At 61.0% G+C, this 47,171-nt stretch carries 35 protein-coding genes and 1 pseudogene (1 of these 36 cut by a window edge); 26 read left to right on the top strand and 10 right to left on the bottom strand.

What is annotated here, in order from left to right:
- The 5 genes from VL130_RS02040 to VL130_RS02020 all read left to right on the top strand — a co-directional run.
- A partial coding sequence (locus VL130_RS02040) for a response regulator (RefSeq protein WP_325360594.1) occupies window positions 1-2,276 on the top strand: 2,276 nt, incomplete at its 5' end.
- Window positions 2,261-3,121 carry a CheR family methyltransferase gene (locus VL130_RS02035; protein WP_325360592.1) on the top strand — a complete coding sequence of 287 codons (861 nt, stop codon included), beginning with the start codon at window positions 2,261-2,263 and terminating at the stop codon, window positions 3,119-3,121. The genes VL130_RS02040 and VL130_RS02035, both read left to right, overlap by 16 nt.
- Window positions 3,118-3,741: a chemotaxis protein CheB gene (locus tag VL130_RS02030; RefSeq protein WP_325360589.1), complete on the top strand. Its 624-nt coding sequence runs from the start codon at window positions 3,118-3,120 to the stop codon at window positions 3,739-3,741. Before VL130_RS02035 ends, VL130_RS02030 begins: the two co-directional genes overlap by 4 nt.
- Window positions 3,738-5,372 (top strand): response regulator, encoded by a 1,635-nt coding sequence (locus tag VL130_RS02025; RefSeq protein ID WP_325360587.1) that lies wholly within the window; start codon window positions 3,738-3,740, stop codon window positions 5,370-5,372. Before VL130_RS02030 ends, VL130_RS02025 begins: the two co-directional genes overlap by 4 nt.
- A gap of 34 nt (window positions 5,373-5,406) precedes the next feature.
- Window positions 5,407-5,772 (top strand): response regulator, encoded by a 366-nt coding sequence (locus tag VL130_RS02020; protein ID WP_325360585.1) that lies wholly within the window; start codon window positions 5,407-5,409, stop codon window positions 5,770-5,772.
- Window positions 5,773-5,849: 77 nt separating this feature from the next.
- On the opposite strand, the gene VL130_RS02015 is transcribed toward VL130_RS02020, so the two are convergent.
- Both VL130_RS02015 and VL130_RS02010 read right to left on the bottom strand, forming a co-directional pair.
- On the bottom strand, window positions 5,850-7,088 hold the full coding sequence (locus VL130_RS02015; RefSeq protein WP_325360583.1) for a sensor histidine kinase: 1,239 nt from the start codon (window positions 7,086-7,088) through the stop codon (window positions 5,850-5,852).
- Window positions 7,078-7,626 (bottom strand): response regulator, encoded by a 549-nt coding sequence (locus VL130_RS02010; protein WP_325360581.1) that lies wholly within the window; start codon window positions 7,624-7,626, stop codon window positions 7,078-7,080. The genes VL130_RS02015 and VL130_RS02010 overlap by 11 nt, the downstream gene beginning before the upstream one ends.
- A gap of 117 nt (window positions 7,627-7,743) precedes the next feature.
- Here VL130_RS02010 and VL130_RS02005 point away from each other — a divergent pair, with 117 nt between their 5' ends.
- From VL130_RS02005 to VL130_RS01995, 3 genes are read left to right on the top strand one after another with little or no spacing between them, the layout of a single operon-like run.
- Complete coding sequence (locus VL130_RS02005; RefSeq protein WP_325360578.1) at window positions 7,744-9,033, top strand: efflux RND transporter periplasmic adaptor subunit; 1,290 nt, start codon at window positions 7,744-7,746, stop codon at window positions 9,031-9,033.
- Entirely contained in the window at window positions 9,030-9,719 is a 690-nt protein-coding gene (locus VL130_RS02000; RefSeq protein WP_325360576.1) for an ABC transporter ATP-binding protein, read from the top strand. Before VL130_RS02005 ends, VL130_RS02000 begins: the two co-directional genes overlap by 4 nt.
- Complete coding sequence (locus tag VL130_RS01995; RefSeq protein ID WP_325360574.1) at window positions 9,719-12,163, top strand: ABC transporter permease; 2,445 nt, start codon at window positions 9,719-9,721, stop codon at window positions 12,161-12,163. Before VL130_RS02000 ends, VL130_RS01995 begins: the two co-directional genes overlap by 1 nt.
- Before the next feature lie 36 nt (window positions 12,164-12,199).
- Here VL130_RS01995 and VL130_RS01990 read toward each other — a convergent pair whose 3' ends face one another.
- A complete protein-coding gene (locus VL130_RS01990; RefSeq protein WP_325360573.1) occupies window positions 12,200-12,847 on the bottom strand; it encodes a response regulator in 648 nt (215 codons plus the stop codon).
- Entirely contained in the window at window positions 12,844-14,091 is a 1,248-nt protein-coding gene (locus VL130_RS01985; protein WP_325360570.1) for a pilus assembly protein TadG-related protein, read from the bottom strand. Before VL130_RS01985 ends, VL130_RS01990 begins: the two co-directional genes overlap by 4 nt.
- A 202-nt stretch (window positions 14,092-14,293) precedes the next feature.
- Between VL130_RS01985 and VL130_RS01980 the strand changes: the two genes are divergently transcribed.
- Both VL130_RS01980 and VL130_RS01975 read left to right on the top strand, forming a co-directional pair.
- Window positions 14,294-17,806: an EAL domain-containing protein gene (locus VL130_RS01980; RefSeq protein ID WP_325360568.1), complete on the top strand. Its 3,513-nt coding sequence runs from the start codon at window positions 14,294-14,296 to the stop codon at window positions 17,804-17,806.
- Between the two features lie 68 nt (window positions 17,807-17,874).
- Window positions 17,875-19,920, top strand: coding sequence for a TonB-dependent receptor (locus VL130_RS01975; protein WP_325360566.1), 2,046 nt, complete (start codon window positions 17,875-17,877; stop codon window positions 19,918-19,920).
- Here VL130_RS01975 and VL130_RS01970 read toward each other — a convergent pair.
- On the bottom strand, window positions 19,917-20,849 hold the full coding sequence (locus VL130_RS01970) for a sugar phosphate isomerase/epimerase (protein ID WP_325360564.1): 933 nt from the start codon (window positions 20,847-20,849) through the stop codon (window positions 19,917-19,919). The genes VL130_RS01975 and VL130_RS01970 overlap by 4 nt on opposite strands.
- A gap of 134 nt (window positions 20,850-20,983) precedes the next feature.
- Between VL130_RS01970 and VL130_RS01965 the strand changes: the two genes are divergently transcribed.
- On the top strand, window positions 20,984-23,155 hold the full coding sequence (locus VL130_RS01965) for an exonuclease domain-containing protein (protein ID WP_325360562.1): 2,172 nt from the start codon (window positions 20,984-20,986) through the stop codon (window positions 23,153-23,155).
- 72 nt (window positions 23,156-23,227) lie between these two features.
- Window positions 23,228-23,758, top strand: coding sequence for an isochorismatase family cysteine hydrolase (locus tag VL130_RS01960; RefSeq protein ID WP_325360559.1), 531 nt, complete (start codon window positions 23,228-23,230; stop codon window positions 23,756-23,758).
- A 219-nt stretch (window positions 23,759-23,977) separates the two neighbouring features.
- On the opposite strand, the gene VL130_RS01955 is transcribed toward VL130_RS01960, so the two are convergent.
- Window positions 23,978-24,352 (bottom strand): hypothetical protein, encoded by a 375-nt coding sequence (locus tag VL130_RS01955; RefSeq protein WP_325360557.1) that lies wholly within the window; start codon window positions 24,350-24,352, stop codon window positions 23,978-23,980.
- A 156-nt stretch (window positions 24,353-24,508) separates the two neighbouring features.
- Between VL130_RS01955 and VL130_RS01950 the strand changes: the two genes are divergently transcribed.
- Both VL130_RS01950 and VL130_RS01945 read left to right on the top strand, forming a co-directional pair.
- Window positions 24,509-24,808, top strand: coding sequence for an antibiotic biosynthesis monooxygenase family protein (locus tag VL130_RS01950; protein WP_325360554.1), 300 nt, complete (start codon window positions 24,509-24,511; stop codon window positions 24,806-24,808).
- A gap of 42 nt (window positions 24,809-24,850) precedes the next feature.
- Complete coding sequence (locus VL130_RS01945; RefSeq protein WP_325360552.1) at window positions 24,851-25,147, top strand: hypothetical protein; 297 nt, start codon at window positions 24,851-24,853, stop codon at window positions 25,145-25,147.
- Window positions 25,148-25,189: 42 nt separating this feature from the next.
- Here VL130_RS01945 and VL130_RS01940 read toward each other — a convergent pair whose 3' ends face one another.
- On the bottom strand, window positions 25,190-25,537 hold the full coding sequence (locus VL130_RS01940) for a RidA family protein (RefSeq protein WP_325360550.1): 348 nt from the start codon (window positions 25,535-25,537) through the stop codon (window positions 25,190-25,192).
- A 122-nt stretch (window positions 25,538-25,659) separates the two neighbouring features.
- Window positions 25,660-28,467, bottom strand: a complete 2,808-nt coding sequence (locus tag VL130_RS01935; protein WP_325360548.1) for a TonB-dependent receptor — start codon at window positions 28,465-28,467, stop codon at window positions 25,660-25,662.
- 261 nt (window positions 28,468-28,728) lie between these two features.
- On the opposite strand from VL130_RS01935, the gene agaR reads away from it, so the two are divergent.
- Window positions 28,729-29,523 (top strand): transcriptional repressor AgaR, encoded by a 795-nt coding sequence (gene agaR / locus VL130_RS01930; protein ID WP_325360545.1) that lies wholly within the window; start codon window positions 28,729-28,731, stop codon window positions 29,521-29,523.
- A gap of 123 nt (window positions 29,524-29,646) precedes the next feature.
- On the opposite strand, the gene VL130_RS01925 is transcribed toward agaR, so the two are convergent.
- Both VL130_RS01925 and VL130_RS01920 read right to left on the bottom strand, forming a co-directional pair.
- A complete protein-coding gene (locus tag VL130_RS01925; RefSeq protein WP_325360543.1) occupies window positions 29,647-31,530 on the bottom strand; it encodes an NPCBM/NEW2 domain-containing protein in 1,884 nt (627 codons plus the stop codon).
- A gap of 11 nt (window positions 31,531-31,541) precedes the next feature.
- The gene (locus tag VL130_RS01920; RefSeq protein WP_325360541.1) at window positions 31,542-32,621 is read right to left on the bottom strand and encodes an amidohydrolase family protein; all 1,080 of its coding nucleotides are present in this window, start codon (window positions 32,619-32,621) and stop codon (window positions 31,542-31,544) included.
- 132 nt (window positions 32,622-32,753) lie between these two features.
- On the opposite strand from VL130_RS01920, the gene VL130_RS01915 reads away from it, so the two are divergent.
- From VL130_RS01915 to VL130_RS01860, 11 genes and pseudogenes are all read left to right on the top strand, one after another.
- Entirely contained in the window at window positions 32,754-34,820 is a 2,067-nt protein-coding gene (locus tag VL130_RS01915; RefSeq protein WP_325360538.1) for a glycoside hydrolase family 36 protein, read from the top strand.
- Window positions 34,821-34,970: 150 nt separating this feature from the next.
- On the top strand, window positions 34,971-35,864 hold the full coding sequence (locus tag VL130_RS01910) for an EamA family transporter (RefSeq protein ID WP_325360536.1): 894 nt from the start codon (window positions 34,971-34,973) through the stop codon (window positions 35,862-35,864).
- Between the two features lie 182 nt (window positions 35,865-36,046).
- The gene (locus tag VL130_RS01905) at window positions 36,047-37,360 is read left to right on the top strand and encodes a D-tagatose-bisphosphate aldolase, class II, non-catalytic subunit (protein ID WP_325360534.1); all 1,314 of its coding nucleotides are present in this window, start codon (window positions 36,047-36,049) and stop codon (window positions 37,358-37,360) included.
- Entirely contained in the window at window positions 37,353-38,516 is a 1,164-nt protein-coding gene (locus VL130_RS01900; protein WP_325360532.1) for an SIS domain-containing protein, read from the top strand. The genes VL130_RS01905 and VL130_RS01900 overlap by 8 nt, the downstream gene beginning before the upstream one ends.
- A 7-nt stretch (window positions 38,517-38,523) precedes the next feature.
- On the top strand, window positions 38,524-39,492 hold the full coding sequence (locus VL130_RS01895; RefSeq protein WP_325360530.1) for an N-acetylglucosamine kinase: 969 nt from the start codon (window positions 38,524-38,526) through the stop codon (window positions 39,490-39,492).
- Window positions 39,493-39,552: 60 nt separating this feature from the next.
- Window positions 39,553-40,587 carry a cupin-like domain-containing protein gene (locus VL130_RS01890; RefSeq protein WP_325360528.1) on the top strand — a complete coding sequence of 345 codons (1,035 nt, stop codon included), beginning with the start codon at window positions 39,553-39,555 and terminating at the stop codon, window positions 40,585-40,587.
- 65 nt (window positions 40,588-40,652) lie between these two features.
- Window positions 40,653-41,281: pseudogene (locus VL130_RS01880) on the top strand (DUF6445 family protein).
- Between the two features lie 430 nt (window positions 41,282-41,711).
- Window positions 41,712-45,128, top strand: a complete 3,417-nt coding sequence (locus VL130_RS01875; protein ID WP_325360522.1) for a TonB-dependent receptor — start codon at window positions 41,712-41,714, stop codon at window positions 45,126-45,128.
- A 255-nt stretch (window positions 45,129-45,383) separates the two neighbouring features.
- Window positions 45,384-45,911 carry a heme-binding protein gene (locus tag VL130_RS01870; protein ID WP_325360520.1) on the top strand — a complete coding sequence of 176 codons (528 nt, stop codon included), beginning with the start codon at window positions 45,384-45,386 and terminating at the stop codon, window positions 45,909-45,911.
- An 8-nt stretch (window positions 45,912-45,919) separates the two neighbouring features.
- Window positions 45,920-46,768 carry a 5-dehydro-4-deoxy-D-glucuronate isomerase gene (gene kduI, locus VL130_RS01865; protein WP_325360518.1) on the top strand — a complete coding sequence of 283 codons (849 nt, stop codon included), beginning with the start codon at window positions 45,920-45,922 and terminating at the stop codon, window positions 46,766-46,768.
- 71 nt (window positions 46,769-46,839) lie between these two features.
- A protein-coding gene (locus VL130_RS01860) for a glycoside hydrolase family 88/105 protein (RefSeq protein ID WP_325360516.1) crosses the window boundary here: on the top strand, window positions 46,840-47,171 show its beginning. The gene runs 853 nt beyond the window's last position; the window shows 332 of its 1,185 coding nt (coding positions 1-332); the start codon lies at window positions 46,840-46,842; its stop codon lies off the right edge, out of view.

Below are 47,171 nucleotides of genomic sequence, written 5' to 3'. Positions count from 1 at the left end.
TGCAAAGCCAGGGCGAAGAGCTGCGCGTCAATAATGAAGAGCTTGAGGAGCAGGGCCGGGCGCTCAAGGAATCGCACGCCCGTCTCGAACAGCAGCAGGCCGAACTGGAGCAGACCAATTCGCAGCTTGAGGAACAGGCCGCCGCCCTCGAACGCCAGAAGGACGACCTCGGCCGCACGGCGCGCGATGTCGAACTCAAGGCGCGCGAACTCGAACAGGCCAGCCGTTACAAGTCCGACTTCCTCGCCAATATGTCGCACGAACTGCGCACCCCGCTCAATTCGTCGCTGATCCTGGCCAAGCTGCTGGGCGATAATCCCGAAGGCAACCTCACCGAGGAGCAGGTCAAGTTCGCCCAGACCATCCAGTCCTCCGGCAACGACCTGCTGGCCCTGATCAACGATATTCTCGACCTGTCGAAGATCGAGGCCGGGCAGATGGATATCCGCGCTGAAAGCCTGTCGCTCAGCCGGCTGGTCAAGGACATGCAGCGCACCTTCGATCCGATCGCCGCGCAGAAGGGACTGAGCTTCAAGACGAAGATCGCCAAAGGCCTGCCGGAAGCGATCGAGACGGATCGTCAGCGTCTGGAGCAGATATTGAAAAATCTGCTGTCGAACGCCTTTAAATTCACCGAAACCGGTTCGGTCGAACTGGGCCTGTCGGTGGATGCCGATGGTCAGGTCGTGATGGCTGTCACCGATACCGGCATCGGCATTTCCGAGGATCACCAGGCGGCGATTTTCGAGGCCTTCCGCCAGGCCGACGGCACCATCAGCCGCAAATACGGCGGCACCGGCCTCGGCCTGTCGATCTCGCGCGAACTGACGCGTCTGCTCGGCGGCGCCATCGCACTGAAAAGCACGCCGGGCAAGGGGTCGACCTTCGCGCTCAGCCTGCCGCTCGCCTACGATCCGGGCCATGTCACGACCGGCCTGATCACGCCGCTGCTGACCAGTGCGCCGGAGAGCGACATTTACGCCTTGCCGGAAGCCGTGGCCCCGGCGGCCACCCACAAGGCCGTGAAAAAGCCCCTGCCCCCCGGCCGGGTGCAGGATGACCGCGACCGGCTCGATCCGAAGCGGCGCACCATTCTTGTGGTTGAGGATGATGTGTCGTTCGCCGGGATTCTTTACGAACTGGCGCATGGCCAGGAGTTCCAGTGCCTGGTCGCCACCTCGGCGGGGGAAGCTTTGGAAATGGTCCAGCAATACACGCCTTCGGCTGTGGTGCTCGATATCGGCCTGCCCGATCATTCCGGCCTGTCGGTGCTCGACCGCCTGAAACGCGACAATCGCACGCGCCATATTCCGGTTCATGTCGTTTCCGGCAGCGATTACCAGCATACGGCGCTGTCGCTCGGCGCCGTCGGTTACATGCTCAAGCCGGTCAAGCGCGATGAACTGGTTGACGCTTTCAAGTCGCTGGAAGAGCGTCTCAGCCAGCAGATGCGCCGGGTGCTGATCGTCGAAGACGATGAGGTTCAGCGTGACAGCGTGTCGCGCCTGCTGAAATCCAACGACACCGAAACCATCGCGGTCGGCACGGCGGCGGAATGCCTCGAACTGCTGAAAGTCCAGACCTTCGACTGCATGGTGCTCGATCTGACCCTGCCGGACGCCACCGGCTATTCGCTGCTCGAAACCCTGAGCCACGAAGACGCCTACGCCTTCCCGCCGGTCATCGTCTATACCGGCCGCGATCTTAGCTATGACGACGAGCAGAAGCTGCGCCGCTATTCGTCGTCGATCATCATCAAGGGCGCCAAGTCGCCGGAACGCCTGCTCGATGAGGTGACCTTGTTCCTGCATCAGGTGGTGTCGGAACTGTCGCCCGAACAGCAGACCCTGCTGAAAAAGGCCCGAAACCGCGACGCCATGCTGGAAGGCCGCCGCATCCTGATCGTCGAGGACGATGTGCGCAATGTCTATGCCGTCACCAATATTTTCGAGCCGCTGGGCGCCATCGTGTCGATCGCCCGCAACGGCCGCGAGGCGCTCGACCTGCTGGAAAAGACCAATGACAAGAAGGATAGCGACAGCGCCATCGACCTAGTGCTTATGGATGTGATGATGCCGGAAATGGACGGTCTGACGGCGACGCGTGAAATCCGCAAGCGTCAGGATTGGGCCAAACTGCCGGTCATCATGCTGACCGCCAAGGCGATGAAGGATGACCAGGAGCGCTGCCTCGACGCCGGCGCCAATGATTACATGGCCAAGCCGCTCGACGTCGAAAAGCTTATTTCACTGGTGCGGGTATGGATGCCGAGGTAACAGACGTGACCCCCGTCGGGACTGTGAAAACGGAAGATATCGAAATCCGGCTGCTGCTGGAGGCGATTTTCCGCAAGTACCACTATGACTTTCGCGGCTACGCGATGGCCTCGGTCAAGCGCCGCCTGATTCAGGCGCGTGACCATTTCAAATGCGCCACCTTCTCCGCCTTGCAGGACATGATCCTGCACGATCCAGGCATGATGACGGCCATGCTGCCCTATCTGACGGTCCAGGTTTCCGAGCTGTTCCGCGATCCGCTCTATTTCAAGGCGATCCGTGAAAAGGTGGTGCCGCACCTGAAAACCTATCCGTCGCTCAAGGTATGGATCGCCGGATGCAGCACGGGCGAGGAACTCTATTCCTTCGCCATCCTCTTCCGCGAGGAAGGCCTGTTCGACCGCACCCTGTTCTACGCCACGGATATCAATCACGATGCGCTGAAAAAGGCCGAGGCCGGCGTTTACAGCCTCGACCGCCTCAAGCTGTTCACCGAAAATCACCGGCTGTCAGGCGGCAAGAGTTCGCTGTCGGACTACTATACCGCCGCCTATGGCGCGGCGTCGTTCGACAAGTCCCTGCGCAAGAATGTCGTCTTTTCCGATCACAGCCTGGCGACCGATGCGGTTTTCGCCGAAACGCAACTGGTGTCCTGCCGCAATGTGCTGATCTATTTCGACCGTGACCTGCAGGATCGCGCCATCAGCCTGTTCCACGATTCGCTGGCGCGCAAAGGCTTTCTCGGACTTGGCTCAAAGGAGACCTTGCGTTTTTCCTCCAGCGCCGACGATTTCAGCGATTTTGAGCACACTGAGCGCATTTATCAGAAGCGGGATATGACATGAGCCAAAACCTTCTGAAAAAGAGTACCGCCAGAAACCAGCCTTTAACAAAAGAAACGGCGCCCCAGGCCGTGGTCATAGGCGTGTCGGCCGGCGGTCTCAAAGCGTTGTCGGCCATCCTGCCCGCCCTGCCGGCCGATTATCCCCTGCCGGTCATGATCGTCATCCACCTGCCGCCGGACCGCGACAGCATAGTGGCGGACCTGTTCAACGACAGGTGCGCGCTTACCGTGCGCGAGGCTGAGGACAAGGAAGACATCCTGCCGGGCCATGTCTATTTCGCGCCGCCCGATTACCATCTGCTGATCGAGCCGGATCGCCGGTTGTCGCTGTCGTCCGAGGAGCCGGTGCTGTTTTCTCGTCCGTCGGTCGATGTATTGTTCGAGACGGCGGCCGATGTCTATGGCGCAGGCCTGATCGGTATCATCCTGACCGGCGCCAATCCCGATGGCGCGGCGGGCCTCAAGGCGGTGATGGCAGCCGGCGGCATGGCGCTGGTCCAGCGGCCTGATCTCGCCTACGCCAGCGCCATGCCGGAAGCCGCGCTTGAGCTTTGCCCGCAAGCGGAGAGCCTGAGCCTGGAACAGATCGCCGAAAAACTGCGGGAAGTGGTGCTGCCATGACTCCCGGCTCTATCAAACCCGTGCCCATACTGATCGTCGACGACCTGCCGGAAAACCTGCTGTCGCTTGAGGCGGTCCTGCGCCGTGACGGGCTGGAATTCATCAAGGCGCGGTCCGGCACCGAGGCGCTGGAAATCCTGCTGCGGCAGGAAGTGGCCCTGGCCCTGCTCGATGTGCAGATGCCGGAAATGGACGGCTTCGAACTGGCCGAGACCATGCGCGGTTCCGAGCGCACGCGGCATATCCCGATCATCTTTCTGACGGCAGGCTCGAATGACCGGACGCGGCGATTCCGCGGCTATGAGGCCGGCGCGGTCGATTTTCTCGAAAAGCCGATTGAGGCCGATATCCTGCGTTCCAAGGTCGCCGTCTTTTCCGAACTTTACATGCAGCGCCGGCAACTGGCCGTGCAGCGCGACAACCTGAAAGCCTTCGCCGAGGAAAACCTACGCCTGCTCAAGGACAGCCGGGACAATGCCCTGGCGCTGAAAGAGGCCGACAGCCGCAAGGATGAGTTCCTCGCCACCCTGGCCCACGAACTGCGCAATCCGCTGGCGCCGATTCGCAACGGCCTGCAAATCCTGCGCATGGCGCCGGAAGGGCCGCGCGCCGAAGAGGTGCGTGGCATGATGGATCGCCAACTCACCCATATGGTGCGGCTGATTGATGACCTGCTCGATGTGTCGCGGGTGTCGCGTGGCCGCATCGATCTGCGCAAGGTGCGGATGAGCTTGCAGGAGGCCGTCAGTTCGGCGCTGGAAACTTCGCGCCCGCTGATCGAGGCCAATGAACACAAGCTGACCCTCGATATACCCGAAGACCCCTTGTGGGTGGAAGGCGACCTGACGCGTCTGGCGCAGGTGGTGTCGAACCTGCTCAATAATGCCGCCAAATATACCGCTCCCGGCGGTCATATCCGCCTGACGGTGCGCCGGCAGAACGGCCATGCCGATATTGAAGTGGCCGATAATGGCCTCGGCATCGACGCCGACATGCTGCCGCGGGTCTTTGACCTGTTTACCCAGGCCGACCGCCACCTCGACCGCTCCCAGGGCGGCCTCGGCATCGGGCTGGCGCTCGTTAGCAAGCTGGTCGAAATGCACGGCGGCACAAGCCGGGCCGCCAGTGAGGGCCACGGCAAGGGCAGCACTTTCACGGTCAGTCTGCCGCTGATCGATGAACAGGGCGCGGCAATAGGCAAGGCGCTGCAAAAGATGCAAAAGAAGACGATGGCGCCGATGAAGGTGCTGATCGTCGATGACAATGTTGATTCCGCCCAGACCAGTCTGTGGATGCTCGATCTCATGGGTCATAAGGGGACGGTGGCTCACGAGGGCGTCCGGGCGCTGGAAATCGCCCACGATTTGCAGCCGGATGTCGTGCTGCTCGATATCGGTATGCCGGGCATGGATGGCTACGAGGTGTGCCGTCAGCTTCGGCGGATGCCCGAAATGAAAAACAAAACCGTGATCGCCCAGACCGGCTGGGGCCAGGAAAGTGATCGCCAGAAGGCGTTTGCTGCCGGTTTCGACCATCATATCACCAAGCCGGTGAGTCTTGACCTGCTGACACAATTGTTGGCTGATATACGTCTCACCGCAGCGAAAGCCGGAGAACCGCAACATGGCTGACGGACCAGGCAGGCCAAATGACCGAAATGAACCCATGCGTATCATGATCGTCGAGGACAATGAAGCTTTGGCGCAGACCACCGGCTGGCTGGTCGAGATGATTGGCTATGACTACAAGCTGGCGGCCAACGGCAAGGCAGCCCTCGCCAGTTATGCGGACTACAAACCGGATGTTTTCATGATCGATATCGGTTTGCCGGGCATGAACGGTTATGATCTGTGCAAAGAGTTGAAATCACGCCCGGATACCGGCGGAGTGGTCTTTATCGCCCAAACCGGCTGGGGCGAGGCCGAGCACCGCCGCATGACGGCGGAAGCCGGTTTCGATCACCATCTGGTCAAGCCGCTTTACCTCGAAACGCTGGAAAGTATCTTGGGCGAAATCGCCAAAACCAGGTAAATTCCCATCCTTTCTTCTCCTCCCCATTTCTCAAATGGGGAGGTGTCGCGGCGAAGTCCGCGACGGAGGGGATTTCTTCATCCTACCCTGATCTGAAACCGGAAACAGGCGCCGCCGAGCGGATCAGGGCGATGTTCCTGCGGCGGCACAAGCAGAAGCGCGCTGCCATGACCGGCGACGATCTGCTTGGCCAGACTAAGCCCCACGCCGGTGCCGGTCGCCTTGGTGGAATAGAACGGCATGAAGACCTGATCGGCGCTCTCCACCGGGACGCCCTTACCGGAATCTTCAATCTCGAACACCACGGCCTCGCCGTCATGTTTCAGCCGCAGGCGGACACGCGGGTCGGCCTTCTCCAGTGCGGCTTGCGCGCCATTATTGAGCAGGTTGGAGACGCCGAGCCACATTTGATCCTCGTCCATCATCAGCGATAAATCGGCATCGGCAATATCCGCCTCAAAGCGCACACCCTTGTCGCCCCACTGCGCCGCGAAACTTTCCGCCAGCACCTCCAGCCACAGTTTCAGCCCGCACGGCCGGATGACCGGCGAAGGCAGGCGCGTCAGGGCGCGGTAGGCATTGATGAAATCCGTCAAGCCTTCGGTGCGCGCCACCACGCGCTCCAAAGCCTTGGCGGCCTGTGCCCGCGACTCCGGCGTATCATCGCCCAGCAAATCGAGCGCGCTCTTGCTCATCGAAGCGACCGGCGTCAGGGCGTTCATCAGTTCGTGGTTCAGCACTTTCAGCAGATCGCGCAGGGCGCTGGCCTCGGCGGCGCGGACATCGGCCGAAATATCTGTCAGCACGGCGAGGTGCGACAGGTGATTGACCTCCTCCATCTCGGCCAGATGCACGGCGAAGGTCTGACCCTTCCATTTAATCTGGCTGCCTATCGTCGATAGCCCAGCGGGCGTTGGCGCCTCTCCCAGAAGCGCCTTTCGCGCCGAAACCGGCAGGGCGTAGGACACATCGAACAGGTTGCGGGCGGCGCGATTGACGGCAATCAACTGGCCGTTATCCGGTTGCAGCAATAGCGGCGAAGGCGTCTGATCGAGCAGCACCTGCAAGCGCCGGCGGCTCAGTTCGGAGGTGAAGGTGGCGCCCGGCTGGGTGCGTTTCAGCAGGTCGCGGCCGAGGACGAAGGCGCTGCGGCTCAGGCCGAGCCAGGCCAGGGTGATCGCGCCAAGTCCGCAGACCAGGGCGCTGGCGTAAAGGCCGCGCGTCAGGGCCAGCCAGCCGAACGCCCCCAGCACGAAGACGCCGAGCTGCGCCGTCAGCGGCCAGACAACAGGCGGTATGAGGGGTTTAAAGACCATGCTTTTCCATTCGCCGGTAAAGCGCCGCCCGCGTCACGCCAAGATCTTTCGCCGCCTGTGAAATATTGAACTGACGCCGGTTCAGCGCTGCCTTGATCAGTTCCTTTTCCGAGCGTTCCAGGTTCAGGTCCTGCGGTGGCGCGACGATACGCGGAGCCTCCAGCGCCGCCTTTATCGAAGCGATGAAGCGATCATTATGCCACGGCTTGACGACGAAATCCTGCGCCCCCATCCGCATGGCCTGGATGGCGATGCTCATGCCGCTGTGCCCGGTGACGACCACGACCGGCAGGGCCGGCGTCAGCGTCATCTGTTCGGCCAGGAATTTGAGGCCGGCCTCGCCGGAGGTGTCGCCACGCCGGTAATTGAGATCAAGCAGCAGGATATCGACCGGGGTGGCCGCCAGCTTTTCACGCGCCGCTTCGGGGGTCTGCGCCTTGATCAGGGTGAAACCGTGTCGCAGCAAAACCAGTTCTGCCGCGTCGAGAATATCGGCGTCGTCATCTAGGAAGAGGGCGGTCAGGGACAGCTTTGACATGTTCGGAAACGGACACTTTTTGGCGGGCGATAGCGCGACTATGGACGTGAAAATGCTGGAAAGTCAAATAAAAAGAGTGGTTTATGTCTATTGTAAAACCTGTGTTAGCTTCTTACCATGCCCGATACACCCCTGAAGACCGCCCGCACCGACCGTATTCTCAGCCTGCCCTGGTGGCGTCGCCGTCCGTTCCAGATCGGCGCGGCCGCGGCTGTCGTGGGGATATTGACGCTGAGCGCCTTCATCGTGTTGCCGCCGCCCAATACGGTGACGGTGGCCGCGGATTCGCTCGACACAGGCGAGGTCACTCGCGCGGCGTTTCAGGATTATGTCGCCCTGCGCGCCGCCGTCGAACCGCTCGACATCACCTATATCACCGCCGAAACCAATGGCCGGGTCATCAGTGTCGCGGCGTCGGACGGCATCATGGTCACGTCCGGCCAGCCGCTGGCCATGCTGGGCAACCCCGACCTGACCCTCCAGGTGTCGTCACGCGAGGCCGATATTTCCGCCCGCCTCAGCGATACCAATAACCAGTTGATGAACCTGCAGACGCAGCAACAGACGAGCGAACAGGCCGTGGCCGATGTCGCCTATGCCCTGCACCGGGCCGAGGAAGAGCTATCCAAGCGCCAGATGCTGCGCGAGCATGGTGTGTACAACGATGCCGCTGTCCAGACCTATATCGATGAAGTCGCCTACCAGACCCAGCGCCTCGCCGCCCTGAAAAGCCAGCAAGCGCAACAGGCGCAGTTCTACACCCGCCAGCGCCAGCAGATTCTCGCCAGCGCCAACGACCTGCGTCAGAGCCGCGAAGAGGTCCGCAAGGGGCTGAACGCGCTCAATCTCACCGCGCCGATGCAGGGCCGCCTGACCGATTTCAATCTCAAGCCGGGCCAGGCCGTCAAGATGGGCGATCCGCTCGGCGAGGTCGATTCCGAAGGCACCTATAAGCTGAAGGCCGAGGTCGATGAATTCTATCTCAGCCGCCTGTCGGTCGGGCTGAAGGCCACCGCCAATGTCCACGGCAAGGATACCGCCGTCCATATCAGCAAGGTCTTTCCGCAGGTCAATAATGGCCGGATTACCGTCGAACTGGAATTCGACCAGATGCCGGCCGATCTCAAGCGCGGCGAAACCGTCGATGTCCGCCTGTCGCTCGGCGCCACTGAAATGGCGCTTCTGGCCCCTTCGGGCGCGTGGCTGAATGATACCGGCGGGGCGTCGATCTTCGTCCTCACTGGCAGCGGCGACAAGGCCAGCCGCCGCACCATCACTGTCGGCCGCCGCAATCCGGAATATGTCGAAATCCTTTCCGGCCTCAAACCCGGAGAGCATGTCGTCACCGGTGGCGCCTCCAATCTCCTCAAGGCCCAACACCTCCGTCTCACAAAGAGCGCAAAATGACCAACCTGATCGAACTCCACGATATCACCCGCCTCTATCGCTCGGATGAGGTCGAGACCACGGCGCTGCATAATATCTCGCTGCATATCAAACGCGGTGAGTTCGTCGCCATCATGGGGCCTTCGGGCTGCGGGAAATCGACCCTGCTGAACATCCTCGGCACCATCGACCGCCCGACCTCCGGCGCCTACCTGTTTGACGGTGCCGACCTGGCGAAGATGAGCGAAAAAAACCTGGCGAAGCACCGCGCCAAACATCTCGGCTTTATCTTCCAGAGCTTCAACCTGGTCGATGACCTGACCATCTACGAGAATATCGAACTGGGCCTGCTCTATCGCACCGGCCTTAAAGGCTCGCGCCGCCAGCTTATCGAAGGCGCGATGGACAAGGTGGGCATTGCTCACCGCGCCCGGCATTTCCCGCACCAGCTTTCCGGCGGCCAGCAGCAGCGCGCTGCCATCGCCCGCGCCATTGTCGGCTCGCCCGACCTGATCCTGGCCGATGAACCGACGGGCAATCTCGATACCGAAAACGGCGCGCAGGTGATGCAGATTCTGCAAAGCCTGAACGCCGCCGGCGCCACGATCATCATGGTCACGCACTCGCAGAGCCACGCCGATCAGGCCACCCGCCAGGTCGATATCCTCGACGGCCAGTTGGTGGCTTCTGTCGCGCAGGTGCTTTGATGCTGCGTTCCGCCTTCACCGCGTTTTATCGCGCCTTCATCCGTCATCCGCTCTATGCCCTGCTGAATCTGCTGGGGCTGAGCCTCGGCATCGCCGTGTTCATCGCGCTCAGCCTGTTCTATCGTTTCGAGACCAGTTACGAAAGCTGGAGTCCCGAACGGCCGAATATCTATGAAATGGGGACGCGCTACCATTTCCCCGGCATGACCGAAGATATCTATATGAGCGCGATGGGCGGCCTGACCGAGGAATTCAAGACCGCCTGGCCGCAGATCGAAAGCACGCGCAGATGGGACAACGGCGTGATCGTCCACAAAGGTGCAGAGGTCTCCAACGAGCAGATCGAACTGGTCGATGGCAATTTCCTGACCTTTTTCCGCGTGCCGATGCTTTACGGCGACAAGGCGACTGCACTGGGCGATCCGTCGAAAGTGGTGCTCAGCGCCAGTATGGCGCGCAAATATTTCGGCACGGCCAACGCCATCGGACGCATCATGACGCTGAACGATGAGGAAGGGCTGAAAACCTATACGGTCAGCGCCGTCATCGCCGACCTGCCTAAGAATTCGGATATGAAGCTGGACATGCTGCGCCTGATCACCCCGCAGCGCACGGCGATGGAAACCGATACCTGGCATCACTGGGGTTCCGGACAGCTTTCGGCCTATCTGAAATTCAAAACCCAGGCGGAAGCCAATGCCTTCGCGGCGCAGTTGCCGGCCTTTACCGACCGCCAGGCCGGGCAATCCTTCGGTTCCGATGTCACGCCGCACAAGATCCTCGAACTGGTGCTGGTGCCGCTGACCGATTCGCACCTGATCGACCCGAAGCTGAAGGCGGCCATCGTGTCTCTGGGCGTGGTCGGTATCGTCGCGCTGGCGCTGGCCCTGATCAACTATGTCAACCTGGCGACGGCGCGCGCCGGGCTGCGGGCGCGTGAAGTGGCGGTGCGCAAGACACTGGGCGCGCCGCCGGCGACCCTGCGCCTGCAATTCCTTGTCGAGGCTCTGTTGACCATGCTGCTGGCCTTCCTGATTGCCCTGTCATTGGTGGAACTGAGCCTGCCGCTGATCAACAGCGCCGGCGGCCTGTTCCTCAAGCTTGATTATCATGCAGACGCAATATGGCTGCTCAGTCTGCTGGGGGTCGTTCTGCTGGCCGGTCTCGCGGCGGCGCTTTATCCGGCGTTCGTGCTGTCGGGGTTCAAGCCGGCGCAGGTTCTGGCGTCGAGCCGTACACCGGCCGGCGGCCGCATGGCCGGCCTGTTGCGCACCGGCCTGGCCATGGTGCAGTTCGCCGCCGTGGCTGTGGCCTTTGTCCTGATCATGGGTTTCATGCTTCAGATCCGCCATATCCAGAATGCCGACATTGGCTTCCAGCGTGACAACCTGATGATCGTTCAATCGATACGCGACAATGCCGTGAGCCAGGCGCAGCGCGAAAGCTTAATCGCCGCTGCCCGCACCTTGCCCGGCGTCAGCCATGCCGCCATCGCCAATGCCATTCCCGGTGACGGGAGCACGAGCAACAGTGGGAATATCGTCCGCCCCGGTCAGGCCGACAACCCGACCCTGTCACCAACCGTCAACTGGTCAATCGTCGGCGAGGACTATTTCCAGTTGCTCGGCGCCAAGGTGCTGGCTGGTCGCGTCTTCGACGCGCAACGCGGCGAGGACCAGAAGTGGGGTAATAGCCCGGATGACAAGGGACGCGTCTATAATGTCGTCATCAGTCGGCGCGCCGCTAAGGATATGGGTTTTGCCTCGCCTCAGGCCGCCCTCAACCAGCCCGCCAAGTTCGGTGACCGTCAGGTGCGTATCATCGGCGTCGTCGAGGACATGCGCTTCTACAATCCGAACCAGCCCATACCGGCGAAGCTTTACCTGTTCGATATCCACGCTTCCTATGCCGTGGTCGGCATGGTGCGCTACCAGGGAATGTCCGAGCCGAAGATGCGCGAACAGCTCCGCAAGCTGTGGCGTCAGATCGCGCCGGACGTGCCGTTCGATGTGACCAGCGCAGCTGACAATCTCGACACCTATTACAAGCCCGAGCGTGACCGGACCCATCTGTTCACCATCGGCGCCGGGATCGCCGCGCTGATCGGCTGTATCGGCCTCTACGGCATGGCGGCCTTCAATACCGGACGGCGCGTGCGCGAGATCGGCGTGCGCAAGGTGCTGGGGGCTTCCGCCGGGCGGGTGGTCGGGCTGCTTCTGGTGCAGTTCCTGCGTCCGGTCGTCATTGCCAGCCTGATTGCCTGGCCACTCGGCTGGCTGGCCTTGCAGCGCTGGCTGGCGCAGTTCGATGACGCCATCGCCATGCCGTTGTGGATCTTCCCCACGGCGTCAGTGGCGGCCCTGCTTATCGCCCTTGTCACCGTGGCGGGCGTGGCCTTCGGCGCGGCCAGCACCGAGCCGGGCAAGGCGCTGAGGCATGAATAAGGGCGGTTGCACGCCTCTGAATGGATTCAACCCGCTCTAAACCTGCGGCGTCAGCTTTTCCGCCTCGCCCATATCGGCATGGATGCGCGTCAGGGTCACCGAGGCGTCGGCGATGCGGCGCAGGCTTTCGCTGACCTGCGGCAGGCTGCTGTGCGTCTCGATCACCTGTGCCGCTTCAAGAATATCGTTAAGCGGGCCGGTGATCTTCTGGCGCGACAGGCGCAGGATGCGGTCTTTCAGGTCATTGACCCTTTGCAAGGCTTCCAGTTGCCCGCGCACCAGGCCTTCGGCGCGGGCATTGCGCAACACATAGGCCAGTTGGTGCGACAACAGCCGCCAGTTCAGCGGCTTGACGACGAAGGCGGTGGCGCCCAGCGCAAAGGCGCGATCGACGGCCATCATATCCTCGCGGCCGGTGACGACCACGATCGGCAGGTGCTTAAGCTGTGCGTCCCAGCGGATGCGCTCGATCAGTTCGAAGCCGTCCATGCGCGGCATGTCGAGATCGACCAGGGCGATATCGATGCCGCCTTGATTGAGCCGCTCCAGCGCCGCCACGCCGTCCTCCGCCACTTCGACCTCGACCGCCGGGGTCGCCAGATGGACCGTGGCGAATTCACGCAGGATGGGATCGTCGTCGGCGACCAGAACACGGGCGGCCTCGAATTCGACAAAATGCGTCAATGCGATAACCTCGGCGCTGCCTTCATCGGCCCCACCCCTTCGGGGACGGGCACACCCGAACCGGTATAGTTGGTGTTGATGGTCAGCACCGGGTTCTGTTTCAGGGTCAGGGTCTTGGCGACGATGACGCTCCACGCCGAATTTTGCGCCACATTGCCCGGCGTATCGACGACCAGATTGGCGTTCGGGATATAGATGGTGCCGAGCAACTGGCTGACATTGCCCGATGCGATGCTGAAGGTGCCGAAATTATCGCGCGAGGTGGCGATCAGGAAGCCAGCCATTGGGCCGCTCTTGCGCGCGCTCAGTCGGACATTGGCGTTCCTGGCGAAGTTGAAGACATTGCCGACGCCGAAGACCAGCGACACATCATCGCCGCGCAGGGTCGAATTGTCGGTCATGATCAGCGGCCCAAAAAAATAGTGATCGCCTGGCTGCAAAAACAGCGTGCCGTTGCCGATAACGGTGATCGGCAGGCAATGCAGGCCGGGCGGCAGGCTCATCGTGCCGCTGCCAAGCTGAATCGGCAGAAGGTGGCCTTCGAGAAGGTTGCACAGTGTTTTGCTTTTCAGGTCCATCGCGGCGAAGGGGTCGTCGATCGGCAGCGCCCCGGAATGCCCGGCAGGCTCAATCGGGCCGGACACAGCGCCTACGGCCTGGGCCGCTTCGGCCTGGATCAGCGCGCCGCTGGCCACATTGATATCGGCATTAGCGTGGATGGCGCATCCCGTTGCCCGGATGCGCGCCGTATCTTGTACCTTGATGCCGCCGCTGTCGTCGGTTTGCAGGATGCACAGGGGCACACGCTGGACGTTTTCGGCGGTGGCGGTGGCGGTCAGGGCCTGGTTGCCGAAATCCATGAAACCGATCAGCGGCTTGTGTTCGGCCACGCCGGTCACAGTCACTGAACTGGCGTGGGTGTCGACCGTGGCGGTGAAGGCGGGCGGGGTGGTCCGGCTGCCTTGTCCGCTGGTCCCGATCGATTGCTCGGCCACGGTCACCGCCGTTTGAGACACCTGCGCGGCCCCGATCGTGGCGATGGCGAGTTGCCCCGCGCCAGCCAGCGCGCCGGCGTCGGCGGCTTCCTGCAAACGGCCGCGGGCATTGGACATGTCGGTAATTTCGATGACGCCGGTTACGGCCAGCACAAGGGGAATCGCCGAGAAGGCCGCAATCAGGCTGACATTGCCACCGGTGTCGCGGCGTGTCCGTCTCAGATGCTTACAAAATTTAGCCCAGTCCATTAGTCTCTTCCTGAGCCGGAAACCTATCAGCAAGATTTTAAGATTTACTTAGTAGGCTTGGTTTACGAGGGGCGAAACCAAAGATTTATCGCTTAGGTTGAGTGTCCGTGCCAAGATTTGTTTTGTGTATAAGTGTCGGGTTACGGGGCAGATGACGAATATAGGGCATAGAATACAGGCCAGACACTCGATATCCGGGCGATTGACCTGGCTCGTTATTGGGTCTGTGCTGTTTTCAACCCTGCCGGTCGCCGGTTTGTTCGTGGTGCGCGAAACCACCCGTCAGGCGGAGAGCCGCTGGTCGGTGATGAAGACCGCCGCCGATGTGCTGGCCTCCAGCGCCGAGGACGCCGTGGCCAGCAATGACCGCGCCCGCGCCTATACCGCCCTGCGCGCCGTCACCCGCACCCCCGGCGTCACCTATGCCCGTGTCGAGGCGCATGATGGCTCAGCCCTGGCCGAAATGGGCGCCGGGGCACGCCTGAAAAGCGACGTCACGCTCGATGCCGAAAGCCGCAACCCCGATGTCATGGCGCTGGTTTCCACCCGCACCATTCAGGTCCATGCGCCGGTCATGAACAATGGCCACCAGATCGGCCAGGTGGTGGTGGTGCACAAGTCCGGGGATTTCGCCCGCACGCTGTTGCAGGCGCTGGCGGGGATTTTCGGCCTGGCGGCGGTCGCCCTGGGGCTGGCCCTGTTTGTGGCGCGCGGCCTGCAAAGGGCGATGATCAGGCCCCTGACCGATCTGACGAGTTCCATCGAGGCGATCACACGGCAGGGCGATTTTACGCGCCGGGTTGAGACCAGAAGCCATGATGAAGTAGGCGCATTGGTGACCGGTTTCAACGCCATGATTGACGCCATTTCCCTGCGCGAACAGAAGCTGGAAGCGCACCTGATCGGGCTGGAGCAGGAGGTCGAGGATCGCACGGCCGATTATCTCAAGGCGCGCAATGAGGCCCAGTCCGCCAACGCCGCCAAGTCGGATTTCCTCGCCACCATGAGCCATGAAATCCGCACGCCGATGAATGGGGTGATGGTTATGGCCGAACTGCTGGCGGCCGAAAGCCTGCCGGCGCGCGCCAAACGCCACGCCCGCACCATCGCCAGATCCGGCCGTTCGCTGCTGGCGGTGATCAACGATATTCTCGACTTCTCCAAGATCGAAGCCGGCAAGCTGGACATCGAGATCTGCGAGGTCGATATCCTCGATTGCGTCGATGACACCCTGGCCCTGTTTCAGGCCAAGGCCCGCGAAAAGGGCATTGAGCTGGTCGCCAGCGCCCATCCGGACGCGCCGCGCCTGGTGCCGGCCGATCCGGTGCGGCTGGGGCAGGTGGTCTCCAACCTGGTTTCGAACGCGTTGAAATTCACCGAAAAAGGCCATGTGCTGGTCAGTATCGAACCGGACAAGAAGCCCGGTTTCTGGCGTCTGGTCGTCAGGGATACCGGCATCGGCATCGCGCGTAACAAGCTGGGCGCAATCTTCTCGGCCTTTACGCAGGAAGACCAGACGACGACACGGCGTTTCGGTGGCACGGGTCTGGGCCTGAGCATCTCCAAACGGCTGGTCGAGGCCATGAACGGCGCCATCGCCGTCACCAGCGAGCAAGGCAAAGGCACGCAGTTCCATATGCGGATGCCGGCGCTGGATTATTCACCCCAAAAAAACGTAAATATGTGCGCGCCGCCGGTGATCCATGATCTGGTGCGGCCGGTCGTCCATTATTTTATCCGTGGTGAGGTGGAAGGCGAAGTCCTTGCCGAACGCCTTAAAGAGGCCAATGTCCGCTTCGGACCGGACAAGCCGCGGCTTGTGCTGGCCGATGCGGTTAACCGCGATCATCTCGATGCGGGTGTGAAGCCAGAAATGCTGGTCCTGCTGGCCTACCCGGAAGACGCCGACGCCGAACAGTGGGTGCGCGATGGCCGCGCCGCCGCCGTGCTGGCGCGGCCGCTGCGCCACCGTGATATCGACATGCTGATCGAGCGCCTGCGTGATGGCGGTGATTTCGTGCTCTATGATACCGATGCTGATCCCGAAGGCGTTGACGCGGCCTGGCCGCAGGCGCGGGTGCTGGTGGTCGATGATGGCGAGGTCAATCGCGAAGTGGCCATTGAGGCCCTGGCGCGTTTCGGCATCGCCGCCGTCGTGGCGATTGATGGCGCCGATGCGCTGGAAAAGATGCAGGCGCAAGCCTTCGACCTGGTGCTGATGGATGGTTCCATGCCGGTCATGGATGGCTTCGAGGCGACACGTCAGTGGCGGATGCAGGAGGTGGCCAGTGAAGATAAAAACCATCTGCCGATCGTCGCCCTGACCGCCCATGTCGTCGGCCACGCCGCCCACGCCTGGAAAGACGCCGGCATGGACGATGTGCTGCACAAGCCCTTCACGCTGCGTGATTTAGCCACCATTCTGAGTGCGCATCTGCCGGAAAACCTGCGCACCGCCGCCCTGCCGCGGGTCGCTGAAATCGAGGACGCGCCGCCTGTGGTTCTGCCCGAAGCCGACGGCGATTTGTTCGATCAGGCGGTGATCGGTTCGCTGATCGAGGGCCTGAATAATGGCCGGGGCGATTTTGTCCGCCGGGTGGTTGGTCTCTATCGCAGCCATGCGCCGGAAGCCGTCACTACCCTGCAAGCCGCCCATGCCGAGGGCGACGAAGACCGCCTGGCGCGCGCCGCCCACGCGCTGAAATCGATGAGCCTGAATATCGGCGCGAAAACCGTGGCCGGAGTCGCCGGCGGCATCGAACGCGCTATCCGCGTCGAGCACCGCGCTGTCGCCGCCGACGAGATCGCCATGGCCGCGACCTGGGTGGAACGCACCCTCGCCGGTCTGGCGCAGATGATCGGCGATGAGCCAGCGCCTGCCGCGGTGAAACCCAAAAAGAAAAAAGCCGCGCCGGTCGTCGCCCCGAAAGACGATCCGGAATCCGTCCTGATCCGCGAGATCGAGGCCGATATCGAGGAGGGCGCCTTCGAAATGGAATACCAGCCGATCTATGACCGCACCGGCACGGAGGTGGTCAGCGCCGAGGCTCTGATGCGCTGGCGTCGCGGTGATCGCGCGCCCATTGGTCCGGCGGTGTTTATCCCCGTGGCAGAGCGCTCCGGCCTGATCACGCGACTGGGCACCTTCGCGCGCCGCCGGGCGCTGGAAACTGCCGCCAACTGGGAGATTCCGGTGGCGATCAATGTGTCGGCGATCGAACTCGACAAGCCGGGCTTCGTGGCCGGTGTGCGGGCGCTGCTCGATGAGACGGGTTTTGATCCGAAGCGCCTGATCCTGGAAGTGACCGAGACGGCCTTCCTCGGTGATCCCGATCGCGTGCGGCAACTCTTCAATGACCTGCGCGGCATGGGCATCAAGCTGGCGCTCGATGATTTTGGCGTCGGCTATTCGTCGCTGACCGCCCTGCACCGGTTCCCGTTCGACAAGATCAAGATCGACCGCGAATTTGTCATGGCGCTCGATGGCGAACCGCGCGCCGCCCTGGAGGCTCTGGCGATCATCCAGGCGGTCACCGGCATTGGCCGCGCCTTTGGGATGCAGGTGACGGCGGAGGGGATTGAGACCGCCAGCCAGCATAGCCATCTGAAAGCGGCGGGCGTCCATACCATGCAGGGCTATCTGTTCGGCAAGGCCATGCCGGCCAATGCCTTCAGTACCCTGATCGGCAAGGCGCCGGTGTTGCAGCGCATCTAACCAGATTTAGCTGGATTTCTTATTTTATTCCCGCAAAGGGTAACCCGTGCTTTTGCGGGAGAGGAATAGTGGCCATTCGGTTTTTAGGGGTAAGCCTGCTGGCGCTAATGGCGGTATCCGCTTATGCGGAAACGCCGGCCGAAGCTCCCATCGAAATCATCATCTATGGCCAGCGTTTTCCTGCCTATAGCGGAGACGCGGTATTCAGCCGCGTCGACCTGACCGGCGAAGACCTGAAACGCGGCGCGTCGCTCGACCAGACCCTGAAACAATCGGCGCAGGCGGCCTTGTTCCGCCGCTCGTCCAGCCTGACCGCCAATCCGACCGTGCAGGGCATGAGCCTGCGCGCCATCGCGCCTTCGGGGGCCGGTCGGGCGCTGGTGACGCTCGACGGCATCCCGCAGAATGATCCGTTTGGCGGCTGGGTGATCTGGGCCGGCATCCCGTCGCAAGGCCTGGCCAGTGCCCATGTGGTGCGCGGAGCGGGTGGTGGGGCCTACGGAGCCGGGGCATTGACTGGCGTGGTCGATCTGTCCCTGACGCCGCCGGCAGCCCTGCGGCCCTATGTCGCCGCCAGTGTTGACGATCATGGCGGCGGCGGGCTTCAGGCCGGTTTCGCCATGGGCAATCATATCGGTGTGCACCTGACCGACCAGACTCTGGAAGGCGATGTGCCGGTGCGCGGCAGCCAACGTGGCGCTGCCGATGTGGCCACCCATGGCCGCGACCGCAGTTTACTGATCAATGGTCAGTGGACAGTGGCCGCGGGCGAGCTTTCCCTGCTGGCCGGTGGCTATGACAGTATCCGCGAAACCGGCCTGAAAGGCGCGACGGCGCGATCTAAAGGGGATCAGATCAGCCTGGCCTGGACGCGCCAGCCGACCGATGAAGCGCTCGGTTATCGCCTGCAAATCTGGCACAAGGACTCAGACCTCGCCAATCGCTCGATGTCGGTCCTGCCGGGCCGCAGCGGCACCTCACTGGCCAATGATCAGGTGAAGACGCCGGCGACAGGCGACGGTTTTAATGCCGCCATCCGCCGCCAGACCTCCCGTTCCGAATGGGAAGTCGGCATTGATGCCCGTACCGGCGAAGGCGAGTCGCGCGAATATTACCGCTATATGTCCGGCGCGGCGACGCGTTATCGTGTTGCCGGTGGTGAAAACACATTGGCCGGAATCTATATGCAAGGCACACACGCCATCGACCGCTGGACCCTGACCGGAGCTATGCGCGTCGATGACTGGAAGACCTCGGGCGCGCATCGTTTCGAGCGCGACCTGACCACCGGTTTACCCGTGCTCGATCTCGACCTCCCATCGAAACAGCAGACCGTGGGGTCCGGCCGTCTGGGCCTGGCGTATCAGGTCTCGCCGCAAAATGCCCTGCGCGCGGCTATCTACAGCGGCTTCCGCCCGCCCAGCCTGAACGAACTCTACCGGCCGTTCCGCGTTGGCAATGATGTCACCGAGGCCAATGCCGACCTGAAACCGGAAACCCTGACCGGTGGGGAAATCGGCTGGCGGCGGACCGGCCAGCGCCTGCATCTCGACGCCGATATTTTCTCGAATATCGTCAGCGATCCGATCACCAATGTCACCCTTGGTATCGGGCCGGGCACATTTCCTGTGGCGGGCTTTATCCCGGCCGGCGGGGCCTATCGTCAGCGGCGGAATGTCGGGGAAATCCGCGCCTATGGACTGGAGGCGCAGGCACAGTATCAGGCCAGCGACAGGCTGGCGCTGAATGCCGCCCTCACGGCCACCCATGCCCACGTCGGCAAGGCGGACGCCATGGTCAATGGCAAGCGGCCGGCCCAGGCGCCGGAATACAGCGCCTCGGTCGGTGCCGAAGGCCAGATAGCGAAATTGGGCTGGCGCGCCGACTGGCTGTTCGAGGGGCGGAGCTTCGAGGATGACCTCAACGCCCTGCCGCTGAAAGCCTACAGCAAGCTCAATCTGGCGCTCGACTACCCGTTTACGCCGCAGGTGTCCTTGGGGCTGCGCGTCGATAACGCCTTCGATACGGCGATCCAGATTCAGCGCAGCAATGACGGCACGGTCAATTTCGACACGAGCCGCAAGATCACGCTGAACCTGACTTATCGGCGCTAGAGAGCCGCTATATAGGCGCGGCTTTCGGCCAGGGATTCCATCACCGGCTTGAGATAGGGCGGTTCCTGCTCGATGAAATAGTTCTTCACGCCCAGTTCCTGTGCCGCGGCAAAGACCGGCTTCCAGTCGATCATGCCCTTGCCGATTTCCGTCGAGCGGAAACCGCCGGGAATGGCGGCGTCCTTGATCATGTCCTTGACGTGGAGCAGGTCGAGGCGGTCGGCATATTTCTTCATGGCGGCCACGACATCGGCGCCACCGACTGCCACCCAACCGAGATCCAGCTCGGCGCGAAGCTGTTCGGCCGGCGCGGCGGCCATCAGTATATCGTAGCCCGTCTGTCCGCCACCCAGGTCTTTGAATTCCATCGCGTGATTGTGATAGGCGAATTTCAGACCGGCCTTTTTCACGGCCGGCGCAATGGCCGCCATATATTCGGCGTTCATTTTCCACGCGTCCGCTGTCATGGCCTGTGTCATGGCGGATATCCAGTCAAGCCCGGCGGGCAGGGGGCCGGGCGTCTGTGGCGAGGCGGCGACCAGCCATTCGGCGCCAAGCGCCAGGGCTTCGGCAATTTCCCTGTCGGCGTTTTCGATCAGCTTTGGCATATTGGTGTGGGCGCTGCGGATTTTCAGGCCCGCCGCTTCGATCATCGCCTTGTATTCCGCCGCGGTCTTGCCCTGGGTGCCGGCGGTTTCAACCACGTCATAACCTGCGGCCTTGATCGCTTTTAATGTGCCGGGGATGTCCTTCGCCAGTTCGGCATTGACCGTATAAAGCTGGACGCCGAGCGGCCAGGAGTCCAGCACAGTCTTGGCCTTGGTTTCGGGGGCCGTCGCCGGGGCGGGCTTGCAGCCGGCCAGGGCGGTCAGGGTCAGCGCACCGGCGCCAATGAACATATGGCGGCGCGAAGGAATAAAATGAGTCATGGGTACTCCAGCCTGTAAAAAGCACGGTCTGCGCCGCGATCATGGCAGATAAGCATGAATTGTAATCGAATACAATCGTCGCAGGACTGGCGCGGACTTGTATGTGTTCGCGCGAACATATATAGAACATTGTCATGCCCCGTCAATTTATCACCCTGCCGCCGCTCTATTATCGGGATCATTTCATTGAGATGATCGGCTTCATTAGGTCGGTTTACGGGGCGATGCTGGACGCGGAGGAGCGGGCCTTCATCACACGCTTCGAGGCGCTCGATGAATGGGCGCAATGCCTCTATATCCGCATGAGCAACCGCAAGAAGGCCGTCTTTTCACCGCGCGATCTCGCCTATCAGGAGATCGGCGACCTGTGGGGCGGGCTTGATCAGCTACGCGCGCAGGGCTTTATCCGCGAGATCGAAGTCCGTGATTATCGCGCCTGTCTCGATGATCGGCCAAAGCCGGATCTGATCGACCTGGCGAAGGGGCATCAGCTTGAAATCAAGACCGGCTGGGCTAAGCCCCGGCTCGTCGCCTTCCTGCACGAACACCTGCCTTATGATCGTTTTTCCGCCGGTTTCCTGCGGTCGGATCATTTCGTCCCTGAGCACAAGGAAACGCTCGGTTTCCTGCTCTATCTCTATTTCGGCAAGCTCAGCGACAACATGACCAGCTTCGCCCTGCGCGATCTCGGCGTGGTGTCGGTGAAGGCGCGCGACAGCTATCAGGCACGGTTCGAGTCGCTGGAAGAGGCGCGGGCGGGCTATTTCTATACGCGGCATCTGCGCGCCTTGAAGGGCGGGACGGATTTCCGCGCGCTGGCTGAAACGGTTGATGCGTGGCCGCTGCCGCAGGCCGAACCGGCGATCACCTTGCGTGATACCTTGCTGCACCAGATCGGCCAGATGTATGAACGGCATAAGGATAACGCAGCTGCCCTGGCCATCTACGCCCGATCCGGCGCCTTTGAAAGCCATGAACGCAGCGTGCGCCTGCTCTATAATCTGGGCGCGGCCGAAGAGGTCAGGGCGCGGCTGGAGGTCATGCTACTAAGCCCGGCGCACGATGAGGAATATATCTTCGCCAGCGATTTTTACGCCCGTAAATTCGGCCAGCAGCGCATCGGTGTTTTCACCAATCTGCTGCGTTCGGCGGAGACGATCGAGGTTGATGAACTCTATCGCGGCGACGCCGAATTTGCCGCCATGCAGGCCTATGCGCGACAGGGCTGGACTGCGTATCATACAGAAAATGGTCTGTGGCCCGTGCTGTTCGGACTGGTGTTCTGGGAAGAACTGTTCGGCCCCGCCGCCGGCTTCGCATCCGCGTTCGATCACCGCCCGCAAAGCCTGAAGGACAAGACTTTCCATAGCCGTTTTGCCGCAGAAATCGGTGACAAGCTCGCCGCTGTTCGTGCAGGCGCGGGGCTGGAAATGGTGCGCGAAACCATCCGGCAAAGACAGGACGAACCCAATGGTCTGTTTTACTGGTTTGACGGTCTGGAGGCGCTGGTCGCAGCGTTTCTGACCGCCGCACCGACGGATGCCGTGGCCGATCTGTTGCAAAAAATGGCGGAGGACTTCTATGCCCTGCGCGACGGTTTCCCCGATCTGGTGCTGATGCGCGCGGGTCAGGTGCGCTTTGTCGAGATCAAGGGTGAAGGCGATCAGGTTCGGCGTCATCAACTGGCGCGGCTGAACCTGCTGCGCAGCCTGGGCTTTGAGGCCGATATCTGCCGCGTGACCTATCGCACCGACCCTGATCAGATTTATGTCGTGGTCGACGTCGAAACCACCGGCGGACGGCCACCCAATGACCGGGTGACCGAAATCGGCGCGGTCAAGATCCAGCATGGCGAAATCATCGGCGAATGGTCGTCCCTGATCAATCCTGAAAAACGCATCCCGCACTTCATCACGCAACTGACCGGCATCAGCAATGATATGGTGCGCGATGCGCCGAAATTTGCCGAGATCGCCGATGCGTTCGCAGCTTTTATGGAAGGTGCCATTTTCGTGGCGCACAATGCCGGTTTCGATCATGGCTTTATCTCCAGCGAATTCCGCCGGCTTGAGCGGCGCTTCCGTCATCCCCGCCTATGCACGGTTGCGTCCATGCGCAAATATTATCCGGGCTATACTTCCTACGGGCTGGCGAACCTGTGCCGCGAATTCAATATTGAGCTGATAAATCACCACCGCGCTCTGGCTGACGCGCGCGCTGCAGCCGCCTTGCTCAACCTGGTCAACGCGAAACGGCTGAAAAATGCGCCCCAAATGGGCGAAAAATCCGCAAAAATATCACAGTAGACTAAAAATACTGATCCACTCTGGCATCGAATCCTTATAAGCGGGCAGTATAGGGTCGGCTCAGGAGGGAAAATGTCGGAAGAATCGCCGCAGGTGCTGATCATTGTCGACGCCCAGGAAGGCTTCGTCACGCCGCATTCGCAGCATGTGATAACGCCGCTGGAAAACCTGCAATACGAATTCGATCATGTCGTTTTCACCAAGTTTTATAATCCCGAACCCTCGCCCTTCCGCAAAATTCTCGGCTATGATCAGATGGCGCCGAAAAGCCCGGAAACCGAACTGGCGCTTCAGCCGCGTGAAGAGGCGGTAATTATCAGTCGTCCGCTCTATAGCTGCGTCACCGAGCCTCTGCTGGTGCGACTGAAAACCTGGGGTGTGCGCGAGGTCTTTATCGCCGGCATCGCCACCGAGGCCTGCGTGCTGAAAAGCGTGCTCGACCTGTTCGAGTTGAATATCCGGCCGTGGGTGCTGGAAGACCTGTGCGCCAGCGACAAGGGCGCGGAATTCCACGATCCGGCTATCAAGGTGATGGGGAAATTGATCGGGCCGCAGCACATCATCCAGAGCGCCGGGCCGGAAGTCACGATTGGCCGGCCTTGAGCGCTTTGATGGATTCTTGATGAAACCGGACGTGTTTCTGCTTTTTTCCTTATGGTGGATTTGCGATACTGAGGCTGTCAGAGAGGATGACTCAATGACAATAAAAAAGCCAGAGAGACGAAGCGTTTGACACATGTCAACCCATTCACCTCTCTGGTTTTTTATTGCGCCAATAATGAAAAACGGCCCCTGTTTCAGGGGCCGTTTCGCGTATGAAAATCAGTAGCTGCTTGGCGGATCGCTGGCCGGAAAGCTGTCATCGATCATGGAATCGATCTGGTCTTCATCGAGATTGTCGCGCAGTTTTTTATCATGGCGCAGTTGCGTCTGGTGCGGCGTGGTGCGGAAAAAACCGGTCAGGAAAGCGGAAACGAAGGTGGTGACGATTTCCATCGGGGCGACGCCTTTGCCGCCGCCGGATGCGCTGGCAAGCGCCGCTTTCGTCGCTCTCAGGCTGTCATCTTCGCTGATGGCGTCCTCGCCGGTTTTGACCGAGGAGATGATTTTTTCGTCGGTGCCTTCGGGCGGAAAAGGATCGCTTGGTCCGGCGGCGCGCGCCACATCGGCAGCGGTTTTGAAGTCAAAATCAGACATGCGTTTCTCCTCAATTAGCCTCCAGTGTAAGCGCTGGCGGATAAGAGGACGCTGGCGATCATCCGCCGGGTATGTAAGGCGGTGATAAGGTCGCTTGAGATATGGATCGCGCCATGACATAGAGGCCGGATCGCGCAAATATGCCAAGGAACCCACATGATCACCGAAATCGCCACCCTGACCATAGACCCTGCACAGGCCGCCGATTTCGAAGCCGCTGTGGCCGCCGCCGCGCCGCATTTCCAGAGCGCCGAGGGCTGCTATGGCATGTCGCTGGAAAAGATCATCGAGACACCGGGCGTCTATACCCTGCGTGTCCTGTGGGAGACGCTCGATCACCACATGGTCACCTTCCGCGCCAGTGAAAACTTTCAGAAATGGCGCGCCCTGGCCGGACCTTTCTTTGCCGAAGCGCCGAAAGTGGTGCATGGTGAAACCATCGGCCAATATTTCTGATATACTCAGAACATAGTAAGCCTGCCGCAAGAGATTTTTGACATGACCGACCCGACCCAACCCGCCCGCACCACACGCAAGTCTCTGTTGACGCCGCTCGAATTCGCCCGCATCGCCGACCTGGCGTGGCGCACTGATCCGCGCGGTTCGCTGGCCCGCCAGATTTCCGAAGCGACCGGTGTATCGGAAAGTTCGATCGAGCGCTGGCTGAAGGATGAGCGCCATCCCGCGCCGCCGGAACGCATCGCCGAGGCGTTGCGCCTGGCCGACAAGCGGATGCACGAGAATGGCGATTTTCTCTACAATGTCGCCATCACGCTATCGCAAAATCCAGCCTGAAAACGTAATATGATCGCGCGGCCGAAACCGCGCTTTGCACGATCAGGCCAAGGCCGCCGTCACGATGATTTCGATCCGGTATTCCGGGGCGGCCAGCTTGACCTCGCCGGTGGCGCGGGCCGGCGGATTGGCCGGATCGACCCAGACATCCCAGACCGCGTTCATGGCGGCGAAATCCGCCATGTCGGCCAGCCAGATGGTGGCGGTGAGGATGCGTGACTTATCGGTGCCGGCGGCGGCCAGCAGGGCGTCGATCTGCGCCAGAACGGTGGTGGTTTGCTCGGTCAGCGAGGTGCCGGGTTCGCCGACCTGGCCGGCCAGATAGGCGATGCCGTTATGGACGACGGCCTGGCTCATGCGCTTGCCGGGTTCGAGTCTGGTGATGGTCATGTGAAAGCTCCTTTTATTGATGCGGGAGCCATGCCGGGGAACGGGGTGTTTTGCAACACAAAAAGCCCGCCCGGTGGTGCCGGGCGGGCTGCTGTCTTTTACATCTAGGCGCGAATACCGGCCTAGAATCTGTAGCTCATGCCGAGCTTGTATGAGGCGCCATAGCGGTAATAGCCCTGCGGGAGCAAAGGATTGCCGTTGATGCTGTAGGTGTTGGCCTCGTCGAGTAGGTTCTGGCCTTCCAGGGTAATATCGAGGTGCTCGTTGATCTTGTACGAGGCGTGGGCCGTCACCCAGGTGATCGGATCGGATTGCTCGTTATAGCCGGCGCCCAGCACATTGGTCGCCGTCACGAAGCCGTCGGTATGGTCACCGCTCAGGCTGAGCGAGAGGGGGCCGTGATCATAGAACAGGCCCAGGGAATAGACCGACGGCGCAATGCCTTCGAGCGGACGCTCCTCGTCGCCGACAAAGCTCGTGGACCAGTTGCGGGTATATTGCGCGCGTACGCCAAAACCATTTTCGAGGAAATGCTGGAGGCCGACTTCAAGGCCACTGACCTTGGCGTAGTCACCATTGATCGGGCGGCTGACATTAAACAGATGGCCGGCCACGCCGATATCCTGGCCCGGTTCCCAGCTACTGGTGATCTGGTCTTCGATATGCTTGTGGAATACCGCGAAATTGAAGATCGAGTTCTTGCTGAAATACCATTCCAGCGAGGCGTCGAACTGATCGGCCGAATAGGGCCGCAGGTCGGCATTGCCGCCGTAGATCTGCGTGAACTCACCCCACGAGACGCTTTCGGTGGTATTGGTCGGCGCCAGCATTTCGACCGACGGCCGCGCCATCGTGCGCGCCGCGCCGAGGCGCAGGCGCAGGGTTTCGGTGATGCGGTAGTTGAGATTGGCCGAGGGCAGCAGATAGGTGTATTCGCTGTCCTGCGTTATCGAGGTCGGATCGGCATAGACAGCCGTATAGTTGAAGGCGCCGTTCTCGATGATATCAAGGATTTTAGCATCCCACGCCTGGGCGGTGGTTTGCGTCTGTACGACCCGCAGGCCCACATTGCCGCTCCAGCGCTCGCCGGAAAGATTGGCCTGCACGAAGCCGGCCCAGGTCTTTTCACCGACGCGGTAGCTTTGCAGCGGGTTCCACACCGGCGCGGCATCGGCGTAGGTGTAAGGCTCGCCACCGGGCCGCAGGTGGCCGTCATAGGCGGCCAGCGCCTGCTCATAGGCGGGCACGTCGAAGGACAGGAAGGTGCGCGGGAAATTGCCGGCGACTTCGCTCATGAAATTGGGCAGCGCAAAGCTATGCGAAATCACATTGCCGCCGAGATCGCTGACATTGATCGCGTAGTCGCCGGAGTAATAGTCGGCGCCGCCGGTGAGGGAGTTGTTGATCAGGTCGCGCGATTTCCGGCGGTCGGTATAGGTGACGCCGAATTGCAGGCTTTCGAACCATGACTTGTCGGCGACCCATTTGCCGGCGAACGAGGCGCCATTGATCTCATCATCGATATTGTCGCCTTCGAGCGAGAAATAGTGGGTGTTGAAATCGGCGTCGGTGAAGTCACCGTTGGCCAGGCCGCTGGCCAGATCGCGGCCATCGTCGAAATTGACGATGACGTTCGGCACGTAGGCGCCGGTCAGCTCGATGTGGGCCGTATTGGGTTGGTTCATGCGCAGCACGACATAGCTGTCCTGACCGCCCGAATGGCGCGATGAGGTCGAGCGATAGAGGTCTCCAGTCAGGGTGAGCGTATCGCTGACATTCCACGTCGCGTTGGCGCCGAACAGGTCCGTCTCGACGACACGATAGGAGGTCTGGTTGAGCAGTTCCGGATTGAGCCGCATCTCCGGATCGGGATTATCCATGTCGAAGCTGGTGACGATCCCGTCCTTGATGACCATGTTGGACCAGCGATCAGGGGCAAAGAGTGGATAGAAGGATTGCTGGTAGCCGACCTGCGGGGAATCGAGTTTCGTTGTCAGGCCATCCACCACCAGGCGGAAATTGTCGTTCGGCCGCCATTCGACCTTCGCCGTGAAGGCGCTGCGCTTCTTCTGTTCCAGAATGGAGCCGACGCGGAACTGACCCGGCGCGATCAGGCCGTATTCGTCCGGATCGAGTTCACCATTGCCGTTCGGATCGATATTGCCGCCCCAGGCATTGCCGTACCAGTCGGTATCAGGCACCGGATTGCGCGTCCAGCCGCCGTCATTGCCGGCCTGATCGGTGCGATCATCCCGCTCTTCGAGGACGAGGCCGAACAAGACGCCAATCTTGTCATCGGCGAAGGTATTGCTGTAGACGCCCGACAGCTTCTTCCCGTCGAGTTCCGACATCTGGTTGCGGTCACCCTCCAGACGGAGGATGCCGTGCTGGCCGCGTTTGTCGAACGGGCTGGCCGAACGCAGATTGATCAGGCCGCCAATCGCGCCTTCCGTCAATGAAGCTTCCGCGCCCTTGATGACGTCGGCGCCGCTGATGACGTCGGACGGCAGCACATCATAAGCGAAGTCGCGGCCTTCGCCATCGGTGGCCAGGATGCGGCCGTTAAAGGTGGAGAGCGTATATTCCGGCCCCAGGCCACGGACACTGACCTTTTGCCCTTCACCGCCGGCCGTGCGCGAAATCGACACGCCGGTGATATGGCTGAGCGAGTCGGCAACGTTATCGTCGGGGAACATGCCCAGTTCGAGGGCGCTGATGGAATCCTGCACGGTGGTCGCGTCGCGCTTCAGCTTGACGGCGCGGGCGACGCTGCCGCGTATCCCGACGACGACGACTTCGGTCGATTCGGCCGCGACGGGGGCAGTGCCGGTTGCGCCGCCCTCCTGCGCGCTGACCTGAGAGGCGGCGGCCAGGGCTATCAGTGCGGCGGTTGAAGCAAGCCATTTGCGTTTTATGTGTACGGTCGGCATCTGATAGTCTCCTTATTTACGGCGCACGTCGGCGGCGCTCGTTCCCTTATGTTGCGATTTATGTACGCTTTTGTTTCCGTGTCTACGTTATCTTTCGTTTTCCATGTCAATCGCAACAAAAAAGAAGCAAATTTGACACAGATTTGATCGTGTCATCCCGTTTTACGCGCCTGGAGCGGGCGGTCGAGGTTGAACTTCCCCTGTATTTGGGGGATAAGCGGCATATCGAAACGAAACTGTGTATTCTGGGATCGAAACAAAATGGCCGAAGGCTCGGTAAAACTGACGCGCGATACCTCAGAGCGCCGCCGCGAGATCACCGCCATGCTCAAGTCGCGCGGCAGTGTGCAGGTCGTGGCCCTGTCCGAGCAGTTCGGCGTGTCGATGCAGACCATCCGCAAGGACCTGCACTACCTTGAGGAACATGGCATCGCCACGCGCGCCTATGGCGGCGCCATTTCCTCCGAAGTGGTGACGGTAAATGCCGAACCGCCGATCGAGGCCAAGCGCACCAGCCATACCGAAGAAAAAGAACGCATTGGCCGGCTGGCGGCTTCGATGGTCCGGCCCGGTGATTCGATCATGCTCGATTCGGGCACGACAGCGCTGCAAATCGCCCGTTTTCTGCCGGATGAAGAGGACCTCACCGTCGTCACCAACGATTTCGAGGTGCTGTCGGCCCTGGCGCAGAAACGCAAGATAAAGATCGTCATGCTGGGTGGCGAACTGCGCCGCAAGAATATGGCGTTTTATGGCGCGCAGACCGTGGCGGCGCTCGATGAACTGCTGCTCGATAAGTTGTTCCTGGGTGTCGATGGCTTCGATGTCGAACGCGGCATCACCACGCACCATGAACCGGAAGCGCAACTGAACCGCAAGATGGTCGAGACGGCGCGGCAGGTCATCGCCATCACCGATTCATCGAAATTCGGCAAGGTCTGCCTGCACCGGATCATCGATATCAGCGAGATCGACGCCCTGATCACCGACGCCGACGCGCCGGATTTCATCCGCGAGGCATCGGAAAAGCTCGGCTTCAAACTGCATCTGGCGTGATCTTCTCCTCCCCATTTCTTAAATGGGAAGGTGTCAAGCAAGCGTAGCGCGTCGAGACGGAGGGGCGCCTCTCCGTCACGGATAAGCCGTGTCACCTCCCCCGCTTCGCAGGGGAGGATAAATTTACTTCCTCAGCGCGGCATTGCCCCAGGTGACGATCAGCGGCAGATCGCTTTTGCGGCCGTCAGCGCGGGCGACCAGTTCCACCACCTTCACGCCGGTAATGTCGGCGGTCAGGAGTTTCGCCGGCTCGCCGTACAGGCTCCTGGCTTCCGTCAATAATTTGCCGTCGCCATAGACCTGAAACACCACCGTATCCTTCAGGTCCTGTGTCGTGTCATCGACGCCGGCTTGCGCCTCGAAGCGCGTGAAGCCGTCATTCTTCACCTCCACGCGTGAGCCGGCCAGAATGCCGATGCCGGACACAAACGGATGGCCATCAATCTGCAAATTCTGGTCATAGGGCGTGGAATCGGCCTGCGCGCCGCCCCAACCGGTATAGGCCGCCCGCGATCCGCCGCCGTGGCTGCTGCCCCACGGGCTTAACATGCGGTGGACAATCGGATCGGGTTCGGGCACGATCACGCCATCCTCGGCGACATGAATATTACCGGGAATTTCCGACAGGTACATGCCATCCGCCAGTTGCCGCGCACCCTTGGCTTCAAAGACAAGCGTCTCACGCGGCGCAACCTTGAAGCTGGTTTCGCCGTTAAAATTCTGCGTGGCCTTAGACCACAGATCGGTGAGGGAAATCGTGCCGGTCATCTTGAGATGATCGGCTGTCAGCGCCACTTCCGCCGGCGCCAGGCCGCGGTTGAAAATGGCCACGGCCTTGTCGCCATTGCTCAGGGTTTTGACAAAAATCTCGACATCATCGGACATATATTCGAGCACGGCCTGATGGCCGCCGGTGTCCTGATTGAGCCGGACGATATCGGCATTGCCCCAGATATCCAGCAGGGATTTCGGCGCCTTGCGCAGGTCATAACCGATGATCAGGGGGGCGTTGATAATGGCCCACAGGCTGAAATGCGAGCGCGCCTCAGTCAGGTGGTTTTCATCGAAATCGCCATGGCCGACGAACAGCATGTCCGGATCATTCCAGGCGCCGGGATGGGCATAGAGGGCGCGGGTGGCGGCGCTGTCGAAGGTGTGCAGCATCCGGGTCCACTCGGGGGTGATGTCCTGACTGGTGCGCCATATATTGCCGACATCATGGCCCCACTGGCGCACATCGGCCGCGCCCCAATTGCACAATGAAAAGACGTAATCATTGTCCGGATTGCTTTTCACCAGGGCGTCGGCGACGCTCTGGTACAGGGCGCGGACCTGCGGAATATCGGTGCGGTTGATGGCGGTCTGGTCGATGATCGGCGGGAAGGGGCGATAACCTTCCGCTTTTATTACCGGCTCTTCAGGGCCGTAATAGTTCAGGCCGCAGGCGTCGACCTTGATGTAGTCGAAACCCCACTGGCGGAAATAGAGATCGATATCCTGATCGACATGGCCGTAAAGCCCCACTTCGCGCTCGGCGGTCATGCCTTCCGGCAGGTTGGGTGAATGTGGGTCGAAACGTTGCGAGCAGGCGTTGCGGCCCATATCGCTGTAGATGCCGGCCTTCAGACCCAGGGCGTGGATGCGGTCGGTGAACGGCTTGAAGCTGCTGTCGCCCTTTACCTTTGCCGACGGGAATATCTGCGTGCGGATTTGCATGCGGCCGTCGGAGGTGCGGCGCTTCAGCCACCAGCCGTCATCGATATTGACATAGGTGTAGCCGAGTTTGGCTAGGCCGCTGTCAACCAGGGCCTGGGCGGCGCCGAGCACCTTTTCCTCATCGACCTCGGTATGGAAAGCGTTCCATGAGTTCCAGCCCATCGGCGGCGTCAGGGCTTGGCCACGCGTATTGGCGGTCCATTTTCCGGCGGGGGCTAAGGGATCGGCCAAGGCCGAACCGCCCGTCAACAAAACCGCCGCGAGGGCGAGCGCAAGGGGCAGTCGGGTCATGGCGTTTCCTGTCAGTTCAGATATTCGCGTTTGGCATTATTATAATATATTTTATCGATCACTTCCTTCGGCAAGGCAAGGCCTTTTGCATCGGCGTGGATATCGTCGACATGGCGTGTTTCGCCCGTCGCCAGATAGGTCCAGTCCGATAGCCAGTATGTGTGCGCCTCGGCCTTGAATTCGGCCGGATCGTCACCTGGATTAAGCGTCAGGTCGGTGCCGTACATGATACGGTCCTGGTAGGTGATGAAGAAGTTGCGCACCTTGTCGTAGTCCTTAACGGATTGAGATTGAACCTGCGTGATGCGCGCCGCCAGTTCGATATTGGCGTTGGGGTAGGCGTCGAGGAATTTCGCGGCTTCATCGACGCTCCATTCCAGACTGGCGAAATGGGCGCCGACAAATTTCAGGTCCGGGTGGTTTGCCACGAAGCGGTCACGTGTCGCCATCAGCGCCTCGTAACTGGGCATCTCCGGATGCAGGTACATGTAATATTCCGGATGGTGGCTGAAATATTCCCGGTCGTTGTCGGTGCTCATCTCGTCCATCGGCAGCCAGCAGTTTTTCGGCTCGCCCTGGTGATTGATGATGACCTTGCCGGCGGCGATGATATGCGCGACCACCGGATCGAAGCGCGGATCATCGATGAAGATCAGCTTGCCGTCGGTGTCGCGCTCAATCAGGCCAACATTTTTCCAGATCTTGACCGCCACGGCGCCCTGTTTGAATTCGGAATCGAGCCAGGCATTGGTCCTTTCCGCCCAGCCGGGCGCGGTAAAGCCCTTCATGGTGAAGGCGGTGGCGTAGTGAAAATGCGACGGATCGGCGTCATGGAAGTGATGCGCAACGGCGGCCTGGTCGGCCAGGGCTGGAAATTCCGGGTAATCGACGTTTATGCTGAGAAGCTCGAAACCATCGGCCTTGGCCTGATCGACAAAAGCCGGATCGGTGACATTGACGTGTACGTGCGAGTCGAACTTCTTCACCTTGGCGAAATCAGCCACCGTATAGCCCGGATCGGCGGCGCAGGCTCCCATAGCGATCAGCGAAACGCTGGCGATCAGGCTCAAAAACAGGCGGCGATGGGTCATGTTCCGGCTCCCAAATTTTGAAAAGAAAGAAAACGAAATTTAATGTTGCGTTTTCATGTCTTTTTGTTTGCCTTTTTAATTTGACTTATGCAAGATTAAAAATGAACCATGCGAAACAGCAGGAGGGCGACAATGAGGACGCACAACATGACCAGCCGGCGCGGCGTACTCAAGCTGTTGTCAAGTACGGTGATCGTCTCCGGCCTGATGGCCACGACTGGCCGTGCGCAGAACGCTTCCGTCGCCAAGGCCGGCGATTCCGCTATCGCCATCGATTTCGATCTGGGCCTTAACAGCCGCATCATCGCCCGGCAAAACGGCAAGGCGATTGAGCTGACCGATTTTGCGCCATCGGAAACGGTGACGCTGGCCGATGGAAAGGTCATCGACCGCTTTACCTTTGCCGACAAGAGCCAGAAGCCCGTCAACGATATTCACGGCAAGGGTGTGCTTTACAGCGTGCGTGGCGTCTCACCCGAAGGGCTGGAAAAGACCGTGGCGATCGCGCTTTATGACCGCTATCCCGGCTTCGCCATTACCAAGGTCACCTATCGCAATACCGGCAGCGCTGATCTGGCCATCGCCGCCTGGACGTCGCACAGCCACATGCTCAAGGGCGCGACCTTTTGGTCGTTCTCCGGCTCGTCGCACGACGACCGCCGCGACTGGGTGCAGCCGGTCAAGGCCGGTTTCGATCAGCCCAATTTCATGGGCATGAATGCGTCCGATTACGGCAGCGGCACGCCGGTGGTCGATGTCTGGCGGCCCGATGCCGGCCTCGCCGTCGGCCATATCGAAAACACACCGAAACTGATCTCCCTGCCGCTGATCGCCACGGCGGCCGGCGCCGGTGTCGGCATCCGTTATGACCACGCCATCACGCTCAAGGCCGGTGACAGCCTGACCACGCTCGATACCTTTATCAGCGTCCATCAGCGCGATCATTACGCCACGCTTGATGCCTATCGCCGGGTCATGGCCGATCGCGGCCTGGCGGCGCCGAAACCACCGGCCTCGTCCTACGAACCCGTCTGGTGCGCCTGGGGCTATCAGCGTAATTTCACCGTCGAGGAGATCGAGGGCACGCTGGCCAAGGCCAGGGATGTCGGGCTGAAATGGGCGGTGCTCGATGATGGCTGGCAGACCTCCGAAGGCGACTGGCATCTCGACACCAGGAAGTTCCCGCGCAAGGACGCCGACATGATCGCCTTCGTGCAGTCGATCAAGAAGGCAGGCCTGAGGCCGCGCCTGTGGCTGGCGCCGCTGGCCACCGATCCCGGCACCGATCTGCTGCACGATCACACCGACATGCTGCTGCTCAATCAGGATGGCGCTGTGCAAAACGTCACCTGGTGGAACGCCTTTTATCTGTGCCCGGCCTATCAGCCGACGAAGGATTATCACAAGGCGCTGATCAAAAAGATCATCGGTGAGTGGGGCTTTGAGGGGCTGAAGCTCGACGGCCAGCATATGAACGGCGTCGCGCCCTGTTATAATCCGGCGCACAATCACGCCCGTCCGGAAGAGTCGGTCGAACAGTTGCAGGATTTCTGGAAGCTGATCTACGATACGGCGCGTGAAGCCAATCCGGAAGCCGTCGTTGAATTCTGTCCGTGCGGCACCTCCTACGCCTTCCATAACCTGCCCTATACCAACCATGTGCCGGCCTCCGATCCGCTCAGTTCGTGGCAGGTGCGGCTCAAGGGCAAGTCGCTGAAAGGCCTGATGGGACGCGATGCCGCCTATGCCGGCGATCACGTCGAACTGTCTGACGGTGGCAATGATTTCGCCTCGACCGTCGGGATTGGCGGCATTGTTTCGACCAAGTTCGCCTGGCCCGGTCCAGGGCATGAAAAGGGCGAAAACTACCAGCTCACGCCGGAGCGCGAAGCGGTGTGGCGCAAGTGGATCGGCCTTTACAACGACAAGCAGCTTGCCACCGGCCAGTATCGCGGCGAACTGTACGATATCGGTTTCGACAAGCCGGAGGCCCATGCGGTCGAAAAGGACGGCAAGCTCTATTACGCCTTCTATGCCGATACCTGGAATGGCGAGGTCGAACTGCGGGGCCTGAGCAAAAAGCGTTATCGCCTGCGCGACTATTTCAACGACACCGCGCTGGGCGATATCACGCCGGCCAAAAACCGTATTCCGGCGACATTCGAGCGCTTCCTGTTGATCGAAGCCACACCAGTCTGAACGCCCCCTGATTTCAGGGGGAGATGTCGCTCTTGCGACAGAGGGGGTTAGTTCTGTCGAGTTAGCGCGTGGATGCGTCGGGTTTAACCCCACCCGTCGCTTCGCGCCACCCTCCCCTGAAATCAGGGGAGGTTCTCAAGTGAGGATTGAATGAACGACGCCGCCGAAACCAAACAACCGAAGCGCTGGCTGATCTTCGCACTCGCCGTCGTCGTCCTGTGGGGCATCTGGGGCGCCTTTACCGGCATCTCGGCGCAGAAGGGGTTCCCCGAGACCCTGACCTACTGTGTCTGGGCCGTGACCATGATCCTGCCGGCGCTTTATGTGCTGGCCAGGGCCGGCTGGAAGCTCGACCACGATCCGAAATCCATCCTTTACGGCCTGATCATCGGCCTGCTCGGCGCCGGCGGCCAGATGGTGCTGTTCTATACGGTCAATACCGGCCCGGCCTATCTGATCTTCCCGGTGATTTCGCTGTCGCCACTGGTCACCATCCTGATGTCGGCGGCCTTCCTGAAAGAGCGCACGACGAAGCTCGGCTTGCTTGGCGTGGTGCTGGCCCTGGTGGCGCTGCCGATGTTCGATTTCTCACCGGACAAGGGCTTCTCCTTCATGAATGGCGGGGTGTGGTTTCCGCTCGCCCTGGTCATCATGGCGTGCTGGGGCGTCCAGGCCTATTTCATGAAGCTCTCCAACAACTCGATGAGCGCCGAGAGCATCTTTTTTTACATGATGATCACCGGGCTGATGCTGGTGCCGGTGGCGCTGATGATGACCGACTTCTCCAAACCGATTAACTGGGGGCTGGACGGGCCGTATCTCGCCGCCGCCATCCAGGTGCTGAACGCCATCGGCGCCCTGTGCCTTGTCTATGCCTTCCGTCATGGCAAGGCGATCGTGGTGGCGCCGCTGACCAATGCCGGCGGGCCGCTGGTGACGGCGGTGATCTCGCTGGTGGTCGCCAATGCCATTCCCGGCGAACTGAAAATCATCGGTCTCGTGCTGGCGGTGATCGCTTCGGCTTTGCTGGCGCTGGCGGCCTGATTTCGTTTCAACTGACGGCCGGTCCTGTTCTTTTCCCGCAGGATCGGCCTTTTTTGCGTTATTTCTTTCTATTTTCGATAAATCGCAATTTTATATGTTTCGTTTTCATTGTTTTGGTTGCGTTGTGGGGGCTGTTGTCGTAAGAGTCGCTTGACACACTTACTCTGAACGAAGGACAAGTCATGAAGGCCATGCTCGATCTGGTCGCCCGCCACAAGGCCGGGCAGGCGGTCGGTATAACCTCGGTCTGCTCGGCGCATCCGCTGGTCGTGGAAGCGACTTTTGCCCATGCGCTGAAGCGGAAATCCGACGTCACCCTGATCGAAGCGACCTGCAACCAGGTCAATCAGGATGGCGGCTATACCGGCATGACCCCGGCCGATTTCGTTGCCTTCGTTTACGCCATCGCCGATAAGGTGGGCCTTGACCGCAAGCGCATCCTGCTGGGTGGCGATCACCTCGGCCCCAATCCGTGGACCGATCTCAGCGCCGACGCGGCGATGCAAAAGGCCGAAGTGCTGATCGAACAATATGTCGCCGCCGGCTTCCGCAAGATCCACGCCGATTGCTCGATGTCGTGCGCCGATGATCCGGTGCCCCTGCCGGAAGACACCATCGCCCGTCGCGCCGCGCGCCTGATCGCCATCGCCGAAGCGACCCACGCCAGGGTCGGCGGCGAACCGCCGGTCTATGTCATTGGCACCGAAGTGCCGGTGCCCGGTGGCGCCCATGAAGACCTGCCGGAACTGGAAGTGACCACGCCGGAAGCGGCACGGACCACCATCGAAACACACAAGGTGATCTTTGCCGAACTGGGACTTTCCGCTGCCTGGCCGCGTGTCATCGCCACGGTCGTACAGCCAGGCGTCGAGTTCGACCACCACAAGGTCATCGACTATGATCGCGCCAAGGCGGTCCGTCTGAGCCGCGCCATCGACAACCTGCCGACCATCGTTTTCGAGGCCCATTCGACCGACTACCAGACGCCAAAGGCGCTGAAGCAACTGGTCGAGGATCACTTCGCCATCCTCAAGGTCGGCCCCGGTGTGACTTTTGCCCTGCGCGAGGCCCTGTGGGCGCTCGACGCCATCGAAGGTGAGTGGATCGCGCTGGATAAACAATCCGGCTTCCGCGAAGTGGTGATCGATCGCATGACCGCCGAGCCGAAGAACTGGGCGAAATATTATCATGCCACCGGCGCGGCCTTGCAGTTCGACCTGCAATATAGTCTTTCCGATCGTATCCGCTATTACTGGCCCGATGGCCAGATTCAAGCGGCGCAAGGTCGGCTGTTCGGCAATCTGACGCAATCGCCGCCGCCGCTGGCCCTGGTCAGCCAGTACCTGCCCGACGCCTATGCGCTCATCCGTGACGGCGGCCTGAAACTGACGCCTGAAAACCTGGTCATTGCCCATATCGGCGCGACCCTCGATGCTTATCTGGCCGCCTGTACGCCAGCCCAAAAGACTGTATCACCGGAGCTGATTGATGCCTGATTCTGTAAGCCAACTCGGTATTGATGAGGCGGACCTGCAACGCCAGGGTGGCCTGTGGACGGCGCGTGAGATCGAACAGCAGCCCGAAATGCTGCGCCAGACGCAAGGCCTGCTGTTTGCACAAAAGGCCGAGATCGAGGCGTTCCTAAAACCGCTGCTCGACCGTAAAGTGCGGGTTATCCTGACCGGCGCCGGCACTTCGGCCTTTATCGGTTCGTGCCTGGCGCCGGCGCTTTCGGCGAAACTGAAGGTCCGCGTCGAAGCCATCCCGACCACTGATCTGGTCTGCGCCCCGCAGCTCTATTTCGAGAGCGACACCCCGACGCTGCTGGTCTCCTTCGGCCGCTCCGGCAACAGCCCGGAAAGCGTGGTCGCCGCGCAACTGGCCGATCGCTTCGTCAGCGATCTGCACCACCTGGTCATCACCTGCAACGCCGAAGGGGCGCTGGCGGCCTATGGTCAGGGCGCCAAGGGCCTGACCATTCTGCTGCCCGAAGCCACACACGACCGCAGCTTCGCCATGACCTCCAGCTTCTCGTGCATGACCTATGCGGCGCTGGCGGCGTTTTCCGGCATCGACGTCATGCAGGGCCGGATCGAGGCCATCGCCACCGCCACGCAAGGCGTTCTCACCGACTACACCGCCGCCATGAAACAGGCGGCGTCCGAAGGCTATGAGCGCATCGTCTATCTCGGCAGCCACATCTTCCAGGGACTGGCGCGTGAATCCGGCCTGAAGCTGCTGGAACTGACCAATGGCGGGCTGGTGACCATGTTCGACTCTCCGCTTGGTTTCCGTCATGGCCCGAAGACCATCGTCAACAGCAAGACCCTGGTCGTCGTCTTCTTCTCCAACAACGCCTATACCCGCGGCTATGACGGCGATCTGCTCGACGAACTGCGTAAGGACAATGACGCCGCCCGTGTCATCGCCATCACGGCGCAGGATGGCGTCGGCGTCGAGGCGGCGGATACCGTGCGCGTCAGGGGGCTGGAAACGGCCGACGACACCGACCTGCTTTTCCCCTATATCATCTGTCCGCAGGTTTTCGCCTTCTACGAATCCCTGCGCCACAACCTGACGCCCGACAAGCCGAACGCCTCGGGCACGGTCAATCGCGTCGTGCAGGGCGTGCGTATCCACGAACTGGGATAACGGAATAATGGGCTATCTTCTCGGCGTCGATGGCGGCGGCACCAAAACCGAATTCGTGCTGGTCGATGCCGCAGGACGTGTGCGCGCCACCTATCAGGGTGGCTCGTGCTACTATATCCAGATCGGCTTTGACGGCCTGCATGACCTGCTGGCCGAAGGCGTTCAGGCGGTGCTGGCGCAGGTTTCCGGAAAACCGGAAGATATCGATTACGCCTTCTTCGGCCTGCCGGCGCATGGCGAAGATTCCACCGCCGAACCGATGCTCGATGTGGTGCCGGAAGCGGTACTGGGCCATCATCGCTACCTCTGCGGCAATGACATGATCTGCGGCTGGGCCGGGTCCCTTGCCGGCGCTGATGGCATCAATATCGTGGCCGGCACCGGCTCGATCGGCTATGGCGAACGCGCGGGAAAATCGGCGCGCGGCGGGGGCTGGGGCGAGGTCTTTTCCGACGAAGGCTCAGCCTACTGGATCGCCATTTCCGGCCTGAACGCCTTTTCGCGCATGGCCGATGGCCGGCTGGCGAAGGGGCCGCTTTATGAGATTTTCCGGCAGGCGTTCGAGCTGAGAAATGACCTCGATATCTGCGGCGATGTCTTTGGCCGCGAGGCGCCATCCCGCGACAAGATCGCCGCCATGTCGAAGCTGGTATCGCAATCGGCCGAGGCCGGCGATCGCGTGGCGCTGAAGATCTTCGACTCGGCCGGTTACGAACTGGCGGCCATCGTCGACGCCATTCGCACCCAGCTCGACTACGCCCCCGATGAGCCGGTGGCCCTGTCCTATTCCGGCGGGGTTTTCAAATGCGGCGCGCTGATCCTCGAGCCGTTCCGCAAGCATCTCAACAGCTTTTCGATGATGTATGACCTGCGTAAACCGCTCCATGCCCCCAGCATCGGTTCGGCGCTTTACGCGGCGCGGCGGCTGGGACGGCCGTTCAGCGCGGAAGTACTGGCGTCGTTGCCGCGATTATAATCTGTTGCATTCCGCGCTGCTTTTGAGATTATAGGCATAATACTATAATCGGGAGCCGGCGTGGATTTATCTCAAGCTCAGGTGCGGTCGCCGCTGGATGACCTGCCGGAAGTCGCGGTCTGCCGTCTCAATGGCCCGCCCGATTTCCAGCGCCTCATGGCGGCGGAAAAGCCGGTGGTGATCCAGGGGCTGTTCGATCACTGGCCGGCACTGGCGGAAGGGCGGGCTTCGCCGTCGCGCCTCAATGCCTATCTCAAACGCCACGATCAGGGCGCGCAGGCGACGGTGATGGAAGCGCCGTTTTCCAGCGGCGGCTGGTACTTTTATTCACCGGACATGCGCGAGTTCAACTTCACCAAACGCCAGCGCGGCATCACTGAAACGCTGGATCAGATTGAGCGCAATCTGGCGGTCGAAAACGCGCCCTTTCTCGCTCTCCAGATGCTGCCGCTAACCAGCCATATGCCGGGCTTCGTGGCGAAAAATCCCCTGCCGCTGATGCCGCCGCAGATCATGCCGCGCCTGTGGGTCGGTGGGCCGCTCAAGACGCAAACGCACAATGACCGCGATCATAACCTCGCCTGCGTCATCGCCGGCCGGCGGCGCTTCCTGCTGTTCCCGCCGGAGCAGGTGAGCAACCTCTCTGTCGGGCCTTTGGATAATCCGCCACCCTTGTCGCTGGTCGATCCGGAACAGCCGGATTACGCGCGTTTCCCAAAATTCCGCGCGGCGATGACAGCCGCCGTGGTGGCGCATCTGGGACCGGGCGACGCCATTTTCATGCCGAAATACTGGTGGCATCACGTCACTTCGCTCGATCCCTATAATGTGATGGTCAACTACTGGTGGGGCGATTTCGCCACCGGGCTTGAGCGCGCCAATGACGCCTTCCTGACGGCGCTGCTGGCCTTCGGCCACCTGCCGTCGGGCGAACGCGCCTACTGGCGGGCCATGTTCGAGGCCTATGTCTTCAAAACCGAAGGTGACGCCACCGGCCATATTCCGCCAGCGCTGAAAGGCGTTCTGGGGCCAATGAGCGCGCCCATGCGCGAACGTCTCAAGGCCGAACTCAGACAGGCCTATCTCAAATCGTGACCTTCGCCCTGCATCCCGATATCAAGGTCCGGCTGCGGCGGATCGGCCATGAGGCGCAGCCGCTGATGGTGGTCGATAATGTCCTTACCGATCCGGAGGCGATGGTCGCGGCGGCGAAGCAAACCGCATTCTATGTGCCGGAACATACCAAATATCCCGGCCGCAATGCGCCCCTGCCTGAGGGGTATTACAGACCGTCGTCACTGCCCTGCGCGGACCGATAGAGGCGGCGTTCGGTTTGCCGCGCGACACCTGGGTGAAGTTCTTCGGCTTCTTCGCGCTGGCCACGACCCCGGCGGATCAGGCCGAGCCGATCCAGAAAATTCCGCATTACGACACGCTCGATCCGGGGCGGCTGGCTCTGGTGCATTATCTCTGCCACGGCGATTTCGGCGGCACTGGCTTTTTTCGCCACAGGTCCACGGGGTTCGAATCGGTCGATATTGCACGCGAGGCCGCCTATGTCGCCGCCGCCAGACCGGAATTGGCAGCGGCGTCACCTGCGGGATATGCGGACGCCGGCACGGCCGGTTATGACCTGATCGCTGAGGCAGAAATGGTCTTCAACCGCCTGATTATCTATCGCACCCCTATGCTCCATTCGGGGCTGTTGAGCCGGGCGGCTTTGAGCGATGATCCGGCCACCGGGCGGCTGACCGCCAATGGCTTTATCGAAATGATGAAGACGTCCTGAAACGCCACTATCTGTTGCATTTATGCAAAGGGATATGAAAAAAGCCAAAAGCGATGACAAGCGGAATCGGCCCCAAACCCTTGCATGACAGGCCCTTTCGGTAGTTCATGAAATTATGTTCATCATATTATATATTGACGCATGGAATGATGAGTATCATGAGATGATCAAGCTCGCGCAGTCATGACGCGGCAAGGCGGTCAAAAAAGCCGCCGGATAAAACAGAGGGGCATACGCCAGGGGCGAAGGGGATAACCCTTTCGCTGCGTCGGTGCGAAAAATGACTCCTTTCCTGTTGGGAAAAAACGATCCGGACACGCTCGCGGTTCCGGTCTGGCGCACGTCACACCTGTGCGCCCAGGCTTCCGTGACCGGCTCCGGTTTACCAGCAACGCGCGTCTTCCAATGAGGGGACCGCAGGGAGAAAAAAATGAGAAAACACATATTGGGTCAACGGAGCGCCGCCCTGAAAGCGGGGGTTTCCCTGATGACGCTGGCGGCCGTGAGCTTTGCGGGCGCCGTCTGGGCGCAGGACGCCGCCCCCGCTACAGCCCCGGCCGCCGATGAGGCGCAGGAAGTCGTGGTCGTCGGTGTTCGTCGTGCCTTGAAAACCGCGCAGGACATCAAGAAAAACGCCGACACGCAGGTCGATTCGATTACCGCCACCGATATCGGCGCCTTCCCCGACAAGTCCGTCGCCGAAGCGCTGCAACGCGTGCCCGGCATCACCGTGTCGCGCTTCCAGTCAAGCGATGACTCAACGCACTTCTCCGCCGAACCGGCGCAGGTCCTGATCCGCGGCCTGACCCAGGTGCGTACGGAATTCAACGGCCGTGACAGCTTCTCGGCCGACGCCAATCGCGGCCTGAACTTCAATGACATCTCACCCGAACTGATGGCCGGCGTCGACAGCTACAAGAACCAGACAGCGGAAATGATCGAAGGCGGCATCGCCGGTTCGGTCAATCTGCGCACCCGCCTGCCGTTCGACAGCAAGGGCCAAGTTATCTCGATCTCGGCCAAGGCCAATTACGGTGACCGTACCCAGAAAGGCACCTACGAATATTCCGGCATTTATTCCAACCGCTGGGAAACCGAGCACGGCACGTTCGGCTTCATGGTCGACTATGCCAATTCGCACGTCCTGACAGAAACCGACGGCGTGGTCATGCAGCGCATCGGCGCCTTCTGTACCGCCGGCAACATGGACCCGACCGATCCGGCGCATAAGCGCGCCATCGTCAATGCCGACGGCAGCGTGCCCTGCACCGCCAACCCTTACGGTGGCACCGGCTGGGTCTATATGCCCGATCAGGTCAATTTCACCCAGGTGACCTATGACCGCAACCGCCACGGCACGGCGCTCGCCTTCCAGTACCAGAATAACGCGAAAAGCGTTTTGCTGACCGTCCAGTATAACGACAGCTATTACCGCAACGCCTGGCTGGAACGCTCGGTCAACCCGACCTTCTTCGGCCTGTGGGCGGCCGACGCCTATTCGCCGCAGACCAATGCCAATATCGCGCCGGCCACCGGCTCGGCCCCCTTCACCTTCGGCGCCGACGGTATGCTCTCTTCGGGCATCCTGACCCAGCCGACGGGCGACTGGACCGGCTCGACCCAGGGCAATATCAACAACGGTTCCGCCGTTCCGGGTATGCCTTTCGTCAATTTCTGCGGCGCCGGCACAAGCTGCGCCACGCAGCGCGAAGGCGTCTATATCGAAAACCAGGCGAGAAACTTCAACCACTCCGAAGGCACCAAAGACCTGTCGGCCAACCTGAGATGGGACGTTAACGACCAATTGCGCACCAGCTTCGATGTGCAGTATATCGAGGCGACGACCAATAACTACGACATCCTGGTCGCCAACGACACGATGGCCGATGTCCAGTACAGCGTGAATGGTGACGGCACGCCGCAGATCACGATGCTGCCGGGGTCTAACATCAACTATGCGCCGGGTTTCCTCGCCAATCCGCATAACTACTTCGTCCACTTCATTCAGGACCACTACGAGCACAACGACGCCACCGAACTGGCCCTGCGCGCCGACGCCGAATACGCCTTCAAGAGCGGCGGCTGGCTGAACTCGCTGAAAGTCGGCGTCCGTTATGCCGACCGCGAGCAGACGGTGCGCTACTCGGCCTATAACTGGTCGCCGGTCGCCGCCAACTGGAACTGTAACGGTCCCGGCTTCAACAGCGACAACACCACGCCGGCGCCCTATCCCACCGATTGCGGGGTGCGTGACGATTTCAAAGGCTACGGCGCGGGCATCTGGACGGTCGACAGCCTCAACAGCGGCTTCTATGACGGCAAGTCATTCGGCAACGGCGATATGGTTTTCCTCAGCAAGGCGACCCTGGCCGATCACGACGGCCTGATCCGGGCGCTGAGCAGTAAGACGACCAACTCGCCGCTGGCCTGGAACCCCTTGTGCGAACGCCCCGGCAATACCGAGGAATGCTACATCGACCAGGAAATGCTCGATGTCAGTGAAAAGACCTCGGCGGTCTACGCCATGCTGAAATTTGGCGGGCCGGACCAGACGCTCTGGGGCCTGACGGTGCAGGGCAATGTCGGCATTCGCGCCATCCAGACCGAAGACGCCAGCAACGGCGGCGTGGCCTACCCGACTTCCAACTGGTATACCGACCAGTTCGCCGATGTCGGCGCCGGCAAGACCTACGCCACCCAGGCCGACAAGTGCGCCAACGCGCCGCTTGGCACCAATGTCACCAACATCATCTGCTGGATGACGCCTGACCTGCTGGCCTTCAGCACCCCGACGACCGAATCGCAGACGCTCAGCAAGAAGCACACCAATATCCTGCCGAGCTTCAATATCCGCTTCGGTCTCGATGACCACCAGTTCGTCCGCTTCGGCGCCTCGCGCGCCTTGTCGCGTCCGGACTTCGGTCAGTTGCGCAACTATGTCGGCATCCAGGCGCCGACGGTCAGCGTGTCGGCGGATTCGCAATACGTAATCTGGACGGACCCGAACGGCCCGCACACGCCGGCCAATGTGAAGGGCTATAACTTCCAGTTCAACGCCGACTCCGGTTATGCCGGCCTGAAACCGATCACCGCCGACCAGTTCGATTTGAGCTACGAAAACTACTTCAATTCGACCAGTTCCTTCACCGCCGATCTGTTCTACAAGAAGCTCAACGGCGATATCTCGTTCGGCGTCTTCGAGCGTGACTTCACCAATAACGGCTCCACCCAGACGGTTCATATCCGGGGGCCGCGCAATGGTGACGGCGGCGGCGAACTGAAGGGGATCGAACTGGCCTACCAGACCTTCTTCGACTTCCTGCCATCGCCGTTCGATGGTCTAGGTATTCAGGCCAATTATACCCATACCGAACAGTCCGGCATCAACAACTCCAACCTGGCCAACCAGCCCGGTTATGCCGGCGGCGGCACCATCGGCTTCGGCGGCGGCCTCCAGGTCAACGGCGCGGTTTTCGACTCGCATCGCCTGGCCGGTATTTCGGACGACTCGTACAACATCGTCGGCCTGTATGAAAAAGGTCCGATCGCGGCCCGTATCGCCTATAGCTGGCGGTCGGACTTCCTGACCAACAACCTTGACTGCTGTATCGGCCTGCCGATGTGGCAAAAGGGTTCGGGTTTCCTCGACGCCTCGATCCGCTTCAAGGTCAGCGATAATGTCGAAATCTCGCTCGACGGCTCCAACCTGCTCGACACCACCACCATCGTTCAGCAGCAGGTGATGGGCGACTCCGGCAATACGCCGGGCGCCGCCGCAGTCCGCAAGGACTCGGCCTGGATCCGCAACGACCGCCGCTATCAGATCGGCGTGCGTTTCAAATACTAGAGCAAGACTTTGAGGAAAGATGCGCGCCGCTGGCCATGCCGGCGGCGCGCATTCCTTTGTCCGGCGTCCATATCAGAAGGGATGTGTGTTGATCGGAATCCGTCGCGCCAACCGTATCTTTATGTGGACGCTCATATCGTTATATGTTACGCCCGTCCTCGGATAACGTGTCGGCGGGCTGTACGCCATAGCCTTTCTTCTTTGGGCAGGCATAACAGGCTTGCTCAAGCGACCCGTTACATAAGGGAGGTGCAAATGGTAAAATTCACGACATCGCCGTGGCCTGCCGTGGCGGGACGCCCGTTCCGTAAATGGCCGGTATTTATGTCTGTTATGGCCGTATTTGCTACCCTGCCTGTGTGCGCCGCCGATCTGCCGGCGGACGGCATCGCTTTCGCGCCGGCCCTGCAACTGGCTGAGGCCGCCATCGATGACTGCCAGGCGCGCGGCTATCCGGCCAGCGCCAGCGTGGTCGATGCGAAAGGCTTGGTGCGCGTCACCCTGCGCGGCGATGGCGCCGTCAAACCGCCGGTGGCAGCACCCATCAAGGCCTTTACCGCCTTCACCTTCAATCAGGCCGGCGCCGATATGCAGGCGCGCGAGCAAACCGACGCCGCGTTCAGGGCGCAGATCGCCGCCCATTCCGACCTCTATAACGACCATGCCGGCTCGCTGCCGCTGCGGCATGGTGATGCGCTGATCGGCGGTCTGGCGGTCGCCGATGTGCCGCATGAAATCGCCGACGCCTGCGCTCGCGCCGCGCTGGCCAAGTATCCCCAGTAAGGCTTATCATGTACAAGAAGACCTATTACGCCACGCACCCCGCCAGCCTGAACGGTGCGAGCAACGAGACCCTGCGCGAAAATTACCTGATCAGCGACCTGTTCAATGCCGATGAGATTGTCTTCAACTACCTGCATCAGGAGCGCATGGTGGTGGGCGGGGTGGTGCCGGTGAAGGGACCGGTCAGCCTGCCGGTGCATCAGGAACCGGCCTCGGCGAAGGGCGCGCCCTTCCTGTATCGCCGCGAACTGGGGGTGATCAATGTTGGCGGCGGCGCAGGTGTGGTGACGGTCGATGGTGCCGATTACACGCTCGATCCGCTCGATGGCCTCTATGTCACTCAAGGCGCGGTGGAGGTGGTTTTCGCCAGCCTCAATGCGGCCCGGCCGGCGCGGTTCTACCTGGTCAGCACGCCGGCGCACACGGGTTTCGAGACGAAGATGTTCTCGCTGAAAACCGCCGTGCCGCTGGAACGTGGCGCGCTGGAAACCTCCAATGAGCGGACCATCTACCAGATGGTGGTGCCGGAGACCTGCCCCTCGGCGCAACTGCTGCTCGGCCTGACCATCCTCAAGCCCGGCAGCGTGTGGAACACCATGCCGCCGCACCTGCACGATCGCCGTTCGGAAGCCTACCTCTACTTCAATCTCGGACAGGATGAGCGCGTCTTTCATTTCATGGGCGAACCCGACAAGGCGCGCGCCATCGTTATCGCCAATGAGGAGGCGGTTATCTGTCCGCCGTGGTCGATCCATATGGGGGCGGGCACATCGAGCTACGCCTTTATCTGGGCGATGGGCGGGGAAAACCTTGACTATGGCGATTTCGATGAGGTTGATATCTGTCAACTGGCTTGACGTACGAAAAGAAAGTGCCGGAAGCGGCCTGGATCGCCACCCTCTAAAAAACAGAAAAGGCAGGAAACGACATGGATATCTTAAAGACGAAAATGGCCCGGACCTGGATGATCTGCGGCCTGCTGGCGGCGGCGCCGTTGATGGTTCACGCCGCCGTGCCGGAAACGGCGGCAGCTCCGGCAACCAATGTCTCCTTCAAGCCCGCCGACGTCATGGCGATCACCGAAAAGGTCGGGGCCTACCAGATCGCCACGCTCGCCGCCGGCTGGATACCACCCAAGGCCTCGTGGGATACGCCGGACCCTAAGGGCTGGGTGCAGGGCGCCCTGTTCGTCGGTTTGACCGACATGGCGGATCATTCTGACAATCCCATCTATAAAGACCTGATCCTGGCGCGCGGCGA

This window comes from Asticcacaulis sp. (genome assembly GCF_035497195.1).
GTDB lineage: Bacteria > Pseudomonadota > Alphaproteobacteria > Caulobacterales > Caulobacteraceae > Asticcacaulis.
This window is presented reverse-complemented; position numbering and strand designations above follow the sequence as displayed.

What these genes read in the sequence shown, in the direction of transcription:
- kduI (WP_325360518.1), top strand. Translation starts at nt 45,920, where the DNA reads ATGTACAAGAAGACCTATTACGCCACGCACCCCGCCAGCCTGAACGGT.
- VL130_RS01910 (WP_325360536.1), top strand. Translation starts at nt 34,971, where the DNA reads ATGAACGACGCCGCCGAAACCAAACAACCGAAGCGCTGGCTGATCTTC.
- VL130_RS01900 (WP_325360532.1), top strand. Translation starts at nt 37,353, where the DNA reads ATGCCTGATTCTGTAAGCCAACTCGGTATTGATGAGGCGGACCTGCAA.
- VL130_RS01920 (WP_325360541.1), bottom strand. Translation starts at nt 32,621, where the DNA reads ATGACCCATCGCCGCCTGTTTTTGAGCCTGATCGCCAGCGTTTCGCTG.
- VL130_RS01915 (WP_325360538.1), top strand. Translation starts at nt 32,754, where the DNA reads ATGAGGACGCACAACATGACCAGCCGGCGCGGCGTACTCAAGCTGTTG.
- VL130_RS02005 (WP_325360578.1), top strand. Translation starts at nt 7,744, where the DNA reads ATGCCCGATACACCCCTGAAGACCGCCCGCACCGACCGTATTCTCAGC.
- VL130_RS01970 (WP_325360564.1), bottom strand. Translation starts at nt 20,849, where the DNA reads ATGACTCATTTTATTCCTTCGCGCCGCCATATGTTCATTGGCGCCGGT.
- VL130_RS01950 (WP_325360554.1), top strand. Translation starts at nt 24,509, where the DNA reads ATGATCACCGAAATCGCCACCCTGACCATAGACCCTGCACAGGCCGCC.
- VL130_RS01935 (WP_325360548.1), bottom strand. Translation starts at nt 28,467, where the DNA reads ATGCCGACCGTACACATAAAACGCAAATGGCTTGCTTCAACCGCCGCA.
- VL130_RS01995 (WP_325360574.1), top strand. Translation starts at nt 9,719, where the DNA reads ATGCTGCGTTCCGCCTTCACCGCGTTTTATCGCGCCTTCATCCGTCAT.
- VL130_RS02030 (WP_325360589.1), top strand. Translation starts at nt 3,118, where the DNA reads ATGAGCCAAAACCTTCTGAAAAAGAGTACCGCCAGAAACCAGCCTTTA.
- VL130_RS02000 (WP_325360576.1), top strand. Translation starts at nt 9,030, where the DNA reads ATGACCAACCTGATCGAACTCCACGATATCACCCGCCTCTATCGCTCG.
- VL130_RS01895 (WP_325360530.1), top strand. Translation starts at nt 38,524, where the DNA reads ATGGGCTATCTTCTCGGCGTCGATGGCGGCGGCACCAAAACCGAATTC.
- VL130_RS02010 (WP_325360581.1), bottom strand. Translation starts at nt 7,626, where the DNA reads ATGTCAAAGCTGTCCCTGACCGCCCTCTTCCTAGATGACGACGCCGAT.
- VL130_RS01940 (WP_325360550.1), bottom strand. Translation starts at nt 25,537, where the DNA reads ATGACCATCACCAGACTCGAACCCGGCAAGCGCATGAGCCAGGCCGTC.
- VL130_RS01925 (WP_325360543.1), bottom strand. Translation starts at nt 31,530, where the DNA reads ATGACCCGACTGCCCCTTGCGCTCGCCCTCGCGGCGGTTTTGTTGACG.
- VL130_RS02015 (WP_325360583.1), bottom strand. Translation starts at nt 7,088, where the DNA reads ATGGTCTTTAAACCCCTCATACCGCCTGTTGTCTGGCCGCTGACGGCG.
- agaR (WP_325360545.1), top strand. Translation starts at nt 28,729, where the DNA reads ATGGCCGAAGGCTCGGTAAAACTGACGCGCGATACCTCAGAGCGCCGC.
- VL130_RS02035 (WP_325360592.1), top strand. Translation starts at nt 2,261, where the DNA reads ATGGATGCCGAGGTAACAGACGTGACCCCCGTCGGGACTGTGAAAACG.
- VL130_RS01965 (WP_325360562.1), top strand. Translation starts at nt 20,984, where the DNA reads ATGCCCCGTCAATTTATCACCCTGCCGCCGCTCTATTATCGGGATCAT.
- VL130_RS01955 (WP_325360557.1), bottom strand. Translation starts at nt 24,352, where the DNA reads ATGTCTGATTTTGACTTCAAAACCGCTGCCGATGTGGCGCGCGCCGCC.
- VL130_RS01870 (WP_325360520.1), top strand. Translation starts at nt 45,384, where the DNA reads ATGGTAAAATTCACGACATCGCCGTGGCCTGCCGTGGCGGGACGCCCG.
- VL130_RS02025 (WP_325360587.1), top strand. Translation starts at nt 3,738, where the DNA reads ATGACTCCCGGCTCTATCAAACCCGTGCCCATACTGATCGTCGACGAC.
- VL130_RS01945 (WP_325360552.1), top strand. Translation starts at nt 24,851, where the DNA reads ATGACCGACCCGACCCAACCCGCCCGCACCACACGCAAGTCTCTGTTG.
- VL130_RS01905 (WP_325360534.1), top strand. Translation starts at nt 36,047, where the DNA reads ATGAAGGCCATGCTCGATCTGGTCGCCCGCCACAAGGCCGGGCAGGCG.
- VL130_RS01985 (WP_325360570.1), bottom strand. Translation starts at nt 14,091, where the DNA reads ATGGACTGGGCTAAATTTTGTAAGCATCTGAGACGGACACGCCGCGAC.
- VL130_RS02020 (WP_325360585.1), top strand. Translation starts at nt 5,407, where the DNA reads ATGCGTATCATGATCGTCGAGGACAATGAAGCTTTGGCGCAGACCACC.
- VL130_RS01875 (WP_325360522.1), top strand. Translation starts at nt 41,712, where the DNA reads ATGAGAAAACACATATTGGGTCAACGGAGCGCCGCCCTGAAAGCGGGG.
- VL130_RS01960 (WP_325360559.1), top strand. Translation starts at nt 23,228, where the DNA reads ATGTCGGAAGAATCGCCGCAGGTGCTGATCATTGTCGACGCCCAGGAA.